56 protein-coding genes and 1 pseudogene (1 of these 57 cut by a window edge) are annotated in these 57,671 nt (G+C 37.3%); 9 read left to right on the forward strand and 48 right to left on the reverse strand.

What is annotated here, in order from left to right; genetic code table 11:
• Positions 1-589: 589 nt before the first annotated feature.
• Both IGK27_RS09140 and IGK27_RS09145 read right to left on the reverse strand, forming a co-directional pair.
• Complete coding sequence (locus IGK27_RS09140; RefSeq protein WP_002402565.1) at positions 590-2,338, reverse strand: hypothetical protein; 1,749 nt, start codon at positions 2,336-2,338, stop codon at positions 590-592.
• Positions 2,328-5,510, reverse strand: a complete 3,183-nt coding sequence (locus IGK27_RS09145; RefSeq protein ID WP_238641503.1) for a serine/threonine-protein kinase — start codon at positions 5,508-5,510, stop codon at positions 2,328-2,330. The genes IGK27_RS09140 and IGK27_RS09145 overlap by 11 nt, the downstream gene beginning before the upstream one ends.
• A gap of 247 nt (positions 5,511-5,757) precedes the next feature.
• On the opposite strand from IGK27_RS09145, the pseudogene IGK27_RS09150 reads away from it, so the two are divergent.
• Positions 5,758-6,196 (forward strand): annotated as a pseudogene (locus tag IGK27_RS09150) (transposase); the annotation flags it as partial.
• Between the two features lie 81 nt (positions 6,197-6,277).
• Here IGK27_RS09150 and sufB read toward each other — a convergent pair.
• The 11 genes from sufB to IGK27_RS09205 all read right to left on the reverse strand — a co-directional run bounded on the left by sufB (position 6,278) and on the right by IGK27_RS09205 (position 16,551).
• The gene (gene sufB / locus IGK27_RS09155) at positions 6,278-7,672 is read right to left on the reverse strand and encodes a Fe-S cluster assembly protein SufB (RefSeq protein ID WP_002356769.1); all 1,395 of its coding nucleotides are present in this window, start codon (positions 7,670-7,672) and stop codon (positions 6,278-6,280) included.
• A gap of 18 nt (positions 7,673-7,690) precedes the next feature.
• Positions 7,691-8,158: a Fe-S cluster assembly sulfur transfer protein SufU gene (gene sufU / locus IGK27_RS09160; protein ID WP_002356768.1), complete on the reverse strand. Its 468-nt coding sequence runs from the start codon at positions 8,156-8,158 to the stop codon at positions 7,691-7,693.
• Positions 8,145-9,380, reverse strand: coding sequence for a cysteine desulfurase (locus IGK27_RS09165; RefSeq protein ID WP_002372178.1), 1,236 nt, complete (start codon positions 9,378-9,380; stop codon positions 8,145-8,147). The genes sufU and IGK27_RS09165 overlap by 14 nt, the downstream gene beginning before the upstream one ends.
• The gene (gene sufD, locus IGK27_RS09170) at positions 9,377-10,663 is read right to left on the reverse strand and encodes a Fe-S cluster assembly protein SufD (protein WP_002364433.1); all 1,287 of its coding nucleotides are present in this window, start codon (positions 10,661-10,663) and stop codon (positions 9,377-9,379) included. The genes IGK27_RS09165 and sufD overlap by 4 nt, the downstream gene beginning before the upstream one ends.
• Positions 10,664-10,677: 14 nt before the next feature.
• Entirely contained in the window at positions 10,678-11,448 is a 771-nt protein-coding gene (sufC, locus tag IGK27_RS09175) for a Fe-S cluster assembly ATPase SufC (protein WP_002356763.1), read from the reverse strand.
• A gap of 369 nt (positions 11,449-11,817) precedes the next feature.
• Entirely contained in the window at positions 11,818-12,375 is a 558-nt protein-coding gene (gene frr / locus IGK27_RS09180) for a ribosome recycling factor (RefSeq protein WP_002356762.1), read from the reverse strand.
• Positions 12,376-12,378: 3 nt separating this feature from the next.
• A complete protein-coding gene (gene pyrH, locus IGK27_RS09185; protein WP_002356761.1) occupies positions 12,379-13,101 on the reverse strand; it encodes a UMP kinase in 723 nt (240 codons plus the stop codon).
• 260 nt (positions 13,102-13,361) lie between these two features.
• Positions 13,362-14,243 carry a translation elongation factor Ts gene (gene tsf / locus IGK27_RS09190; RefSeq protein WP_002356760.1) on the reverse strand — a complete coding sequence of 294 codons (882 nt, stop codon included), beginning with the start codon at positions 14,241-14,243 and terminating at the stop codon, positions 13,362-13,364.
• 105 nt (positions 14,244-14,348) lie between these two features.
• On the reverse strand, positions 14,349-15,134 hold the full coding sequence (rpsB, locus tag IGK27_RS09195) for a 30S ribosomal protein S2 (RefSeq protein WP_002356759.1): 786 nt from the start codon (positions 15,132-15,134) through the stop codon (positions 14,349-14,351).
• Between the two features lie 183 nt (positions 15,135-15,317).
• Positions 15,318-15,755 (reverse strand): GNAT family N-acetyltransferase, encoded by a 438-nt coding sequence (locus IGK27_RS09200; protein ID WP_002378544.1) that lies wholly within the window; start codon positions 15,753-15,755, stop codon positions 15,318-15,320.
• 19 nt (positions 15,756-15,774) lie between these two features.
• Entirely contained in the window at positions 15,775-16,551 is a 777-nt protein-coding gene (locus IGK27_RS09205; protein WP_002356757.1) for a TrmH family RNA methyltransferase, read from the reverse strand.
• 106 nt (positions 16,552-16,657) lie between these two features.
• Here IGK27_RS09205 and IGK27_RS09210 point away from each other — a divergent pair, with 106 nt between their 5' ends.
• Positions 16,658-16,933 (forward strand): acylphosphatase, encoded by a 276-nt coding sequence (locus IGK27_RS09210; protein ID WP_002356756.1) that lies wholly within the window; start codon positions 16,658-16,660, stop codon positions 16,931-16,933.
• Positions 16,934-17,099: 166 nt separating this feature from the next.
• Positions 17,100-18,032 carry a membrane protein insertase YidC gene (gene yidC, locus IGK27_RS09215; protein WP_002356755.1) on the forward strand — a complete coding sequence of 311 codons (933 nt, stop codon included), beginning with the start codon at positions 17,100-17,102 and terminating at the stop codon, positions 18,030-18,032.
• A gap of 33 nt (positions 18,033-18,065) precedes the next feature.
• Here yidC and IGK27_RS09220 read toward each other — a convergent pair whose 3' ends face one another.
• The 12 genes from IGK27_RS09220 to IGK27_RS09275 form a co-directional block, all read right to left on the reverse strand.
• Positions 18,066-18,257, reverse strand: coding sequence for a DNA-directed RNA polymerase subunit alpha C-terminal domain-containing protein (locus IGK27_RS09220; RefSeq protein WP_002356753.1), 192 nt, complete (start codon positions 18,255-18,257; stop codon positions 18,066-18,068).
• A 39-nt stretch (positions 18,258-18,296) separates the two neighbouring features.
• On the reverse strand, positions 18,297-20,381 hold the full coding sequence (gene glyS, locus IGK27_RS09225; RefSeq protein ID WP_002370425.1) for a glycine--tRNA ligase subunit beta: 2,085 nt from the start codon (positions 20,379-20,381) through the stop codon (positions 18,297-18,299).
• Position 20,382: 1 nt separating this feature from the next.
• Complete coding sequence (glyQ, locus tag IGK27_RS09230) at positions 20,383-21,291, reverse strand: glycine--tRNA ligase subunit alpha (RefSeq protein WP_002379669.1); 909 nt, start codon at positions 21,289-21,291, stop codon at positions 20,383-20,385.
• A gap of 525 nt (positions 21,292-21,816) precedes the next feature.
• The gene (gene recO / locus IGK27_RS09235; protein WP_002356748.1) at positions 21,817-22,605 is read right to left on the reverse strand and encodes a DNA repair protein RecO; all 789 of its coding nucleotides are present in this window, start codon (positions 22,603-22,605) and stop codon (positions 21,817-21,819) included.
• Positions 22,606-22,687: 82 nt separating this feature from the next.
• Positions 22,688-23,590 (reverse strand): GTPase Era, encoded by a 903-nt coding sequence (gene era / locus IGK27_RS09240; RefSeq protein ID WP_002359745.1) that lies wholly within the window; start codon positions 23,588-23,590, stop codon positions 22,688-22,690.
• Between the two features lie 13 nt (positions 23,591-23,603).
• Complete coding sequence (locus IGK27_RS09245) at positions 23,604-24,005, reverse strand: diacylglycerol kinase family protein (protein WP_002382764.1); 402 nt, start codon at positions 24,003-24,005, stop codon at positions 23,604-23,606.
• On the reverse strand, positions 23,989-24,468 hold the full coding sequence (ybeY, locus tag IGK27_RS09250; protein ID WP_002356745.1) for an rRNA maturation RNase YbeY: 480 nt from the start codon (positions 24,466-24,468) through the stop codon (positions 23,989-23,991). Before ybeY ends, IGK27_RS09245 begins: the two co-directional genes overlap by 17 nt.
• Positions 24,468-26,666 carry an HD family phosphohydrolase gene (locus tag IGK27_RS09255; RefSeq protein WP_002356744.1) on the reverse strand — a complete coding sequence of 733 codons (2,199 nt, stop codon included), beginning with the start codon at positions 26,664-26,666 and terminating at the stop codon, positions 24,468-24,470. Before IGK27_RS09255 ends, ybeY begins: the two co-directional genes overlap by 1 nt.
• Positions 26,667-26,694: 28 nt before the next feature.
• A complete protein-coding gene (locus IGK27_RS09260; protein WP_430596439.1) occupies positions 26,695-27,609 on the reverse strand; it encodes a PhoH family protein in 915 nt (304 codons plus the stop codon).
• Positions 27,610-27,851: 242 nt separating this feature from the next.
• Positions 27,852-28,301, reverse strand: coding sequence for a GatB/YqeY domain-containing protein (locus IGK27_RS09265; RefSeq protein WP_002356741.1), 450 nt, complete (start codon positions 28,299-28,301; stop codon positions 27,852-27,854).
• A 25-nt stretch (positions 28,302-28,326) separates the two neighbouring features.
• Complete coding sequence (rpsU, locus tag IGK27_RS09270) at positions 28,327-28,503, reverse strand: 30S ribosomal protein S21 (RefSeq protein WP_002356740.1); 177 nt, start codon at positions 28,501-28,503, stop codon at positions 28,327-28,329.
• Positions 28,504-28,668: 165 nt separating this feature from the next.
• Positions 28,669-29,109, reverse strand: a complete 441-nt coding sequence (locus IGK27_RS09275) for a Fur family transcriptional regulator (protein WP_002387080.1) — start codon at positions 29,107-29,109, stop codon at positions 28,669-28,671.
• 98 nt (positions 29,110-29,207) lie between these two features.
• Here IGK27_RS09275 and IGK27_RS09280 point away from each other — a divergent pair, with 98 nt between their 5' ends.
• On the forward strand, positions 29,208-30,065 hold the full coding sequence (locus IGK27_RS09280; protein ID WP_002382760.1) for a pyruvate, water dikinase regulatory protein: 858 nt from the start codon (positions 29,208-29,210) through the stop codon (positions 30,063-30,065).
• A 41-nt stretch (positions 30,066-30,106) separates the two neighbouring features.
• Here the strand turns inward: IGK27_RS09280 and thrB are convergent, their stop codons facing one another.
• The 12 genes from thrB to guaD form a co-directional block, all read right to left on the reverse strand.
• A complete protein-coding gene (gene thrB, locus IGK27_RS09285; RefSeq protein ID WP_002359743.1) occupies positions 30,107-30,970 on the reverse strand; it encodes a homoserine kinase in 864 nt (287 codons plus the stop codon).
• Positions 30,967-32,022 (reverse strand): threonine synthase, encoded by a 1,056-nt coding sequence (gene thrC, locus IGK27_RS09290; RefSeq protein WP_033626427.1) that lies wholly within the window; start codon positions 32,020-32,022, stop codon positions 30,967-30,969. The genes thrB and thrC overlap by 4 nt, the downstream gene beginning before the upstream one ends.
• Positions 32,023-32,024: 2 nt before the next feature.
• Positions 32,025-33,317, reverse strand: coding sequence for a homoserine dehydrogenase (locus IGK27_RS09295; protein WP_002372186.1), 1,293 nt, complete (start codon positions 33,315-33,317; stop codon positions 32,025-32,027).
• A 51-nt stretch (positions 33,318-33,368) separates the two neighbouring features.
• Positions 33,369-33,677: an ArsR/SmtB family transcription factor gene (locus IGK27_RS09300; protein WP_002356730.1), complete on the reverse strand. Its 309-nt coding sequence runs from the start codon at positions 33,675-33,677 to the stop codon at positions 33,369-33,371.
• A 116-nt stretch (positions 33,678-33,793) separates the two neighbouring features.
• Positions 33,794-34,576, reverse strand: coding sequence for a pyrroline-5-carboxylate reductase (gene proC, locus IGK27_RS09305; RefSeq protein WP_002370432.1), 783 nt, complete (start codon positions 34,574-34,576; stop codon positions 33,794-33,796).
• A gap of 106 nt (positions 34,577-34,682) precedes the next feature.
• Positions 34,683-36,407, reverse strand: coding sequence for a phospho-sugar mutase (locus IGK27_RS09310; protein ID WP_002356727.1), 1,725 nt, complete (start codon positions 36,405-36,407; stop codon positions 34,683-34,685).
• A 120-nt stretch (positions 36,408-36,527) separates the two neighbouring features.
• Positions 36,528-37,979, reverse strand: a complete 1,452-nt coding sequence (locus IGK27_RS09315) for a PLP-dependent aminotransferase family protein (RefSeq protein ID WP_002409692.1) — start codon at positions 37,977-37,979, stop codon at positions 36,528-36,530.
• A gap of 134 nt (positions 37,980-38,113) precedes the next feature.
• Positions 38,114-39,142, reverse strand: a complete 1,029-nt coding sequence (locus tag IGK27_RS09320; protein ID WP_033626428.1) for a permease prefix domain 1-containing protein — start codon at positions 39,140-39,142, stop codon at positions 38,114-38,116.
• Positions 39,139-39,471, reverse strand: a complete 333-nt coding sequence (locus tag IGK27_RS09325; RefSeq protein WP_002362678.1) for a PadR family transcriptional regulator — start codon at positions 39,469-39,471, stop codon at positions 39,139-39,141. The genes IGK27_RS09320 and IGK27_RS09325 overlap by 4 nt, the downstream gene beginning before the upstream one ends.
• A 161-nt stretch (positions 39,472-39,632) precedes the next feature.
• Complete coding sequence (guaC, locus tag IGK27_RS09330; protein ID WP_002362677.1) at positions 39,633-40,610, reverse strand: GMP reductase; 978 nt, start codon at positions 40,608-40,610, stop codon at positions 39,633-39,635.
• 141 nt (positions 40,611-40,751) lie between these two features.
• Positions 40,752-42,083, reverse strand: coding sequence for a nucleobase:cation symporter-2 family protein (locus IGK27_RS09335; protein WP_002359736.1), 1,332 nt, complete (start codon positions 42,081-42,083; stop codon positions 40,752-40,754).
• Positions 42,084-42,086: 3 nt separating this feature from the next.
• Positions 42,087-43,472, reverse strand: coding sequence for a guanine deaminase (guaD, locus tag IGK27_RS09340; RefSeq protein WP_033626429.1), 1,386 nt, complete (start codon positions 43,470-43,472; stop codon positions 42,087-42,089).
• 219 nt (positions 43,473-43,691) lie between these two features.
• Here guaD and IGK27_RS09345 point away from each other — a divergent pair, with 219 nt between their 5' ends.
• The gene (locus IGK27_RS09345) at positions 43,692-44,318 is read left to right on the forward strand and encodes an MBL fold metallo-hydrolase (protein WP_002372190.1); all 627 of its coding nucleotides are present in this window, start codon (positions 43,692-43,694) and stop codon (positions 44,316-44,318) included.
• A 40-nt stretch (positions 44,319-44,358) separates the two neighbouring features.
• Entirely contained in the window at positions 44,359-45,063 is a 705-nt protein-coding gene (locus IGK27_RS09350; protein WP_002364444.1) for a histidine phosphatase family protein, read from the forward strand.
• A gap of 56 nt (positions 45,064-45,119) precedes the next feature.
• Here IGK27_RS09350 and IGK27_RS09355 read toward each other — a convergent pair whose 3' ends face one another.
• The 5 genes from IGK27_RS09355 to IGK27_RS09375 all read right to left on the reverse strand — a co-directional run bounded on the left by IGK27_RS09355 (position 45,120) and on the right by IGK27_RS09375 (position 50,365).
• Positions 45,120-45,968 carry a MurR/RpiR family transcriptional regulator gene (locus tag IGK27_RS09355; protein ID WP_002382748.1) on the reverse strand — a complete coding sequence of 283 codons (849 nt, stop codon included), beginning with the start codon at positions 45,966-45,968 and terminating at the stop codon, positions 45,120-45,122.
• Between the two features lie 87 nt (positions 45,969-46,055).
• Entirely contained in the window at positions 46,056-47,510 is a 1,455-nt protein-coding gene (locus IGK27_RS09360; RefSeq protein WP_002362674.1) for a PTS transporter subunit EIIC, read from the reverse strand.
• A 22-nt stretch (positions 47,511-47,532) separates the two neighbouring features.
• Positions 47,533-48,423 carry an N-acetylmuramic acid 6-phosphate etherase gene (gene murQ, locus IGK27_RS09365; protein WP_002362196.1) on the reverse strand — a complete coding sequence of 297 codons (891 nt, stop codon included), beginning with the start codon at positions 48,421-48,423 and terminating at the stop codon, positions 47,533-47,535.
• On the reverse strand, positions 48,398-49,507 hold the full coding sequence (locus tag IGK27_RS09370) for a DUF871 domain-containing protein (protein WP_010709748.1): 1,110 nt from the start codon (positions 49,505-49,507) through the stop codon (positions 48,398-48,400). Before IGK27_RS09370 ends, murQ begins: the two co-directional genes overlap by 26 nt.
• A gap of 297 nt (positions 49,508-49,804) precedes the next feature.
• Positions 49,805-50,365, reverse strand: a complete 561-nt coding sequence (locus IGK27_RS09375; protein ID WP_033626430.1) for a PTS sugar transporter subunit IIA — start codon at positions 50,363-50,365, stop codon at positions 49,805-49,807.
• 115 nt (positions 50,366-50,480) lie between these two features.
• Between IGK27_RS09375 and IGK27_RS09380 the strand changes: the two genes are divergently transcribed.
• Positions 50,481-51,311, forward strand: a complete 831-nt coding sequence (locus IGK27_RS09380) for an undecaprenyl-diphosphate phosphatase (RefSeq protein ID WP_002356708.1) — start codon at positions 50,481-50,483, stop codon at positions 51,309-51,311.
• 38 nt (positions 51,312-51,349) lie between these two features.
• Here the strand turns inward: IGK27_RS09380 and IGK27_RS09385 are convergent, their stop codons facing one another.
• Genes IGK27_RS09385 through IGK27_RS09395 form a run of 3 tightly spaced genes read right to left on the reverse strand, consistent with a single transcriptional unit; the run spans position 51,350 to position 53,825 of the window.
• Complete coding sequence (locus IGK27_RS09385; RefSeq protein WP_002374323.1) at positions 51,350-52,135, reverse strand: ChbG/HpnK family deacetylase; 786 nt, start codon at positions 52,133-52,135, stop codon at positions 51,350-51,352.
• 19 nt (positions 52,136-52,154) lie between these two features.
• Positions 52,155-52,778, reverse strand: a complete 624-nt coding sequence (locus IGK27_RS09390; protein ID WP_002356705.1) for a DUF47 domain-containing protein — start codon at positions 52,776-52,778, stop codon at positions 52,155-52,157.
• A gap of 12 nt (positions 52,779-52,790) precedes the next feature.
• Positions 52,791-53,825 carry an inorganic phosphate transporter gene (locus IGK27_RS09395; RefSeq protein WP_002356704.1) on the reverse strand — a complete coding sequence of 345 codons (1,035 nt, stop codon included), beginning with the start codon at positions 53,823-53,825 and terminating at the stop codon, positions 52,791-52,793.
• Between the two features lie 210 nt (positions 53,826-54,035).
• On the opposite strand from IGK27_RS09395, the gene rpsT reads away from it, so the two are divergent.
• A complete protein-coding gene (gene rpsT / locus IGK27_RS09400; RefSeq protein ID WP_002356703.1) occupies positions 54,036-54,287 on the forward strand; it encodes a 30S ribosomal protein S20 in 252 nt (83 codons plus the stop codon).
• A gap of 86 nt (positions 54,288-54,373) precedes the next feature.
• Here rpsT and IGK27_RS09405 read toward each other — a convergent pair whose 3' ends face one another.
• Positions 54,374-54,931, reverse strand: a complete 558-nt coding sequence (locus tag IGK27_RS09405) for an acyl-CoA thioesterase (protein WP_002382741.1) — start codon at positions 54,929-54,931, stop codon at positions 54,374-54,376.
• A 168-nt stretch (positions 54,932-55,099) separates the two neighbouring features.
• Here IGK27_RS09405 and IGK27_RS09410 point away from each other — a divergent pair, with 168 nt between their 5' ends.
• Entirely contained in the window at positions 55,100-56,041 is a 942-nt protein-coding gene (locus tag IGK27_RS09410; RefSeq protein WP_002415712.1) for a 2-dehydropantoate 2-reductase, read from the forward strand.
• A gap of 51 nt (positions 56,042-56,092) precedes the next feature.
• Here IGK27_RS09410 and holA read toward each other — a convergent pair whose 3' ends face one another.
• Together holA and IGK27_RS09420 are read right to left on the reverse strand one after the other, a co-directional pair.
• The gene (holA, locus tag IGK27_RS09415) at positions 56,093-57,121 is read right to left on the reverse strand and encodes a DNA polymerase III subunit delta (protein WP_002364451.1); all 1,029 of its coding nucleotides are present in this window, start codon (positions 57,119-57,121) and stop codon (positions 56,093-56,095) included.
• Between the two features lie 57 nt (positions 57,122-57,178).
• Positions 57,179-57,671 carry the end of a DNA internalization-related competence protein ComEC/Rec2 gene (locus tag IGK27_RS09420; RefSeq protein WP_161634191.1) on the reverse strand. The gene runs 1,772 nt beyond the window's last position, so the window shows 493 of its 2,265 coding nt (coding positions 1,773-2,265); the start codon falls outside the window, past its right edge — the gene reads right to left on this strand; its stop codon occupies positions 57,179-57,181.

Genomic DNA, 57,671 nt, shown 5'->3' on the forward strand with positions numbered 1-57,671 from the left:
TTGGGGGTTTTCTATCCTATTCATTCAATTCCTTGTATCATTCTACCAAAGATATGATTAGCTTGAGTTGGTTGTCTATCAATTAGAGTAAGAATGTACTCCGTTTCCAGCGGCTCTTCTAAGCTTACTATTATCCATTCCCCCACCTTCTACTGAACAGATAGGCTGATTTGCTTTCAGATGTTAAATTGCTTCTGATATAGCTTGCTTATCATTTGAAATAGACTCATCAACATAAATAGAAAAGTAACGTAATCTATCTATACAAATATTGCGAACAGCGCCCCTAAGAAAACTGATCAAGAGTTTGCTGATATGATGGCTCATCAGTAAAAAGCTGGTCATTTCTACTATCAAGGGTTCTAGCTACGATAACAGGTTTAACCCACACTGCCTTCTAGCAAAGAGATAGTATTTCCTACAAATTTCAACAGCTTATAAATGTTGCTATATCAACATTCGTAGTTTGGGACGGTACTATGAAATTCTATCGAATTTTCAGGATTGGTGCTGGTTTGGGTGTTAGTTTGAAATAGAATCGTTAATAACCCTGAGTCAACTTTAGTATTGATTGATAAAAAATATTATTTTATTTTCTTATTTTTGCTAACTCATTTCTAAGTGCTTGTTGAAGCTGATTCAGTAATAAATATTGCATCGCTCTATATCCATTATTAAATAATCCTGGATATTTTCCTCCTGTATCCTTACTTAAATATTGAGCCAGTTGTTCTCTATCTTCTTGTTTATCAAGTCGAGTATGTTGGACTGCATTTCGATATAGTCTGTTTTTATCTATAAAAGTAAACAATTCAGGATAGAAATGTTTGAAATCTCCAAAAAAATATTTAGCTTGATATTTATCTTTTAATGATTCAAATAGAAACTTATTAATAGCAGTTAACATCACTTCATAATTATTTCTATTTGTTACTAAAGGAATGTTTTCAAAACTCGCATGATCTTGAGCTGTTAATGAACTACCTTCAACCCAACTTTTTCTTTTGAGCATTCGCTGAGCCTGATCAAACAAATAAAAATCATCCAATATTTTTTTCAGCTTCTCTTTTACTTCTCTTGGCGATTTAAAAATCTCTCTTGGCAATCCACTTTGTGTATCATTAATCGCTATTAATTGTTGATACTGATTTTGAGACAACTCATAACAAAGTGGTTCAAATAACACTAAATCACCATTGCTATCACTTACTATCCTCTGCTTGAAATCAATGCTACAATTTTGATGATTATCAGCATTGGCACAATATGCAGAGTAATTCAAATCATGATGAATTTCAAAATTCACATAATCATTAGCTAGTTGTTCAAGCTGACTAATTCTCCGCATGACATAATTTGATGGCAAGAGCTCTCCTGTTAAGGTGAGGTTAACTTTCAGCTTTTGTTTTAACTTATTTTCGATCATATTTATCATACTTAAATCTGGTATCGTCCATTGTGTGAAAGGGATATACAATTGTATATCTTTTTTTGCTTCAAATATAAGTCGATCAAATCTCTCAATTGCATCTTCTTTAACAACTTTTTCGAACTGATCAGAAATCCCTTTAAACCTAACTATACTATCTGAAGAAAAAAAGTTTCCTGCCTCCATGTTTAGATTTACCAAATCTGAAAGTTGAGTTTCATCAATTAAATCATCATACTCCGATAATCGGATTGCACGATCAAACAGCAATAACTGGACTGAATCTTGTGAAGTTGTTGATACATGAACTGCCAATTGAGCCCTTTTATAGTTTACTCTAATGCGATTGACTTTCAAAATATCTATAACTTGCTCTTTATCATTCGCCTCATTCAAAATTTTTTTAACTTTAAAAAAATCTAATCGTTTCAAAGTAGGTCGCTTAATCTGTGTTTTTAAAGTTAGAGTACCAGTTTCTCGTAGGTTTCGTTCATTCGCATAACGCTGATGATTGCTCAGAATAATTTCTCCTGAAAGTCCATCAACACAAACTTTTTTCTCTAGTTTAATAAAACGATTCAATTGTTCATCTTTTAAGTAGTCTCTTCCAACCTCACTTATTATTCCATTTTTCTTGATTACCTCATAATATAGTAAATCATAAAACGCTTTTTCAAAAATTTCAATATCATTTTCTAGTCCCATAATTTTAGGGATATCTGTCAATTTGAACTTTTGATCAATCAATCGTAATAATGTATCTTGAATAACTGGTAAAGTTTCAATTTTATTGCAAAAGCAACTAATATCTAAAAAGTATATTGGAATCGCCACATCTACAAGTGCAATTTGCTTATAACCAGATAGTAGTTCCTTACCAATTTGACCAATTTCACTTCTATATCCCACTCTGTATCACCTCTAGTTCACAATCAGTTTTATATCGGTTTATATAAATTAGGACATCTTCAAAATAATTATGTTCTTTTTTTGATGCTTCTTTCATAAAATGTGCATTTCCAACAATAATTACTTGAGATTTTGCTCTTGATAAAGCAACATTTAGTCTTCGTTGTTCACTTAAAAAACCAATGTCCTTATTAGCATTGGACCTAACCACGCTATAAATTACAACATCTACTTCTGAACCTTGAAAAGCATCAACATTTTCAATAACTATTTCTAAATTTTCCCATCTAGTATTACTCGGTTTTATCAGTTTCTCTAAAAGCGACTTCTGTCCACTATATGCCGATATTACACCTACTTTAATTTTCTCATTTGTACTATTGCTATCTTCTAAATGTTCCAACTCCATGAGAATAATGTTTGCTTCACAAGTATTAGTAAAAGATTTTGAAGTTGTCTTTTTCTGTTGATTGTTTTGCAATCGCTCTGTCGATAACCAGACTACAGGTTTTGCTATCCTGTAGTTCAGTCTTCTTTCCTCCGGGGTTATATCTGTCGTAATAACTACTCCATCATCCAAATAGAAGACCTTGTTGATCATTTTCGAAATAGCAGGATGCATCCGGAACTGCTTACTTAAAGTAATAGCTATGTCAGAGTCTTTTGCTAGTAAAAATAAATCCTCAAATAAACTCTCAGATAATTTTTCTGAACTTGTATTTTTGATGATGTTAGCGTCAAACTCATTGATTATTGGAGGAAGCTGCTTATGATCTCCAACCAAAACAATTTTTTTCCCTTTTATCATTGGAATCAAGACTTCGGGTACAGTTGATTTAGCCGCCTCATCAATGATAACCCAATCAAAATTGATATGTCGCATTACTTTATTTGATGAGATTCCAACGCAAGTAGAAGCAATAATTGAAGCTTTTCCTAATAACAAATTATCAAAACCTTCTAAAGAATCCAGTCCTCTGTACCATTGTGCCAAAGTTTTCGAAAAACTTTTATCATCATTAGAGAAATTTCCTTTAAAAATTTTCTCATATTCTTCCACAAAACCGTTATCCATTTTGCTAATATTTACTAAAATCTTTCGTAGTTTAGTATCTTTAATGAAATCATTCATATTCTGAATGGAACTTTGCTTGATTTCTGTTGTCCATTTTTTTGTTTGATTTATTATTTTATTAGCTTCAGATTTTTTCGAAATACGTTCACTATTACCAATTCTAACTAGCAAATCCTCAGGAAAATATTTTTTTAATTTATTAAAAATATGGTCCACAGCAACATGAGATTGTGATGCCAAAAGAATTTTTGAATCTTCTTCAGATTGTCTAATTTGATAAATCAACTCATTAATTACAGTTGATTTTCCAGTGCCCGGCGGTCCTTGAATTAAGAAAATATCTTGTGTTCCTAACGCAGAAATTACGGCTTGACCATTAATAGGATCAATTTTTTCATTTGCAAAATCTACTTTTTTTGTATTTGTTCGCATAGTCCCAATTGACGGATCTATAATAATATCAAGTAGATTCTTATTTTCAGCCATTCCTTGCTTAAGAGTATCGAGAGCATTTTTAGCACGTCTCGTTACTTTCAGACTTTCTGAATAATCAATACCAAAACGGCCTGATTGATTGTATTTTTCAGATTCAAAATTATTTACTGGGGAGATAAAAATCACTTCGTCTGTGTATTTTTTGATTTCACCAACCTTCTCTAATTTTCCATTCACCTTGTTCAGTAGTGCAATGTTCTTCCCAATCTCCAAATCATCAATATTATCCATACTCTCAATAACAAAATGGTAATAGCCAGATTCCACATCATATTCAATTTGTTTGTAATAACCAATATTTTTCTTTCTCTGTAGTAAATTTTCTTGTTGCTTTATTTTTTTGCTCCAAATTGAAATCAATCGATCCTCAGTTTGTTTATTTTTCTTTTGATTCATAAAATCTCGATACTCAGCGTCTACTTTATCCAAAAACCTATATAAGTACATACAATCTTTATTATCAACTGAATGAAATCCAAAACTAATTTTTGTTTTTATTGGAAATGCCCGAGCAATTATTTTTTCTTGAGCTGAGTAACTATCAAGTTCATCTGCTCGAATTAAAATTATGATACCTTTTGATTTTTCGACTGTGCAACGGAACTTAATTAAATCACAAACAATATCGTACTGCTCGTTTTTTATTCGATAAATATAGAAGTCTAGATCGTTTTTAGATAGAAACCTCTTTGCATCATCTTCCCTAGGGAAATCGATTATATTCATGCGAAAAAGATCATTAATAACAGTATTAGTCAGTTTAAAAATCAATTCGGAGTCTCGACTCTCTAGCTTATCTATTTCATTATCCAAGATACTCAAAAAACTTTCGACCGATACATATCTAGAAATCACTTCATATTCGGTTGCTTTTCTTATGATATTTTGCAACGTATCACCGACTTCTAAATTTTTAATTTGACTTACAAATATTTCAGGATTTTGATCTGGATTCTTACCAGATATTAGGAAAAAGAGAACCCTTCCCAAAGAATAAATATCACTAAAACTTGATACACGTCTTTGTGCAACTTGCTCAGGTGACGAATATATATAGTTGAAATAATGATTTACCGTAGTTTGTTCCTCATAAATTAATGATTTGATTTTACTAATACCAAAGTCAATGATTTTAACTTGCAATCCATCTTCACTTTTAGCAATCAAAATGTTGTTTGGAGCAATATCACGATGAATAATCTCTTTATCATGAGCATGTTGTATACCAAAAAGAATATCGCGAAAAATTTTGAGTTTTTCTGTTAAAGTTAGATCGGGATTTTTCTCTATAAATTTTTCTAATGTTTCTGATCTAATAACGTAATCAATCAATATATAGTAGAAAGTTTCTGTTTCTCCAGAATCATAATAGCCCACAATATTTTCATGATTGAGATTTTTTAGTGACTTCCACTCACGATTGAAAATTTCTGATACTTCTTTTTCTAAAGATGTATCTTTCATAATAATTTTCAAAGTATATAGAGTTTCATCGATGATATTTTGCACTAAATATACTTCGGATGGCAATGTCCTCGATTCATGAAGTAGTTTAATAACTGCATATTGTCCATTGATCAACTGATTTGGCTTCAAATTCATTTACAACACCTCTTATTAATTAGTTAATTAGGAATATGTACCATTGTATTTTAATTCATTATACATTATCTCCATTATATCAGATACAATGCATAAATATGTAAACAAGCTTAGGAAAATAGGCTAAAAAGCCATTATTTTTATCTTTTTCTCGCTCATTAATCCATATGAGTATAATGCATCTTACTCTTTAGAAAAAGAAATAATACTATATATTAATCGACACATTGGAAATATCAGCTATAATAAACTTAAACAACTTTGGAAGTTATTACAAAAAAATCAAGAAAAGTTGGATAGTTTAAACCGCCGTTGGCGCCCTTCGTTTAACCGAAACAGAGCTTGTGGACAGACTGCTTTCCTATAGCGTTGAATTAACGCAACGCTACACATTGTACCAAGACTTCTTGTATGCCGTTCATAAACGCAACCAAACGTATTTTGATGCCTTGCTTACGCAAAGTGTTTCTCACTTGCCAGCTACTTATCAAACCACTTTACGAACTTTTAAAAAATACCAAAAACAAATTCATCATGCCTTGAATTATTCTTATTCGAATGGACAATTGGAATGTCTCAATAATCATATCAAAGTGTTAAAGCGAAATGCCTATGGTTTTCGTAACTTTTATAATTTCAAATTACGGATTTTCGCCCAACAAGGACAGGCCATACAAACTAAATAAAAAAGTCCAGAGGGTTTTCTCCTCTGGACTTGACATGATTCTACAATTTCTCTTTACAAACATTATTTGACAAAAAAGGTTTTACCCTACTGATCCTTCCATCTCATAACTAATCAACCGATTCAACTCAACCGCATATTCCATCGGTAATTCTTTCGTAAATGGTTCAACAAAGCCCATAACAATCATTTCTGTCGCTTCGGCTTCAGATAAGCCGCGACTCATTAGATAATATAATTGTTCTTCAGAAATTTTTGAAACTTTGGCTTCGTGTTCTAAGGACACTTGGCTGTTATGGATTTCGTTAAACGGAATCGTATCTGATTTTGATTTTTCGTCCATGATAATCGTGTCGCATTCGATGTGGGAAATCGAGCCTGCGCTGTCTTTGCCAAAAGTAACTTGGCCACGGTAGTTAACCTCGCCGCCGTCTTTAGCAATTGATTTTGAAACAATTGAGCTAGAGGTATTCGGCGCATTGTGAATCATTTTGGCCCCAGTATCTTGGATTTGGTTAGCGCCAGCAAAGGCAATCGATAACATCGTGCCACGGGCACCTTTGCCATCTAAGTAAACGCTTGGGTATTTCATGGTTGTTTTAGCTCCTAGGTTCCCATCAATCCATTCGACAGTGGCACCTTCGTAAGCTTTAGCACGTTTGGTTACTAAGTTGTAGACGTTATCTGACCAGTTTTGAATAGTGGTATAACGACAATAAGCATCTTTTCTTGTAAAAATTTCTACGATGGCCGCATGCAAGCTGTTACTTGAATACGTGGGTGCCGTACATCCTTCAACATAGTGAACGCTGGCCCCTTCATCGACAATAATCAAGGTCCGTTCAAATTGGCCGGTATTTTCAGCGTTGATTCGGAAATATGTTTGTAATGGTACATCAACTCGAACGCCTTTTGGTACATAAATAAAGGTTCCACCTGACCAAACAGCTGAGTTTAAAGCGGCCAGTTTATTATCTGTTGGCGGCACAAGTTTTGAAAAATACTCTTTGAATAGGTCAGGATATTCTTTTAAAGCAGAGTCAGTATCTGTAAAAATGATGCCTAATTTTTCAAATTCTTCTTTCATGTTGTGGTAAACAACTTCTGATTCATATTGAGCAGAAGCCCCAGCTAGATAAGCACGCTCAGCTTCGGGAATCCCAATTTTTTCAAAGGTTTCTTTGATTTTATCAGGTACATCATCCCAATCGCGTGCGGGTTTGTCACTCGGTTTTTGGTAATATTTAATTTTACTAAAGTCAATATCTGACAGGTCTGGACCCCATTCTTGCATGGGCATTTTATTGAATTGTTCTAACGATTTTAAACGGAAGTCAAGCATCCATTCTGGTTCGCCTTTCACGCGAGAAATTTCGCGAACGACGTCTTCGGTTAGGCCGTCTCCGGTACTAAAGACTGGTTCCACATCGTCGTGAAAGCCAAATTTATATTCTTCTAATTCAGGTACTGTACTCAATTCGTCGTCACCCTTTCTTTATTTTTCACAATGTAAATGACCGGCTTCGCCTTGGCCGTTATTAGCAACAGCCTGCTCTAAGGCTTTCCAAGCCAGGGTTGCACATTTAATCCGAGCTGGAAATTTAGCTACGCCGCTTAACATTGCTGCATCGCCTAATTTTTCATCTTCGGCCACTTCATTTCCTTGAACAAGTTGAGAGAAATCCTCTGCTAAGGCCGTTGCTTCGGCGATTGTTTTTCCTAAGACCGCATCAGTCATCATACTAGCACTTGCTGTACTGATTGAACAGCCACTTCCTTGAAAGGCGATATCTTTAATCACACCGTCTTCAATGGCCACATCCAGTTCAATCACATCTCCACAAGTAGGATTATTCAGTTCAATTGTTTGGCTAGACGCATCTAGCGTTCCGTGGTGATGTGGGTGGCTAGAATGGTCCAAAATGACTTGGCGATATAAGTTATCTAATTTAGAAAGTGCCATGCTGGAAAAACTCCTTTGTCGCTTTAATCGCTTCAACTAAGCGATCTGCGTCTTCTTTGGTATTGTATAAATAAAAACTTGCCCGTGCGGTTGCTGGCACGCTCAAATAGTTTAATAACGGTTGCGCGCAATGGTGACCCGCTCTGACAGCGACCCCTTCCATATCTAACGCCGTAGCCACATCATGTGGATGTAAACCTTCAATATTAAAAGCAATCACACCTGTGTGGTCTTTTGGATTCTGTGGACCATAAATCGTCAAGCCCTCGATAGCTTGCAACTTCGGCAAAACATAGTGAACAAGGGCTGCTTCATGTTGATGAATGGCCTCTAAACCAATTTCTGTTAAATAATCAATGGCGGCACCTAAGGCAATTGCCCCAGCAATATTAGGTGTGCCAGCTTCAAATTTCCATGGAAGCTCTTTCCAAGTACTTTCTTGAAGATGAACAAAGTCAATCATTTCGCCACCAAATTCCACAGGTTCCATTTGTTCCAATAAATGACGTTTGCCATAAAGGACACCAATTCCAGTTGGTCCACACATTTTGTGACCACTAAATGCATAAAAATCAGCATCGATAGCTTGAACGTCCACAGGCATATGAGGAACTGCTTGCGCGCCGTCTACCACCATCACAGCGCCATTTTGATGAGCTAATTGTGTTAATTCTTCGATTGGATTAATGACCCCTAACACATTTGAAACATGAGCAATCGAAACAATTTTCGTTTTTTCTGTAATTTGTTGACGTGCACTTGCCATGTCTAAAAAGCCGTCTTCAGTGACGTCTATATACTTCAAAATGGCTCCTGTACGTTGGGCTAATTGTTGCCAGGGAATAATGTTTGAATGATGTTCCATGTAAGATATGACGATTTCATCCCCGGCTGTAACTGCCAAGTCACCATAACTTTTGGCAATCCAATTCAAACTGGTTGTTGTTCCTCGTGTAAATAAAACTTCCGCTGTTTCTTTGGCATGGATAAATTGGCGAACCTTTTCGCGGGAGGCCTCATAGTCCTTCGTTGCTCGTTCGGCTAACGTGTGCACCCCACGATGAACATTGGCATTATCGGTTTCATAATAATGTCGTAAAACATCTAACACTGCCGTTGGTTTTTGGGTTGTCGCAGCATTGTCTAAATAAACTAGCGGTTCATCATTAACTTCTTGAAATAAAATAGGAAACGATTGACGAATGGTTGCTGCATCCATCATGCGTTTAACTTCCCTTCAATTACTTCTACAAATTCATTTTGTACTTCTTTAACTGGAATTGCTGTAATGACAGAACCTAGGAAGCCACGAATCACCAAACGTTCCGCTTCTTCTTTACGCAAGCCGCGGCTCATTAAATAATACATTTCTTCTGGATCTACTCGACCAACGCTGGCTGCGTGTCCGGCAGTCACTTCATTTTCATCAATTAAAAGAATTGGATTGGCATCACCACGAGCTTTATCAGACAGCATTAAAACACGACTTTCTTGCTGTGCGTCGGCTCCTTTTGCTCCTTTTAAAATGTGGCCAATTCCGTTAAACGTTAAAGTACCACGTTCACGAATAACTCCATGTTGTAAAATATGACCAATTGAATGTGGCGCTTTGTTTGTCACTCGTGTGTCGATGCCTTGTGTTTGTTTACCTGCACTAATTGCAACAACTTTAACTTCTGAATGAGCGCCTTCGCCAACTAAATCAGAATCAAAATCAGCCACAACATCGCCATCATTCATGACGCCTAGAGCCCAATCAACAGAGGCATCCCGCATAATATAGCCACGACGATTCATATAAGTCGTTACAGTTTGCCCTAATTGATCCACGGCTGAGTATTTAACTTTTGCGCCATCTTTCGCAATCACTTCCACAACGATATTTCCAGAAGCTTTCTCTGCGTGATGACCAGTTGATTGAAAACGTTCTAAATAACTGAATTCACTATGATTATCTGCAACGATTAAAACATGTTTAAAGAAAGGTTGGTTGCTATCTGAATCCTGAATAAACAAAGATTCAATGGGCTCTTCAATCACTACGTTTTTAGGAACGTATAAGAAAACGCCACTATTCATGAAAGCTGCATGAGCTGCTGTCAGCTTATCTTCTTCTGGTAATACAGCTTTAGTCATATAGTATTCTTTAACTAATTCTGGGTGCTCTTGTAAAGCAGTAAAAATGTCTGTAAAAATTACCCCTTGTTCCGCTAATGAGGCTGGCAATTGCTCAAAAGCATGAAAAGATCCTTGTTGAACAATTAAAGGATTGTCTTTCATTTGATCAAAACTTGCGACATTTCCTTCAGAAGGCACATAACTTTCCATGTGAACATTTAATAAAGGCCAACGATGAAATTTCACACGATCAATATGTGGTAACTCACTTTCGTCAGCGTTTCTTAAAGCCGTTGTTCGCAATTCAGTCATCCAAGCTGGTTCTTCATGTTCTAGTGAAAAAGCGGTGACTTCGTCAAGATAATCCATTAGATTTACTTTTTTCATTTATCTTGTCCTCCTTACGCTTCTTCTTTGTAATCAATACCTAATTCTTGGCTGATACCAGCATAGCCTTCTGTTTCTAAACGTTTTGCCAAATCAGCCCCACCGGTTTTCACAACGCGGCCTTCCATCATGATATGAACAACATCTGGCGTGATATAGTTCAATAAGCGTTGATAATGGGTAATAATTAACGCACCAAAGTTCTCGCCGCGCATTTCATTAACCCCTTTAGAAACTACTTTTAACGCATCGATATCTAAGCCTGAATCAATTTCATCTAAAATGGCAAACGTTGGCTCTAACATCAATAATTGTAAAATTTCATTTCGTTTTTTCTCGCCGCCAGAAAAACCTTCGTTTAAGTAACGCTCAGCCATTTCTTCAGGCATATTTAATAATTCCATTTTGCTATCTAATTTTTTTAAGAACTGCATAACTGACATTTTGTTGTCTTCGTCACGTTTTGCATTGATTGCTGCACGCATGAATTCAGCATTGGTAATCCCTGGAATTTCACTTGGGTATTGCATTGCTAAGAATAAGCCTAAGCGAGCGCGTTCGTCTACTTCTAAATCTAAAACGTTGACGCCGTCAAACAGAATTTCTCCTTCTGTGACTTCGTAGTTAGGATTTCCCATAATTGCTGCTGATAAAGTAGATTTACCAGTTCCATTAGGTCCCATAATTGCATGGATTTCTCCAGTATTAATTGTTAAATCGACCCCTTTTAGAATCTTTTTATCTTCAATTGATACGTGTAAATTTTTGATTTCTAACACAGACATGTACAATTCCCTCCAACTTGTTTTAATCGTTTTTCCGTTCTCACTCATTTTAGCCTAATTGAGAATGAATCGCAAATTACAATTGCTAAAAATAACAACTCTTATCATCAAATTTTAGGATTCAATTTGTGAAGGAAAATTTTAAAAGGCTGATATTTCAAAGTTTCTCTATATTTTTAAGTGATCGTCCCTACACAAAGAAAAATATTCTGGTAGAATAAAAAAATTTATTCAAGAAAGCGTTTTCTTAAATAATTACTTTAGAATGACTTTCGCAAAGAGAGCCTTGAGATACGCCTTCCTCATCTATACAAAAAAATCCAGAGCATTTGCTTCTCTGGATTCAATAATTTTTATTAGTGATTGGTTTTATACTTCTAAAAGTTCTTGTTCTTTTTCAGCAGTAATCGCATCGATATTTTTGATGCTATCATCTGTTAATTTTTGAACATCTTTTTCAAATGAACGTAATTCATCTTCGGTGATGTCGCCATTTTTTTGAGCTTTTTTCAACTCATCCATTGCATCACGACGAACGTTACGGACAGCAACTTTTGAGTTTTCCGCTTCTTTTTTCACGTCTTTGGCTAATTCTTTCCGACGTTCTTCCGTTAATTGTGGAATCACTAAACGGATGACATTTCCATCATTGGTTGGGCTAATGCCGATATCACTCATTTGAATAGCTTTTTCAATGTCAGCGATAGAATTTTTGTCAAACGGTGTAATCATTAATACACGTGCTTCTGGGATATTGATACTTGCTAATTGGTTAACTGGTGTTGGTGCACCATAATATTCTACTTGAATACGGTCTAATAGACTTGCGTTCGCACGACCAGCACGAATTTGACCTAATTCACGGCGTAAGCTTTCTTCCGCTTTTGTCATTTTTTCTTTGGCTGTTGCTAAAACTTCTTTAGACATTCTTTATTTCCCCCTTACAGTTGTTCCGATATTTTCACCAAGGATGGCACGACGGATATTTCCTGCTTCATTTAGGTTAAAGACAACTAAAGGAATATCGTTATCCATACTTAATGAGCTTGCTGTTGAATCCATTACTTGTAGCCCTTTAGAAATAACATCTAAATGTGTTAGTTCTTCAAATTTTGTCGCTGTTTCATCCACACGTGGATCCGCAGAATAAACACCATCAACATTGTTCTTCGCCATTAAGATGACGTCCGCATCTACTTCTGCAGCTCGTAACGCAGCCGTTGTATCTGTCGAGAAGTAAGGATTTCCTGTTCCTCCGGCAAAAATAACAACGCGGCCTTTTTCTAAATGACGTTCTGCACGACGACGAATGTATGGTTCTGCAATTTGACGCATTTCAATTGATGTTTGAACACGTGTAGGCACACCAAGATTTTCTAATGTATCTTGCAATGCTAAGGCATTCATCACAGTAGCTAACATGCCCATATAATCAGCTTGTGCACGTTCCATGCCCATTTGAGCACCAATTTGTCCACGCCAAATGTTTCCGCCGCCAACCACGATGGCCATTTCGATACCTAATTCATGGACCTCTTTAATTTCTTGGACGATTTCTTTAATGACTGGTGGTTTAATGCCAAAACCGTCTTCTCCGGCTAGCGCTTCTCCACTTAACTTTAATACGACACGTTGATACTTAGGTTTAACCATCATAATTCCCTCCAAGATTCTCTAAAAATCATTCAATTCCTCATTTAGATGACTTTTCACCAAAATGATTTTTTAGACCAAGCAGTGCGATCCACTGGTTTTGCCTAAAAAAAGGGAGCGCATATCAAAGTTATGCGTTCCCAAATGGCTGAAAGACTGCCTTGAATCAAGCAGTAATCAATTTATGCAGCTTCCTTTGGGGATCGCTGTCTGTTTAGATACTTATGATTCACGGCTTTTCAACCGAGCGTTTGATGCTCTTAGTTTTTCATTTGGCTCATTACTTCATCCGCAAAGTTATCTTCACGTTTTTCGATACCTTCGCCAACTTCAAAACGTACGAATGATTTTACTTCGCCGCCTTTAGAAGCAACAAATTTTTCGACAGTCATATCTGGATCTTTAACAAATGGTTGGTCAACCAAAGCGATTTCTGCTTTGAATTTTTGTAGACGACCAACAACCATTTTTTCAACGATATTTGCTGGTTTACCTTCGTTTAATGCTTGTTCAGTTAACACAGCTTTTTCGTGTTCTAATTCTTCTTGAGGAATTTGAGATTCGTTGACATAGCGAGGGTTGATTGCCGCGATGTGCATAGCAACATCTTTCGCTACTTCTTCGTCAGTTGTGCCATCGATAACTGTTAATACAGCAATACGGCCACCCATGTGTAAGTAAGCGCCAAATGCAGCATTGTCAGCTTTTTCGACAACTTCAAAACGACGGAAGCTGATTTTTTCACCGATAACAGTTGTTGCTTCGATTAAATCAGATTCGATTGTGCCTTTTTCAGTTTTAATAGCCATTGCTTCTTCCATCGTAGCTGGTTTGTTTTCAGCAACTTTAGTCGCAATATCTTTAACTAAATCTTGGAACATTTCGTTTTTAGAAACGAAGTCAGTTTCTGAGTTTACTTCAACGATTGCTGCAACGTTACCTACAGTTGCTACGTTTGCTAAACCTTCAGCCGCAATGCGGTCATTTTTCTTCGCTGCTTTAGCCATACCATTTTCACGTAAAAAGTCTACGGCTTTTTCCATGTCGCCTTCTACTTTTACTAATGCTTTTTTAGCGTCCATCATTCCAACGCCAGTCATATCGCGTAATTCTTTTACCATTTTAGCTGTAACGTCTGCCATTATTTGTGTCCTCCTCGGATATTATCAATTCTTTTTAAAAAAGCTATCTCAAAGGAGAATCAGGCTTTTTGTCGCCTAGCCTTTGAGACAGCTCCGTAATCATTATTATTCAGCTGATTCGTTATTTCCTTCAACAACATCAACGATTTCTTCGATTGAAGTTGCTTCTGGTGTTTCTTCAACGAATAACTCTTCAGTTGCTTGGTCTTCCCCTTGGTTACCTTCGATGAAAGCGTCAGCCATTTTAGCAGTGATTAATTTCACAGCGCGGATTGCATCATCATTTGAAGGGATTACAACATCGATCTCATCAGGATCACAGTTTGTATCAACCATTGCAACGATTGGAATGTTTAATTTGTGTGCTTCTTGAACAGCAATGCGTTCTTTACGTGGGTCAACGATGTACATTACATCTGGAATTCTTGGCATATCAGCGATACCACCTAAGAATTTTTCTAAACGTTCACGTTCTTTGTTTAAACCAGCAACTTCTTTCTTAGGTAAAACTTCGAAAGTGCCGTCTTCTTCCATTGCATTGATTTTTTTCAAGCGAGCAATACGTTTTTGGATTGTATCCCAGTTAGTTAACGTACCACCTAACCAACGATGGTTTACATAGTATTGACCAGCGCGGATTGCTTCATCTTTGATTGCTTCTTGTGCTTGTTTTTTAGTTCCTACGAATAAAGCAACGCCGCCTTCTTCTGCAACGTTTTTCATGTAATCGTAAGCTGCATCTACTAATTTCACTGTTTTTTGTAAATCAATGATGTAGATACCGTTTCTTTCTGTGAAGATATATTTCTTCATTTTTGGGTTCCAGCGACGAGTTTGGTGACCAAAGTGTACGCCGGCTTCTAGTAATTGTTTCATAGAAATTACTGCCATGTTGTGTTTCCTCCAGTTTGGTTTTTATTTTCCTCTTCTTTTCGTCAACTCCTTGAAGAACTACCGTAGTAGCACCACTTCGCAGATGGAAAAGAATGTGGATTTCGTGTGTGAAAATCACACCTTTAACAGTATAAGATATTTTCAGAAAAATAGCAAGCCTTAAAACTAGAAATGTCGCTCCTACTGCGCTTGCCAAACAAGATGACATTCTTCGTTTCCTGTTTCATCGATGGTTCGCTTTTGTTGGACAAAGCCTTGTTTTTGATAAAAGGCGTACGCTGCTTGATTTTCCCTGTAAACAGCCAAAGATAAGATGTCCTGTTCTTCTTTTGCTACTTGCAGTAATTTCTGACCGATGCCCTTCCCTTGAAACACTTTTTTTATAAAAATTCCTGCGATATAGTTATCCATTAAGCCTAAAAACCCAATTATCTGACCCTCTTCTTCTGCTAAGATCAGTGTTGCTTTTGGTAACGCAGCGCGGACAAATGCCTTATTTTCTTGCCAATAAGTTGGTGCGACAAATGGATGAGCTTCTAGGTTCGTTTGCAGCCAAATAGTCATAATGGTTTCTAATTCTTTTTCTGTTAACTGGGTTGTCTTTTTGATAGTCAGCATTTTTTGACACTCGTTTCTGTTATTGATTATTTTCAAAATAAAACATTAACACGCCCGCTGCGATAGCGACATTCAATGATTCTGCTTGACCTTTCATTGGAATATAAAGATTTTTCGTGGTTTCTGCTAACAATTCTGGCGAAACCCCGCTACCTTCATTGCCTAAAATCAACGCATAATTTTCCACTGCCTCTTGTTCATAATAAGCAATCGCAGCTTCATTTAATTCTGTACCGAAAACTGGTAGTCCTTGCTTCTTGAATGCCTGAACCACTTCAGTCAACTCTCGTTGGAGAACCGGCAAATGATAGTGGCTTCCCTGCATTGAGCGCAACACTTTTGTATTGTAAATATCTGCTGTGCCCTTACCTAAAATCACGCCTGCTAAACCTGCTGCATCAGCTGTGCGAATCATCGTACCAACATTACCAGGGTCTTGGATATTATCTAAAAGTAACCAACCACCTTTAAAAGAAAGCGACTGCTCTTGTTGCGTTTCCAAGGTGACAATTGCCAAAATTCCTTGTGAAGTTGGCAGCTCCGACAAGCTATTTAAAACCTCATCACTAACAAAAATTAATTTTTCTGTTTCTTGTTCAGCTAACCAAGTTCCCCATTCTTGTTGACCTCTTTGGTTAAACAAAATCCACTGGACATCGGCATTGGCCTTCACAGCTTCTTCAACTAAATGAAATCCTTCTATTATATATTGGTTCAGTTCTTCTCGGTACTTCTTTTTGTGTAATTTTTTCCATTCTTTTAATTGGTTATTTTTCGTTGATGTAATTTCTTTCATAAGTCACCTCGCCTTTGTATTATAGCATGCTTCTAGCTTGCTTGGATACTTGCTAGAACCAAGAAAAATCGCTATCATAAAGAAAAAAGCAAAGGAAGTGTCTCTCATGGAAAAACTAAGAATGAATGTACAAGGACGTGTCCAAGGTGTTGGCTTCCGCTACATGACAAAAATGGTGGCAGATCAATTAGGTGTCACTGGTTCGGTGAAGAACGAAGACGACGGGTCCGTTTCAATCACAGCAATTGCACCTGAAGACATAATGGAAACATTTATCAAAAAAATCAAAGATTCCCCCAGTCCAGCGGGACGTGTAACGTATGTTGATATTCAAGAAGACCCTTTGTTAGAAGAAACGGAACAATTTAAAGTGATTCAATAAACTTACTTTCTAACGATTGATTTCTTTGGGAAGAAGCCTTGAACAGCAAGTAGTTCCTGCTTTTTATTGATTTTTGTAAGAGCTTCTTTTCGATTTTGATTGAAAAAGAGCGCTGTTTCAAGTATAGTTAACCATGTAAAAATTTTTTAGAAAAGGACCGAATTACATGCGTAAATTAAACCGATGGCTTTACGGCTCTGGCTTACTATTTTTAGTAATGTTTTTATCAGGCTGTGTGAAAACAGGAGCAGATGGACAACCAACTGGTGAAGGTTTTGTCTATAACTTCCTTGTTTTACCGATGAGTAATGCAATTACTTATCTTGTCGATAACTTTAATTGGAACTATGGTTGGGCGATTATTTTTATCACCATTATTGTACGGATCATTATTTTACCGTTAGGCTTACATCAATCGAAAAAAAGCTTTATCCAAACGGAAAAAATGCAAGCAATCAAACCCCAAGTGGATGTTGCACAAGCAAAAATGAAACAAGCAAGTACGCGTGAAGAACAAATGGCCGCACAAGCAGAACTACAAAAGATTTATAAAGAAAACAATGTGAGTATGGTTGGCGGAATTGGTTGTTTGCCTTTATTAATTCAAATGCCTATTTTCTCTTCTCTGTTCTTTGCTGCTCGTTATACAAAAGGTATTGCCACGGCAAGCTTCTTAGGAATGAATTTAGGGCAACCAAATATGATTTTAGTGGCATTAGCTGGTTTAGCCTATTTAGCTCAAGGTTATATTTCAATGATTGGTATTCCTGAAGAACAAAAGAAAACAATGAAATCAATGCTGATTGTTTCACCATTAATGATTGTTTTCATGTCCTTTAGCTCACCTGCAGGCGTAGCGCTTTACTGGGTAGTTGGTGGTATTTTCACATGTATTCAATCTGCCATCACAAATATCCTCTTACGTCCAAGAATTAAAAAACAAGTACAAGAAGAATTGAAAAATAACCCACCAAAACAAGTGGTTACTCCTATTAAGGATGTGACACCAAAAGAAACAAACAAAGTAACGCAAAAAACGAACCAACCAAAAGCAAACGGCAATAAAGGTCGTAATGCTGGAAAACAAAAACGTAAATAAAAAAAGGATCGCCTCTAAACGGCGATCCTTTTTTTACTTCAATTCTTTCCCAGTCATCTCTTCAATAGTTCGAATAGACTTTGGACCAAAGCCATGCAACGAAAGTAACGCTTTTCGGCCTCGTGCGTAGAGTTCATCCACACTGTCGATTTTTTCATTCGTTAGCGCACGAACAGCTGGCTTTGATAATTGTGTTAAAATTTGTTCAAACGTTGTTTCTAGCATGCTGTCGGTTCCTCCTTAGCGGTCGAAAAACAGCGCTTTTTATTTTACAATTAATAAATCTAAGCTAGCAATTGATAACGCCATTTTAGCAATTTGCATTAATTGTTTTAATCGGTTTTGTTTGACTTTTTCATCCTCAACCATAACCATCGTTTCATTGAAGTACGCATCAATTAACGGACGTAGATTTACTAGTGCTTCATAGTTTTCTGCAATCGTGCGTGTCGCAAATGCTTCAGATAAATCGTTAACTGCTTGATACAGTTCTTTTTCTGCCTTATTTTCAAACAGACTTGGATCAATCCCTTCTTCAGTATCACCTAAAAGTTCTTGACCTTTTTTCGCTAAATTAATAACACGCGTTAAGGCTTCCATTGATGGTTTAAAATCTTGATCTTCAAAACGGCTTTTTAAAATATTCGCTGAAGCAAATAATTTCGATAAATCGGCTTGCTCAGCAGACACCACTGCATCGATAATGTCATGGCGAACATTTTTCGTCATTAATAATTGACGTAAGCGAGCTTTCACAAATTCAACGACTTCTGCTTGTCCTTCGTTTAGTAAAACGCCATATTTCTCAACATCTTGATTCACTGCTTCATCAACTTCTGTTTGTAATTGAACTAATGGGAAGGTCCAGCCTTTATCTTCAATAATTCGGATAACGCCATAGGTTTGACGACGAAGTGCATAAGGATCGTTAGAACCTGTTGGAATCATACCAACTGAGAAGAATGAAAAGACGCTGTCAAGCTTATCGGCTAAGGCTAAAACAGCCCCGATTGCTGTTTCTGGCAATTCACCTTCACTGGAAGTTGGTAGATAATGTTCTCGAATCGCCGTTGCTACGGCTGGTTTTTCGCCTTGTAATAAGGCATATTTTTCTCCCATAATTCCTTGTAATTCTGGGAATTCACCAACCATATTTGTTACTAAGTCAAATTTATAAATTTCAGAGGCACGTTTTAAATCTTCCAATTCCTCCTCAGATAAGCCAACTTTTCGACCAATGATTTGTGCAATTAAAGCAACCCGTTGCATTTTTTCATAAATTGAGCCAATCTTTTCATGGAAAGTCACATTTTTTAGTTTTTCAACACATGCTTCAATCGTTAATTTTTTATCTTCATTGTAAAAGAATTCTGCATCTTCTAAACGAGCAATTAACACTTTTTCATTTCCTTTAATCACGTTTTCAAGGTGAACATTATCCCCATTGCGAACAGCGATAAAATGCGGCATTAATAAGCCTTGGTCGTTACGAACTTCAAAGTAACGTTGGTGTTCTTTCATAGAAGTCACTAATACTTCATCTGGAACAGATAAATATTTTTCATCAAAACTGCCTACAAATGCAGTTGGATATTCCACTAAATTCGTAACTTCTTCCAATAACTCTTCATCTAAAGCTAACTGCCAATTTTTTTCTGCAGCGAGAGCGTTCGCTTGATCAACAATCATTTGTTTCCGTTCATTCGGTTGAACCACTACAAATTGTTCTTTTAATTTTGCTTCATATTCATTAGCATGTTGGAACGTCACATCGTCTCCCAAGAAACGGTGGCCACGAGAAGTTTGCCCTGTTGTCACGTCTAACACTTTGAAAGGAATTACTTCATCATCAAGTAGTGCCACAATCCAGTGAATTGGACGAATATATTCGAAATCATAGTTTGCCCAGTGCATTGTTACCGGGAAAGTTAGACTTGTAATCACGTCATTTAATTTTGTTAATACCTCTTTGGCACTTTGGCCTTTGGTAAACTTCGTCACATAGACATATTCGACACCATTTAATTCTTTGAAAACAATGTCCTCAGTTGTGACTCCTTGGCCGCGTACAAAACCTTGTGCAGCTTTTGACCAATTTCCTTCAGCATCTAAAGCAATCTTTTTCGCTGGACCCTTTACTTCTTCTTCAACATCTGCTTGTTTTTCAGGAATCGCAGTTACTTTCACGGCTAAGCGACGAGGTGTGGCAAAGGATTGCACTGTTTCATAGTCTAAATGATGTTCATCTAAAAATTTGATTACTTTTTCTTCAAGTTGGATACGGCTTGGTGTGACAACATGTGCGGGCATTTCTTCTAAGCCAATTTCTAATAATAAATCTTTTGCCATGTTATTCTGCCTCCTTGGATACACTTTGATCTTTATTTAATAATGGGAACCCTAATTTTTCACGTTCAGCCACAAAAATTTTCGCTACGGAACGAGCCATATTCCGAATGCGGGCTAAATATCCTGCACGTTCCGTTACAGAGACAGCACCGCGAGCATCTAATAAATTGAATGTATGGCTACATTTTAAAATATAATCATAGGCTGGATGAACTAAACTTTCTTCAATACAGCGTTTAGCTTCTTTTTCAAATTTGTCAAAGTTTTCTAAAAGCATTTCTTGGTTACTAATTTCAAAGGAATATTTTGAATGTTCATATTCAGGTTGAACAAAAATTTCACCATATTTAACGCCTTGTGTCCATTCTAAATCATAGACACTTTCGACTTCTTGGATATATGATGCCAAGCGTTCTAACCCGTAAGTAATTTCAGAAGTGACAGGATGACATTGTAAGCCCCCGACTTGTTGGAAATACGTAAATTGGGTAATTTCCATGCCATCTAACCAAACTTCCCAACCTAAACCAGCACAACCCATTGAGGGATTTTCCCAGTTATCTTCTACAAAACGAATGTCATGTTCTAATGGATCAATTCCTAATAATTTCAAACTTTCTAGATAAAGTTCTTGGATATTTTCAGGAGAAGGCTTCATTACAACTTGGAATTGATGATGTTGGTATAGACGGTTCGGATTTTCACCATAGCGTCCATCAGCTGGACGACGAGAAGGTTCTACGTAGGCAGCATTCCATGGTTCAGGTCCAATGGCACGTAAAAACGTGTAAGGACTCATGGTGCCGGCTCCCTTTTCTGTATCATAGGCTTGCATTAACATACAGCCATTAGATGACCAAAATTTTTGCAAGGTTAAAATCATTTCTTGTACGGTTAACTTGTTTTTCATTGTTTTCCTCCTTGGAATATTTTTTATAGACATAGGGATTGGCTTTGCTTCGGGAATGTAAATTTAAAAAGGGATACAGAGAAACAATTTTGTAGAATGGGATAATTTTTATGCTGTTATAACGTTCCACATCTGCTCCATGTTTTTGGCTAAACAGTTTGTTTTAGCACAGAGGAGACAACGTTCCCTTTGGTCACCTTGTGCTGTTCCACATCTGCTCTGACACTTTGTGTCAGTCGCAGTGAGGAACATGCAAAAAGTCCCCATGCCTATTAATAGACATAGGGACGAATAATTATCGCGGTTCCACCCTACTTCCGATGTGTTCATCGGCAGCTTCGTTTGTCGTACTCCAAAGTGCCTTTCAAAAGTTCCGTGCTTCTGGCTCCCACTCTCCCAGATTCGCTTAACAGAGGGTTCTTTTTACTTCTCTTTTTCTTCGTACGTATTTAACTTCTCTATCATAATACGGTGTCTGAGGGAAGTTGTCAAATTTTTTTTAGAAAAACGTCTGCTTGTTTACGTTTATTTTTCTTCCTTCTTTCGTGGCGGAATTTTTAACGTATTTTCCCACGTTTTCATTTGATCAATAAATTTTTTACTTTTTAAGTGCAAACCAACATATTCATCGTATAACATATCAATCGTTTCTCGAATACTTTTCTTAGTTTCTTCTTTTACTTGAATGTTTTGGACTTTTTCATAGGAGACTTGCGCAAATAAGCGAATAAAATGAATCGCTCTAGGATCTGCATGGTAGCGCTGTTCATCTAAATGCCAATGTTTTTCACAAAGCACACCGCTATACTTTGAAGAGTAGTCAAATTTCCCTTGTGTTTCGCCACAAGCCACACAATGATGCCATTCTGGTCGTACACCAAACCGTTCTAACAATTGAATTTCAAAAATATTTGTAATGATTTCCGGATCTTTTTGCTCATTTAAAGCGGATAATGCCATGTGGGTAAATTGAAATAAGTTCGGATCATAGTGCTGATCTTCAATTGCTGCATCGACTAAGTTTAAAATATATGTTCCATATGCGTTAATAAATATGTCTTGTTGAATGTTTCGAAAAGGTTGAACTTCTTTGCTGCTATTGAGAAAAGATAAGCCTTCTTCTCTAAAGTTCCCGATGTAGACGGCTTCTGTAAATGGCAGAATCGCTGGCAAAAGAGGATTATTTTTTCGATGCGCGCCTTTCACAAAAAACATCAATTTCCCATAGGATTCTGTAAAAATTTTGACGAGTTTATCCTTCTCTTTAAAATCCTTCGTAAATAAAATAATGCCTTTGGTCTCCCCTAATGCCATTCAATTCACTTCCATTTCTTATGTAAATTAGTGTAGTGTTTGGAAAGTTCGTTTATACACTCACTTCCCAAACACTACTTTCTTAATATTCTTCTTTGCGATAACCAAAATCTTGTAAATAGATTTTTTTGTCACGCCAGTCTTTTTGGACTTTTACCCACAGCTCCAAATACACTTTGTCATCTAATAAATATTCAATATCTTGACGCGCCTTGGTACCAATTTGTTTCAGCATTTTTCCGCCTTTGCCAATAATGATACCTTTTTGACTGTCCCGTTCCACAATAATGGTTGCTTGGACATGGACTTTATCGTTTTCATCCCGTTTCATTGAGTCCACAACGACAGCGACAGAATGAGGAATCTCATCTCTTGTTAAAAGTAACACTTTTTCACGAATTAATTCGGAAACGATAAAATATTCTGGATGATCCGTAATTTGGTCATCAGGGAAATATTGTGGTCCTTCTGGCATTTGCTCAACGAGAACATCCATCAAATGCTCAAAATTATTTCCTTCAGTGGCAGAAATGGGAATAATTTCTTTAAAGTCCATTTGTTTCGAATAGTCTTCAATGATACTCAATAAATCATCTGGATGGACTTTGTCAATTTTATTAATAATCAAGTAGACTGGACTATTATTATTTTTCAATCGTTCAATAATAAAGTCGTCACCTTTCCCGCGTTTTTGATCAGCACTTACCATAAATAAAGTAGCATCTACTTCACGCATCGCATTATAGGCACTTTCCACCATGAAATCGCCTAAGCGGTGTTTAGGTTTGTGAATCCCTGGAGTATCGATAAAAACAATTTGTGCTTCAGGAATTGTATAAATTCCTTGAATCTTATTACGAGTTGTTTGTGCTTTGTCACTCATAATTGCAATTTTTTGGCCGACAATTCGATTTAACAATGTTGATTTTCCAACATTTGGTCTGCCGACAATGGCTACGAAACCAGATTTATGTTCAGTTGTCATTGTATTTCTCCTCTTATTTCCACATTTGAATGATTTGTAAAATTTTTGGTACAAATAGAATTAGTCCTACTAGCACTGCGAAACCGGCTGTTAATAAAACAGCTCCTGCGGCCATGTCTTTAACTTTTTTTCCGATTGGATGAAAGTGAAAATCCGTAAACATATCTACGACATTTTCAAAAATTGTGTTGATAATTTCTGCCAACCAGACAAGAAAAACAGCCAATAACAACCACAGCCATTCAGCAAGTGTTAAGGAAAACAAGAAACCAAACACAATGGCCGTGACACCAAACGCCACATGTTTGCGCATATTACGTTCTTCTCGAAAAACTGTTTTGATTCCTTGCCAGGCAAATTCTAATGAATTAATAAAATGTTTATTTTTTCCTGTTTGCTCATCTTTTAAGGCCATACGCATCTAAAATCTCTTTCTGTAAACCAAACATTTCTTTTTCATCTTCAGGTTCCATATGATCGTACCCATTCAAATGTAAAAAGCCATGTACTGCCAAAAAGCCCATTTCTCGCTCCAATGTGTGCCCATATTCAACTGCTTGTTCTGCTGCTCGCTCTGTTGAAATAATTAAATCACCTAGATTACGTGGTAGCTCTGCCAACTCTTCATCATCAAAAATAATTGGCAATTCGTCTTCCCCTTCATCCTCTAAAGCAAAACTGATGACATCTGTAGGCATATCTTTGCCCCGATAGTCACGATTAATCACTTGGATACCTGCGTTATCTGTAAAAGTCACCGACATCTCCGTATCTTCGGCAATTTCTAGAAAACCCGCTGCAAATTGCAGCAAGTTTTCGATTTCTTTGATTTCTTCTGTTGGTACTTTCTCGGTTTCATCAATGAAAGTAATATCCATTAGTCATCTCTCTTTTCTTGTTCATCTTTCATTTCTTCTGCTTCAGCTTTCATTTTTGGATACTTAATCCGTGAATGGAAGGTACTGCATAATCCATTAATTAATGATTTTTCAATGATGCGAATCTCTTTCATCGTTAACCCACATTCATCTAATTGGCCATCTGAAATTCTGTCTTGAATCACATTATGCACAAAGGCTTGAATTTTTTCGTTGGTGGGATGATCCATCGCCCGCACAGCAGCCTCACAAGTATCAGCAATACTCACAATCCCTGCTTCTCGTGTTTGTGGACGTGGTCCAGGATAACGGAAGTCGGATTCTTTAATTTCAGGATTGCGTTCTTTTGCTTTCACATAGAAAAATTTCATCAATGTTGTGCCATGATGTTGACGACAAATGTCAATCACCATTTGCGGCATATTGTACTCTTCTAAAATTTTGGCGCCATCAATTACGTGGCCAAAAATAATTTGTTTACTATCTTCTGGTAATAAAAAGTTATGTGGATTTTCTGCTCCAGCAGGTAAGTTTTCCACAAAGAAATTGGCGTGTTTAATTTTGCCAATGTCATGGTAATAACAAGCAACTCGTGTTAATAGCGACCGCCCGCCAATCTCAGCAACAGCGTTAGCGCTCAAACTAGCCACCATCATGCTATGATGATAGGTACCTGGCGCTTCTTCTAACAGTTGTTTTAACAACGGATGGTTCGGATTACTTAATTCATTCAAGACAATCATACTATCATCGGTCACTAATAATTCGATATATGGATGCAAGCCCATTGTTGCTAAAAATGAAAGTACCGTTCCTGCACTTGCACAAATTAAAGCTGTCCACGTTTTACCATCTGTTAAACTCATCCCTTGATAAATCATTAAGACAACCGCCATGAAAACAGGAAAGACCACTACCCACATTAAAGCTGGGAAAACTTGCTCACTCATCCGTTTCCGTTTAACAACTGTTGCTAGAAATCCTGAGAATAAGTACATAATCAGAATAACCGTCAACGAGTTTGTGCCAATAGAATTATAAAAGATAAATAACGCAAAAACGACTTGGAAAATGGCAGCGATTATCCCTGAACGACGATTCACAAAATGATTTAGAATCAGCGGTGCAAAGGCTGCTGGATAGAACAAGGGAATATACATCAACTGCTCTGTTTGGAAAATCTGGAAGAATTTCATTAAAATAACACTGATTAGCATAGCACCCGTGTAAAAGATAATAAACGAGCGTTGTCGCGAAGGCTCAGTCACTTGTTTTGTAAAGAAAATCAACACTTCAACTTGAAGTAAAATAGCTAATGCTAATGCCACCATCGGAAAAATAGAGGTATTTTGACTAGTCATTCCTAGTAGCTCAAGTTTTTCGACCGCTTTTGCATCAATTTGAGTACCTTCACGAACAATAATTTCGCCTTGATAAATCATTGCGGGTTGAACAGCATTCATCGCTTTTTGGCGTAGCTCTTCTGTTCGTTTTTCATTGGCAATATCGTTTACCACAATCCCTTGGTTAACAATGTAACGAATAACTTGTTGCATGGTACTCGTAATATCTAAGTATTGAATTTTACCGTTAGCTTCTTGGCGAATTTTATCTAAATCAGATTCTCGAACGTGATTTTGCATTGCGTCGTCCACCAACATCAAACTTTCTGAACGAACCTTATCCAATTGCTCAGAGGTTAATGTAAAGATTGTTTGATAAAAAACATTAGGAAAACTTTGATAAAACGTAACTTCATCTTGCGGTAAAGATTCAAACAATGATTTTAAGCTAGCTACTCGTTCTTCCACGGTCGGCGCAGGAATCGTTTCTTCCTTTTTGGCCTTCGCTTGCTTGTTGCTGTACTCTTTGTCTACTTTTTCATTCGCAGAATCAATCAATTTAAATAATTTATCAATACGATTATGTTGGACAGATGCCGTATCTTCTTGATAAATATATTCGGGTGTGACAGCTTCTGCTGCCAATTTTTTTCTTTGTTCTGTTTCGTAGGTATTCTCGATATTTTTATTTGCACGAATGGTTTTCTCGGCCAGTTGACCTTCTTTAATTTCTACTCTTTTCTGATGGACACTGCCAAACATAATCATAAATAAAAGAAGAGAAAAAACGGCTAATAAAATAGGTAAATAGGCTTTACCTAAACGATCCCCTAACTTTGTAAGTACTTTTTTCAAAAGGTACTTTCACTCCTTCCCTAACTGCTTAGGAATGCTTTTGTTGTTCTTTTTCATAGGCTTGAATAATTTGTGCCACAACCGGATGACGCACAACGTCACTGGCTTCAAAATTTACAAAGGCAATTTTTTCAATGTCTTTTAACGTACGCTCGGCGTTAACTAAACCACTTGTTACACCACGTGGCAAGTCAATCTGCCTAGTATCTCCATTAACAATCATTTTTGAACTAAACCCTAAACGAGTTAAAAACATTTTCATTTGGGCAACCGTGGTATTTTGTGCTTCATCTAGAATGACAAAAGCATCATCCAATGTACGACCACGCATATAAGCAAGCGGGGCAATTTCAATAACGCCGCGTTCCATTAAACGATTTGTATGATCCATACCAAAAATTTGATACAAGGCATCGTAAACTGGACGTAAATAAGGATCGACTTTTTCTTTTAAGTCACCTGGTAAAAAGCCCAAGCTTTCGCCAGCTTCCACCGCTGGACGAGTTAAAATAATTTTTTGTACTTCGCCTTTTTTTAAGGCTGCTACTGCCATCACCACGGCTAAAAAGGTTTTTCCTGTCCCCGCAGGTCCCACCCCGAAAATGATGTCATGAGTTTTAACTGCATCGATATATTTTTTTTGACCAACATTCTTAATTCGGATGGCCCGACCATGATGGTCCTTCATAATTTCTTCTTCATACATGGCAATAAACGCCTCTAAATTTCCAGCTTTGGCCATTTTTAAAGCAGAAACGACATCTGGCGTATGCACTTTGATGCCTCGTTGAATTAATGTTTGTAGCGCTCTTAACACGGAAGCGACTAACTCTACCTCTGATGATTCGCCAATTAACTGAATAACTTCGCCACGACTATTAATCGTTACGTGGGTATTCTCTTCTAAAAATTTGATATGTTTATCATGTGTTCCTAAAAGCATGTGTGCATCATCAGAATCAGTAAGTATTAATTCCAAAGATTTTGACTGATTATCTGTCAAAAAACGTCCATCTCCTTTATTATATAGTCCTTTACAATGATACCACATTCTTATCTGTTTAAAAAGAAGTCGTACCTGATTTGACTTTGAAAGTCAAAAAAGAGAAAACCGTAAAAAGCTACCGGTTTTCTCTTTGCATAAAAAAACTAGGACAGGATACTGTCCTAGTTTCGATAACGCTCTTAGTTTTCTTGTAATAATTCTTTCACAATTGCGTTAACTTGGTTGCCATCGGCTTTGCCTTTGACTTTCGGCATCATAGCGCCCATCACTTTACCAAAATCTTTTGGTGAAGTGGCGCCAGTTTGCGTCATTACCTCTTGAACTAGTTGACGAATTTCTTCCTCCGTTAGTTGTTGAGGCATATATTTTTCAACAATTGCTATTTCAACTTTTACTTTTTCAACAAGATCGTCGCGTCCCGCCTTTTCAAACTCTGATAAAGAATCTTTTCTCTGTTTCATCTCACGAGACAATACAGTGAGTTCTTCTTCTCCGTTCAATTCACGGCCCGCTTTAATCTGATCATTTTGAATGGCAGTCTTTAACATACGAAGTACGGCTAAAGTTTCTTTGTCTTTAGCTTTCATCGCTGTTTTAATGTCGTCATTCAATGTGGTTAGCAATGACATACCACCAACTCCAATTCATTCAAAACTAGAATTTTTTACGTTTTCTAGCTGCTTCAGATTTTTTCTTACGCTTTACACTTGGTTTTTCGTAGAATTCACGTTTACGTGATTCTTGTAAAGTACCCGCTTTTGAAACGGAACGTTTGAAGCGACGAAGAGCATCATCAAGAGATTCGTTTTTACGAACGACTGTTTTTGACATGTTATTCCCTCCCTCCGAGCTTAAAAAGTAACCGTTTTTCTTATTTGTGGGAAAAACCCACAAATTAAAATACTGTCCTTGTTATATTATAGCTAAAGCATAAATAACCGTCAACCACTCTACTGATAAAATACGAAATTTTTGTTTGATTTTTCGTCTTATTCGCTATTTTTCGCAACAATCGGCACAACGACCAAGGATTTCAAAGCGATGTCCTTCAATTGAACAACCTTTTAACTGTTCTTCAAAAAAATTCATCGGACACATGTGAATTTCTTCCGTTTTGCCACAAACCGTACAAATAAAGTGATGATGATGTTCCACCTCTTGGCAACAACGGAAGCGAAACTTTTGCTCGCCATTTAATTCTGTTTTTTCCAGTAATTCTAAGCGCTCAAAGTCATGCAAGTTACGATAAACCGTATCATAACTGACTCCTTTAAAGGTTTCATTCATAAATTCATACACTTCACGTGCAGAAACATACCGATTTCGCTTAATCAAATAGCTCATCAGTAATTCTCGTTTTTTAGTATATTTTAATCCACTGGCTTTCATGGTTTCTAAGGCTTGTTCAATATTGGTTTTTACTGGTGCCATCGCCATTTCCTCCCTCACCAACCTAAATCAGAATCATTACGAAATAGATTCTGGACTTATGGTATAATAAAATTATTAAAAATGCAAGAAAGGACTTACCCTCTATGACTATTTCTGAAGAAAAAAAATGTGTGACGATTTTTGTCATCTCAGATTCTGCTGGCGAGACCGCTTCAAAATTGGCGGCTGCTTCAATGGCCCAGTACCCCACTGTTGATTTTACTTTGATTAGACGAACATTCGTTAAAGACGAAGATAAACTGGTGCAAGCGTTAGAAGATGCCAAAAAAGCAGAAGCCATGGTACTTCATACTATTATTAATGATCATCTCGTGGCGATTGCTAATCAATTTTTCAATGAGCATCAATTGTTCCATTTTGACATTTTGACACCACCAGTTGCGGAAATCGAACGATTAACAGGTGTCGCACCTATGCGGGAACCAGGTGCCTTACACCATCTGAATGAAAATTATTTTAAACGAATTGAAGCAATGGAATTTGCTGTCAAATATGACGATGGCAAGGACCCACGAGGCTTTTTAGAAGCGGATGTGTTACTTCTTGGCGTTTCCCGAACTTCTAAAACACCGCTAAGTCTCTTTTTAGCCAACAAGAACTTAAAAGTTGCTAATTTGCCACTAATTCCTGAAGCACATTTACCGAAACAATTATTCGAAATGGACCCTAAAAAAATTGTTGGCTTAACCAACGATCCCAATGTTTTAAACGGGATTCGTAAAGAACGAATGCGCGCATATGGATTGCCTGAAAATACTTCTTATTCAGATATTGAAAAAATTCGGCGAGAACTGGCTTTTGCTAATGATCTTTATCAAAAATTAGGTTGTATCGTTATTGATGTCGCTTCTCTTTCAATTGAAGAAACTGCCTCAATGATTCTTAATGCTTTGAACTTAGAAGATCATAGTTATTATTCCACGGAAACATCCGAGGATTAAAAAAAACGAGAAAAAATCACTAGTGATTTTTTCTCGTTTTTTTAAAAGACTTGAACGCCTTCTTGATCAATATTGAAAATTTGGATGCTCGCTTTGGTAGATAATTTCTCCAAACTTTGAACAATTTCGTTGGTTCGTTCTTCTGGCGACAAGATTAGCACAGTTGGACCAGCACCGCTTAAGAAAGAGCCATAAGCACCTTTTTGCTGAGTTAAACGACGAATTTCTTTTAAGTGAGGAACCAATGAACGACGATACGTTTCATGCCATTTATCTTGTTCCATCATTTTGCCTGCTAAAGGTAAATCCCCGTTTAAAATTGCGGCAATCATAACATTGGCAATTGAGCTGGCCGCGACCGCTTCTTTATAAGTCAATTTTTCGGGCAAAACAGCGCGACTTTTTTCGGTAAATAATGGTTCCTCTGGAATAAATGCAATGACATCACACATTGGAAAGTGATGTTTGACATGGTAGACTTGGTTTTCTACATGGCTAGCCACCACGAAATCTCCTAAAATAGCTGGGGCCACATTATCCGGATGTCCTTCCATCTCTGTGGCCAAACGAACTTTTTCTTTAGGGGACAAATTTAAATGTGCTAGTCGGTTAGCTAATTCAATGCCTGCTACAATCACACTTGAGCTACTGCCTAGTCCTCTTGCAAGAGGAATGTCAGAAACCATCCGAATAACTTTTGGTGTTAATTCTGGTGCAATTTTCAATGCCGTTTGAATTAATAAATTCTCTTCATTAGTAGGAATCTCTTCTCCCAAAGTATGTTGAATTTCCCAAAATTCACTTTCACCTAAAACGTTGATTGTTAAATAAGCGGATAATGCAATGCCACATGAATCAAAGCCAGGTCCTAAGTTGGCACTAGTGGCAGGTACTCTTATTTTCATAGTGTTGCGACTCCTTTTCGTAAGTGCAGACGCATTTCTTCCACGTCACTCATTTTTGAAATAGCTACTTCTGTCTCCATTGCTGTATCAGGATCTTTCAGTCCGTTACCAGTAAAGACTGCCACGACGGTTTCACCTGCTTTGATTTTACCGCTTTTAACATGTTGAATAACTCCAGCTAATGAAGCAGCCGAACCAGGTTCAATGAAAACCCCATCTTGAGCAGCAATTTTTCGGTAAGCCGTTAAAATTTCTTGATCTGTCACGGCATCAATGAAACCACCGGATTCATCCCGTGCCTGTTCTGCTAGTTGCCAACTAGCAGGATTTCCAATCCGGATCGCTGTTGCCACGGTTTCAGGTTGCTCAATCACTTGTCCTTTCACGATCGCTGCGGCACCTTCTGCTTCAAAACCATGCATTCTTGGTAAAGTTGTTCCTTTTTTTTCATGCCATTCTTTAAAACCTTTCCAGTAAGCGGAAATATTGCCGGCATTTCCAACTGGAATCGCTAAGACATCGGGCGCTTGACCTAATTGTTCACAAACTTCAAAAGCTGCTGTCTTTTGCCCTTCTAAGCGATAAGGATTCACTGAATTAACTAGCGCAACTGCCTCAGTTTTCGCAATCTCTCGCACCGCTTTTAATGCTTCATCAAAGTTACCTGGAATCGAAATAATGTCTGCCCCATACATAATAGCTTGCGCCAATTTTCCCAGTGCGATTTTCCCTTCTGGAATCACTACATACGCTTTAATGCCTGCTCTTGTGGCATACGCAGCAGCGGCGGCACTAGTATTTCCTGTAGAAGCACAAACAATCGCTTTGGCACCTTCTTCTACCGCTTTTGCTACAGCCATCACCATCCCGCGATCTTTGAATGAGCCAGTGGGATTTAAGCCTTCGTATTTTCCATATAATTGAATACCTAATTCTTTGGATAAATTAGGTAAAGGAATCAGTGGCGTATTTCCTTCGGCTAAAGAAATCATTGGTGTTTTTTCTGTTACGGGCAAATACGCTTGATACTGTTTTAACAAACCTTCATACATGTTTACTCATCTCCTATAACCTTCATTACATTCAATAACTGAAAGGCTTCCGTATTTTGAATAGCTGTCACAACTTGTTGCATTTGTGCTTTTGATATCTGGTGTGTAATGGCAACAATTCTTGCTCGCTGTCCATCTGATTTCTGTTGAACTAATTGATCAAAGCTGACTTCTGCTTTAGTCATTAATTGCGTCAACTGCAAAAATTGTCCTGGTGTATCTGGAACATCTAATGAAAAATAGTACTGCCCAAATACATTTTCGGAACTCGTCAATTGGGTTTTATGTTGATACGAATTGAACATATGGCCAGTCGTTGCCAAGCGAATGTTTTTAGCAATCGTAATTAAATCACTGACCACACTGGTTGCTGTCGGTTTAGCGCCAGCTCCTGGACCGTAATACATTGATTCCCCCACGCCTGCACTTTTTATAAATACTGCATTGTACTCATTCCGAACAGATGCAATAGGGTGCTTTTGATTGACTAGCATAGGCGCCACTTCCACCGAGATACTATTCTCATTTTGTTCAGCAGAGCCAATCAATTTGATTTCATACCCCAGTTGTTTAGCCATAGCGACATCATCTAAAGACAATCCGCGAATTCCACGAATATCAACTTGTGGTAATGAAACATTCATCCCAAAAGCAAATTGACTTAAAATAACCATTTTATAGGCTGCATCGATTCCATCGACATCATTTGTCGGATCCGCTTCAGCAAATCCCAACGCTTGCGCTTCTGCTAAAGCTTCTTCATAACTTTTATCAGCAGAAACCATTTGCGTAAGCATATAATTCGTCGTACCGTTCACAATTCCTAAAACTTTTTGAATATTGTCTGCCGCTAAGCTATTAGCAATTGTTCTTAAAATAGGAATCCCGCCAGCAACACTTGCTTCATAATATAAATCACAATGATGTTTTTGGGCTAACGCTACTAATTCACTCCCATGTTGCGCCAGCAAATCTTTATTAGCAGTCACAATATGTTTACCATTTTCTAAAGCTTTCATGATATACGTTTTGGCTGGTTCAATGGTTCCCATTAATTCCACAACGATTTGAATCTCTTTATCTTCTAAAATATCATCAATTGAAGTTGTTAAAGAAAGACCGTATTCTTCCGCTTGCGCTTGTTTCGTTTCAAGATTTCGGACAAATGCTTTTTCAATGACTACATTCATTCCTGTCACTTGTGAAATTTTCTCTTGATGTTCTTTCAAGAGAGTTAAAACGCCAGTGCCTACAGTCCCTAATCCTAGTAACCCGATCTTTAAGGTATCCTTCATTTTTACCTCCATCAACAGCGCTATTCTAGTTACGCTATTTTTTCCTACTTTTTATCGGTGTTCAATATGCTCAAAGGTCTGATTTAAAATATCTATTACATGATGATCATCTAATGTATAAAAAATCGTTTTTCCTTCGCGGCGTGCCTTGACAACCCGGCTATCTCTTAATAATTTTAGTTGATGAGAAACGGCGGACTGTTCCATTCCCAATTGTTCACTAATCGCCGTTACATTATGCTCGCCTTCTTTTAAAAGTAGCAAAATTCTTAAACGTGTTGGATCACTTAATACTTTATATAATTGACTTACTTGTTTGATTTCTTCCATTTGTTTCATTATAGTCGCCTCACTTTGCACTCATTATAACACAGAGTTTTTTAAAATAAGAACTGCGATTGTTCTTTCCTACGAAAAATATGGCACAAAGAAAGTTGGAAAAATGACAAACTTGTCGATTTTCCAACTTTCTTCATCTATTCGTGGTTGGCTTGCTGAACTGCATCCATCACGGCATAACGGAAGCCATTTTTTTCTAGAGCTACGACACCGCGAATCGTACTTCCTCCTGGAGAAGTCACTTCATCTTTCAATGCTCCTGGGTGTTTTTTCGTGTCTAAGGCTAAGGTCGCCGTTCCTTTTATCATTTGAGCGACAATTTCATAAGATAAGTCTCTTGGTAACCCTTCTAAGACTGCTGCATCTCCCAATGCTTCCATAAAGATATCAACAAAAGCTGGACTGCAACCAGCCACAGTACCAAAAGTTTCCAGTTGCGCTTCACGAATTTCTTTGACTAACCCTAAAGTAGCAAGAAGTTCCATTACCAGTTCCTTCGTTTGGCCTTCAATTGTTGGTGCCAAGGCTACGCCAATCACGCCTTGATTCACGCTAACTGGTGTATTAGGAATGGCATGAACAACTTTGGCTTCTTTATTGCCAAGGGCCATTTGTGCTTCTTCTATGGTATGACCTGTTGCAACAGAAATCAATAGACTTTCGTTGGAAAAATGAGGGGCTAATTCCTGAAGGACAGGTAACACGACCTTTGCTCCTGTCGCAATAAAAATAACCTTACATTCTTGGAAAAGTGCATAATCTGTGACAAGTTGAAAGCCCCACTCTTTTTGAAGTGCTTCTGCTGTTCCACTTGATCCGCCTTTCACATATAAATGTTCCTTCTTGACTGCCTCAGCTTTCAGTAACCCTTTAATCATGGCACCGCCCATACTGCCAGCACCGATAAAGCCAATTTTCATAGCATTCCCTCCTTAGTTAAATAAAGTGTTTGTGTCAAAAGTCAATTAGCTTTTGACACAAACACTAACATTCGTACTTTTTTCCGTACAGCCTGTTTCGTTTATTTTATTTTGTTAATTCATTAACGACTGCTTCAAACGCAGCAATTTTTTCAGAAGCTTCTGAACTACTTGTTGCTTTTGTTGCTAGATAGAATTTAATTTTTGGTTCTGTTCCTGATGGTCGGATAGCAATCCAACTGCCATCTTCTAAATGATATTTCAACACATCAGAAGGAGGCGTTTGTAATTGTTCTGTTTGACCATCTGCAAAAGTGCGTGTTAATTCTTTAAAATCTTCCGTTTGAGCAACTTGAATCCCGGCAAACTCAGTTGGCGCTTGTTCACGACATTTTGCCATTAAAGCTTTGATTTTACCGCTTCCTTCAATTCCGCTCATTGTTACGGAAATAGTTTTTTCTTCAAAGTAACCAAATTCTTCAAAGATATCTTGTAAGCCATCGTATAATGTTTTTCCTTGTTTTTTATAGAAAGCCGCTACTTCTGCTAATAAAACTAACGCTTGAATTGCATCTTTATCACGAACAAAAGGTTTCACTAAGTAACCATAACTTTCTTCAAAACCAAACATAAACGTTTGACTGTGGTCTTCTTCGTATTGTTGAATTTTTTCAGCAATAAATTTGAAACCTGTTAAAACATTAAACATCTTCGTATTATATTTCTCAGCAATCGCTGTAGCAAGTTCACTAGAAACGATTGATTTTAGAACCGCAGCATTTTGAGGCAACGTGCCTGCTTGTTGATGGGCTTCTAAAATATAATGAATCATAATTGAACCTAATTGATTTCCTGTTAATACTTGGTAGTCTCCGTTTGGCATCCGCACAGCAGCACCTAAACGATCAGCATCTGGATCTGTTGCAATCAATAAATCAGCGCCTTCTTTTTCCCCTAAACGAATCGCGTATTCAAAAGCTGAATGTTCTTCAGGGTTTGGTGACTTAACTGTAGTAAAGTCAGGATCAGCAACGGCTTGCTCAGGTACTAAAACAAATTTTTCAAAACCGGCTTGTTTTAATGCCTTTTCTCCTAACATTTTCCCAGTTCCATGTAAGGGAGTGTAAACTAATTTTAATTCTTTACCCATTTCGTTAATTAATTCTTGATTAATCGTAACTGTTTTAATTTCTTTCAAATACGCGTTATCGACTTCTTCACCAACAATGTTAATTAAACCGCTGTGGGCAACTTCTTCATCTGATAAGACATCAATTTTCAAAGGATTTTCGATACTACGAACATATTTAGTTAATGCATCTGCATCAGCTGGCGGCATTTGACCACCGTCTTCACCATAGACTTTGTAGCCATTATAGGCAGCTGGATTGTGAGAAGCCGTAATCATGATTCCCGCAAAAGCTTTAAAGTAGCGGACCGCAAAAGATAATTCTGGTGTTGGTCGTAAGCTTTCAAACACAAAAGAAGGAATATCATGTTTAGCTAATGTTTTAGCTGCTTCCATTGCAAATTCTGGAGACATATGACGTGAATCATAGGCAATAGCTACACCGCGACGTTTTGTTTCAGGATCTTGCGTATCCATAAAACGTGCAAGTCCTTCTGTTGCTTGACGAACCGTAAAGATATTCATCCGATTAATACCGGCGCCTAAAATCCCGCGCATCCCGGCAGTCCCAAATTCTAATGGTGCGTAAAATGCATCTTCACATTTTTCAGGGTCTGTATTTAAGTCCTTTAATTCATTTTTTAAATTTTCTGGAATATTTTCTTCATTTAACCATTGTTGGTAAACTTGTTCCCAAGACATGGAAAACACCTCATTTGTTTTTTTGTTTTTACTTTTTAAGTATAGCATTGGATATTCGTTTAGAAAAGGGAAGTTATAGCGTTTTCTCTCAGCAAATGATTTTTATAAGAAAAATCTTACTTAGTGTTCTATTTTTGTTTGTCTATTTTCAGAAAGCTGTCGTGTAATCCGTACCATTCGCTCACAAAAAAGAGGCATTTCTTCTGGTGAAATTCGGGAACAGTTCAAGCGAATACTTCCACGTTTTTCACTAAAAGCGACACTTGGTGCTACCAAAACACCTTCTCGTAAAAACACTTGCCAATCTTCTGGCTTAAGTGCCCCTTGACGCCAATGCGCCCATAAATAAAAGCCGCCTTTTACTGGCGAAACTTCCCATTCTGGCAACGATTTAAATACTTGATATACAGCTGTTGCTCGTTGTTCCACTTGTTTATTTAATAACGTAATTTTTTCAGAAAAAGAAGGATCTTCAATCGCCATTTTAGCGAGCATCTGCGGAAAAATACTCAACGAAACATCCATCATTTTTCTGGCTTCTGCAATTTGTTTCGTCACGGAGGCAGGCGCACTTAACCAACCAATTTTCGTGGTCGAACCTAAAATTTTTGACAACGAACCGATATACAAGACATTATCTGGATCTAATTTTTTTAAAGGAGGAATTTCTGTTTTCGGGATAAAACTTAGCTGCCCAAAAACATCATCTTCTAAAATAGGAACTTGATACGTTTGACAAACTTTCACGAGCTGTTCTCTTTTTCTTAAAGGCATCACTGTCCCAGTCGGATTTTGAAAGGAAGGATTAACCATAACCATTTTGATGCGATGTTGTCGGATTGTTTGTTCTAGCGCTTCAAGATCAATCCCTTCCTCTGTCATGGGCACACCAAATAAGCGCACACCAGCAGCTTGGAAAATTGGTAAGGCATAGAAGAAAGATGGATCTTCTACGGCAACACTATCTCCTTGTCTCAATAAAACTTGCAAAACTAAAAAAAGTGCTTGTTGCGCGCCTGAAGTAAGCAATAAACTTTCACTTGGTAAATGAAGCTGATATTCCGTTGCTGTAATGGCTTGGATTTCTTTTCTTAACGGCAAATAACCTAATTCATCTTGTGCTTCCTCTTTTAAAAATTGTTTCCAATTTAATGCTGGAAAATCGAAACTGGGAATTAAGTCTAACGGCAACTCGCCTGTATACATATCTAAGTCAGTCGGCAAATTTTGTTTAGCACGTAACTCAATCTCTGCCACCAAGGGATGAACTTGTTTGAACACATTTTGTTCTAAATAACGATGCCAATCCGTTCGTGGCGTCATCATTACCCCCCATTTTCCTTCGTTGACAATCGTTCCGCTCCCTCTTTTTCGCACAATCCAGCCTAAGTCCACCAGTTCGTCTAATGCATGAACAACGGTTGAACGATTGACAGACAAGTACTCTGCCAGTTTACGTTCTGAAGGGATTTTTTCGCCTGGTAATAATTCGCCAGTTTGAATCTTTTGAACAATCATTTCCATAATACTGCGATAAATGGGAACATTTTGTTCTTTTTTAAGTTGCCACATAGCAATCACCTCAACAATTGGATGAGTTAAAAGTAATCCAGTTTAATGCTTTTGTCAATCGAAAATACAAGAAAAGTGAGACAGCCGTTTTGACGAATGTCCCACTTTTCTGTTTTACTATTAACAGGTTTGTCTCAATGTTTGTGTAAAAATGCTTGGATGGTGTTATAAAAGATTCCTGCGAACATAAAGATTAACCAACTAAACCGCCAATCCCCTAAAACAAAACTAATAAATAGATAGAGTGCCACAACTAAGGGCCAATAAACGGATGCAATAATTGCACCGACAGGATTTCCCACAGGTCCTTCCTCTGTTTTTGTTTGTTGAGGGGCAAAATCAGGATGACCAACATGTTCTGAATAAAAATAAGTTTCATTTAACAATTTATTAAAACTTCCTTTAATTACTCCACCAAATATAAACAAGAAGACGCCAACCGATACTAAAAAGAAGAGCCAACTAATCCCCATCGTTCCATTATAATATTGTCCGCCCATCATTTGATGCATGGAACGGCGCATCATCAGATGAAGGCCACTACTAAAGACAACAACTGGGATTAAACCCAAAATACAAAAAACTACGCCCGCTGCCATACAAAAAATAAATGATCGTTGAAAACTTTGTTCTCTTTGTGCAACTTCTTTTTTTAACTTAATCGGAATCAATCGTTGCCCCAGCTGTTTGTCCATTGCAACAAACCGATTACCAGCAACAATAAATAATGGAACGCCGATTGCCACACCTATGAAAAGACAAACTAAACCGAGACCGTTAGAAAGAACACCACGCATACCAACCAGCAAGCCAACACCCACCATGATTGCAACAACACCAAGACCAATTTGAATAGCACCTTTACGTTGGACAGCTAAATAGTCAAGTCCTTCCTCCACTGAAATTTCTGGCAAACCGTTCATTGAATCGTTTGTTTCATCCACTTGTTTATTTTCTAAATTCAATTCTTCCATTAATTCATCAATAGTACCAAATTCAGAAATAATTGTACCAATTGCTTCATTTTCCGATTTTCCTTGGCTGAGCAAATCTTCATAACGATCCTCAGCATTTGCTAATAAGTCCGCCTTTAATTGTTTTGTTTCAGTTGTTTCAACAACGCCTGAAAATAAGCTATCAATAAATTCTTCTATAATTTTCATTTTCCCATCTCCTTTACAAATGCTTCGACGACGTCTTTTGTTACTTCCCATTCTAGTAACTTTTCCTCTAAATAACGCTCTCCTGCATGGGTTATTTGATAATAGGTCCGCTTTTTGCCATGCGTTACTTCTCCTGGAAATGATTCAATGTAGCCATTTTTCTCTAAACGTGTAAAAGCAGAATAAAGTGTCGTTTCTTTAATCGAATATTGTTCATTAGAAATTTCACGAATGCGTTTAGAAATCGCATAACCATATGAAGCGCCGGATTGTAAGATTGAGAGAATAAAGGTATCGTTGTATCCTCGAATTGCATCACTACCAATCACATAAATTCCTCCCTCAAGTACTTCAACTATCGTACTACGTCTGTCGTTGTAATTATCTTAACACGATTACTACGATAGGTAAAGTAAAAAAAGCACGTAATGCAGAAATCATTTTAATTTCTGCACTACGTGCTGTCTTCTTTTCAGTCTATAGTTGAATGTTAAATGGTATCACCATTAAAAATAGAATTTTTTACAATCACATAATCAACTTTACGAATCGCTTCTAAATCGCGACCTCCCGCGTATGAAATGGAAGATTGTAAATCTTGTTGCATTTCGACTAAAGTATCTGCCAACTTCCCTTTATGGCGTAACCAGATTTTTTTGCCTTCAACGTTTTTCTTTTCGCCTTTTTGGAATTCAGAGGCGCTACCAAAGTATTCTTTGTAAACAACACCATCTTCCACTTTGGTTTCACCTGGTGATTCTTCATGTCCAGCAAATAATGAACCAATCATGACCATAGTTGCCCCAAAACGCACAGATTTTGCAATGTCTCCATGGGTCCGAATTCCACCATCTGCAATAATTGGTTTCCGAGCAGCTTTGGCACACCAACGTAAAGCCGCTAACTGCCAGCCACCTGTCCCAAAGCCAGTCTTAATTTTAGTAATACATACTTTTCCTGGTCCAATCCCCACTTTGGTGGCATCGGCTCCAGCGTTTTCTAATTCGCGAACGGCTTCTGGCGTTCCAACATTGCCCGCAATAACGAACGTTTCTGGTAAAAATTTTTTTAAGTGTTGAATCATATTAATCACCGCATTTGAATGACCATGGGCGATATCAATTGTCACGTAATCAGGAACTAAACCTTCTCGGGCTAACGTTTCAACAAAAGCGTATTCCCCTTCTTTCACACCCACACTAATTGACGTGATCAAGCCCTTTTGTTGCATTTTTTTAATAAATGGCACTCGCGCCTCTTCATCAAACCGATGCATAATATAAAAATAACCATTTTCAGCAAGGGTTTCCGCAATCGTTTCATCAATAATTGTTTGCATGTTCGCTGGAACGACAGGCATTTTAAACGAATGTTTTCCTAAAGTTACTGTAGTATCACATTCAGAACGACTATTCACGATACATTTATTGGGAATTAATTGGACATCTTCATAATCAAAAACTTTCATACTTACTGCCTCCTAGTTATTTACAAAAATAACGTAAAAACCGAACATTCGGTCATTTAACGTTCGTGTTTAAAAACACCATTGTTAATTTACACTATTTACCGCCACTTGTCAAAGGCGTTTTAACGAAAATTAATCTTTTCACCCTTCTTGAACGTTTGGTAAAATGGCCTGCAATAAAATAGCAACAATTGAGGCAGTTGCCACGGGTGAACTAAATAAATATTGTAAAAATTGTGGTAAAGTTTCCAAAAACTCTTTTGGTAACAATGTCAACGCTAACGTCATAATAATCGGAACGGCAATTACATACATCTCTTTTTCATGAATTGTTACATCACTCATGACTTTCATTCCACTTACAGAAATGATGCCACAAACGACCACAAAAACACCGCCGATAACTGGTGCCGGAATGGCCGAAATCAAGGTGGAAAGTTTTCCAGATAAGCCAAATAAGACAAACCACGCACCTGCAGCCACAAAAACCTTGCGACTAGCAACTCCAGTGATTGAAATAATCCCAGCATTTGTAGAGTAACTAGTTACTGGCGTGCCGCCAATGAATGAAGAAACTAAGCAACCTAAGCCTTCACCAATTACGCCGCGATTAATTTTTTCTTCGGTCAAAGGTTCAGCGACAACATGACTCACAGCAAACCAAGTGCCTGTTGTTTCCGCCATTAAAACCAGATAAATAACTAACATCGTGGCAATGGCTGACCAATCAAATTGGAAAGAAAAGTTAACTAATGGTAACTGAGGCAAACTAAACCAAGCCGCTTCACTAACGGCTGATAAATCAAGTACCCCTAATAATTGTGCCGCGATGCTCCCAAATAATAATGCCAAAATGACAGAAGAAACGCGGAAAATCCGCCCTTTTTTCAAAGCAGAACCTAAGAGCGCAAAGAAGATCAACGTACCCGCTGCTATAAATGCTAATAAAATATTTTGTCCTAATTCCCCTTTTGCGTGGTAAATATTATCCGATAAAGCGACTGGCATTAACGAAAGCCCCACCACAAAAATAATTGTTCCTCCCACAATTGGTGGAACAAATTTAGTGATTAAACGATTAAAGATACCAGTAAATCCTAATATAATAACAACAATTGCCCCCACTAAACTAGCACCTAAAACTGCGCCCCAGCCATTTCCTTGTTGGTTATTGGCAAAATAAATTCCTGCAATTGCCCCGATTGGAATAAATGAAGGGCCTTGCGCAACTGGTAATCTCATACAAAAATGAGATTGAATAATCGTGGCAAGTCCTGCTGCTATGAATGTTGCTTGGATTAAAGAAGACGTTTGTGCTGTGCTAATCCCAATAATTGAAGCAATGATCACAGGTACGACGTACACGTCCATTGCTAAGACATGCTGAATCCCTAACATAGTGGCCTGCCCAAAAGATACTGAATCTTCTGGCCCCACTGTTAAATGAAGATTATTTTGTTTCTTTTCACTCATTTTTTATACTCCTTTAGTTGCTGACATTAAATTTTTATCATGTACTTTTTCACCTTGTACCCAGACTTCTCGAATATTTTCTGGTCGTGCTAAATATAAGATTTTTTGGAAAATATCAAGCAATGATTCCCCTGGATTTTTAGGGATTCGTGCTTGTGACAAGCTTGTATTAATAATTTGAACATCCCAAGCATACCCTTTTTCTAATTTTCCAATTGGTAAACTTAGCGCTTGACCACCACCAGCAGTAGCTAAATAAAACGCTTCATTTACGGTAATCCGTGCTGTTTTAACACCTCGTATTTCTGTTTTTTTTGTAGCATCTACACCATCTTCTAACATTCTAGAAGAAATAACCGCTTGCTTTAAATTGTCAAAAAGACTTGGTGAAAAACCACCTGAAAGATCACTACCTAAACCAACTTCTACTTGATGTTGATGTACTAATTTTGCAATCGGTGTTACTGCATTGCCAAAATAAGCATTAGAGATTGGGCAGTGCGCCACAGCCGTCCCTGTTTCATGGAATAAATTCATATCTGCTTCTTCTAAAAAGCCTGCATGTGCCATCACTGCTTTTTCTGTTAATAAACCAAAATCATTCAATGCTTGAGCATCATTTTTTCCAAAACGTTCTTGAACAAATTGATGTTCCCAATCACTCTCACTACAATGACTTTGAACATGGACTTGATATTTCGCTGCTAATTCTCCTAATCCTTTAAGTGCTTCCTCTGTACAACTAGGAATGAAACGCGGAGTTACAACGGGATACACGCCTTGTTTTGTTTGCTGCGCTAATGTTTGAATTTCTTGAATAAACCGTTCCGTTTCTTCTAATGCTTGTTGCGTTGTTTGATCACGATAGTATTCTGGATTCTCATTAAGATCATCCATTACAACTTTACCAATTAAGCCACGCTGCCCTTTTTCCGCACAAATCTCTGCCAAACGACGGCTAGCTTCATAATGAATGGTTGCAAAATAAAGGGCTGTTGTTGTCCCATTAGCTAACAATTGGGTTACCAATTCATCATAGACTTGTTGGGCAAATGCTAAATCTGCAAATTTGGACTCCAAAGGAAACGTGTACGTATTCAGCCATTCATACAATGGAATATCCAAGGCGGTCCCTGATTGTGCCCACTGAGGTGCATGGACATGTAAATCAACAAAGCCGGGTAAAAGATAAGAATCTTGGGGCAATTCTTGAAAACGTTGTGCCTCTTTTTGTTCTGCTAGCACAGTTTCATACGCTTCAGCATCTGGTTCAATTATTTTCTGAATTACTCCGGCCTCATCTATACAAAAAAGTGTCTCTTCATAAACTTTAATCTCTTGCAAATTTTTACTAGAAAAACCTGTTCCTTTTATTACAAAATGAAACATTTAATAATCCTCCTTACTATCACATGAAGATTATACATAAACTTTCGCTTAATAACTATAAAAATGTGATTTTTTTTAAAAAAATACGTGTTCAAACAAGCAAAAACCGAACATTCTAAGAATGATTTATTTTTTCTTTGGATAAACAAGAAAACTTTCTATTCTTAAGATTCTTCGGTATACTTGAAGAGAATCGTTAGAACTTTAGGAGGTCCTGAGATGATACAGATCGAACAAATTAGAACAGGTGTTATTCAAGAAAACTGTTATCTTGTTTATAATGAAGAAGCATTATTAATTATTGATCCAGGTGCAGAAGGAGCAAAACTAATTCAAGAAATTACCCGTTTAGGGAAGAACCCAGCCGCTATTTTATTAACACATACTCACTATGATCATATTGGTGCGGTAGAAGAATTGCGCCATCATTATCAAATCCCTGTTTATGTTAGTCCATTAGAACAAGCGTGGCTTTCCAATCCTATTTTGAATCTTTCAGGATTAGGCAGACATGACGATATAGCAAATATTATTGTTCAACCCGCCGAACATGAATTTAAACTAACCGATTATGAAATTGGCGGCATGAAATTTTCCGTAGTCCCAACACCTGGTCATTCAATTGGTAGCGTCAGCTTTGTCTTTGATGATTTTGTTGTTGTTGGGGATGCATTGTTTAAAGGTAGTATTGGTCGTACCGATTTACACACTGGTGATATGCAACAATTATTACACAGCATTACGACCTATCTATTCACTTTACCAGAAGAATTTCCTGTTTATCCAGGCCATGGTGATGCCACGACCATTCAACATGAAAAAGCCACAAACCCATTTTTTAATTAGAGATTTATTCACTATTTAAAGAAACTTAGGAGGAGTAGCAATGACTGAAGCAACGACACTTTATATTATTCGTCACGGAAAAACGATGTTTAATACGATTGGCCGTACCCAAGGCTGGTCAGATACCCCCTTAACCAAACAAGGAGAAGAAGGCATTTATCATTTAGGCTTAGGTCTTAGGGACATAGACTTTAAGGAAGCCTATAGTAGTGATAGTGGTCGTGCCATGCAAACCGCTCAGATTATTTTACAAGAACATCAAAACCACCAAAAGATTCCTTACCTAACCGATAAACGGATTCGTGAGTGGTGTTTTGGTTCTTTAGATGGTGGCTATGATGGTGAACTTTGGGGTGTGGTGCCACGCATTTTAGCTTTTAAAAGTTATGAGGACATGATGACCACAAAGATTACCTATCGTGAGCTAGCAAATGCTATTATTGAAGCCGATACGGCTGACTGGGCGGAGCCTTATGAAGTTATCCGTGATCGTGTTTGGTCTGGTTTCGAAGATATCGCTCATCATCGAGAAAAAAATGGTGGCGGCAAAGTCATGGTGGTTTCCCATGGACTAACAATTTCCTTTTTACTTTCCTTAATTGATGCAAGTTTGCCTATGCAGATGGCGCTGGAGAATGGTAGCGTGACGACCTTAACTTACGAAAAAGGAACATTTACCATTCAAGGAATTAATGATATTTCTTATATTGAAAAGGGAAAAAAGATCGCTGAAAAGCGCCGTTGATAGTAAAAAAAGAGAAGGTTATCTGTCATTTTGACAGATAACCTTCTTCTTTTTATTTATTCTTTTAAACGTTCTACATTTTTTCTTGAGATTTGAATTTTTTCTAAGGTTTCCTTATAGTTTTTTGCTGCATAAGCAAAAAATAAAACATCAACTACATACAATTGTGCCACCAAGGAAACAGTAGCCGCACTTCTCAATGGCACGTCTTCCCCACTAGAGGTTTGAAGGACTATATCACTTTTTTCACCAATCACTGATTTTTCATCTTGTGTGATACTAATAATAGGAATCCCTTGCTGCTTCGCTAAATCAGCTAAAGTACTTGCTTCTTTATTCGTTCCAGAATTAGAAATAACAATAAAAACACTAGGCTTTTCTGTTGAGCCTAACATGGAAGCAAATAAATGATGATCCAATGTTGTAAATACCGTTCGGCCTAATCGCGTAAACTTTTGATAAATATCTTGAGCAACCAACGAAGAGGCGCCCAACCCATAGACAAAAATTACTTCTGTTTTTTCCAACAAATCAACGGCTTCATTCACTGCGACATCCTCTAATGTCTGACCGCTTCGCTCAACCACATGAACAAAGCGCGCCTGTAACTTTTGTTTAATATCAGCTGTTGATTCCCCTTTAGTAACTTCAGTGTACATTTGCTGCTTCATTTGGCCAAGATTTGCAGATAATAAAAGTTTCAACTCTGTAAAGCCATTCACATCCATAGAATGACAAAAACGAATAATTGCCGCTGGACTTGATCCTGCTTGTTTCGCTAGCTCTTGCGCATTCATTGAAATAACTGTTTCTGTATTTTTTAAAATATATTCTGCAATTTTTCGTTCTGATTTTGGTAATTGTTGTAGACGATCTTGGATAGATAAGACAATATTTTGTTGCATAAACACCCCTCCTGATACACCATTTCCTACGCAATTAAATTTTAACAAAGAAAAAGGGAGAAGCCAAGTTCTCCTTTTTTCTATTTATTATTTAGTTGTTTGCATATCTTTAGGAATCCCAAAGAATAACGTTGCTACAAAACCACCTGCGTAAGCAGCCAATAAACCTAATACATATGCAAGCCATTGGTTGTTGGCAATTAATGGAATTAAAGCCACCCCACTTGGTCCAATAGCAATCGCACCAACATTACCGAAGGCCCCAATCACCGCACCACCAATACCACCGCCGATACAAGCAGTAATGAATGGACGTCCTAATGGTAAAGTAACTCCGTAGATTAATGGTTCACCAATACCTAAAATCCCAACTGGCAAGGCACCTTTAATCATTTCAACTAATTTTTTATCTGATTTACAACGAATCCATAATGCTAAAGCTGCACCGACTTGTCCCGCACCAGCCATGGCCAGAATTGGTAATAACAAAGTCATCCCTGTTTGATTAATCATTTCAATGTGGATTGGCGTCAAAATTTGATGTAAACCAAACATTACCATTGGCAAGAAGGTTAAACCAAGAGTAAAGCCAGCAACCATGCCACCTTTTTCTAAGACAACATTGATAATACCAACTAAGCCATTAGAAATAGCTCCGGCTACAGGCATGATTAAGAAAATAGTTGCTAAGCCAATCACTAAAAGTGAAATGGTTGGCGTTACGATAATATCAATTGATTCTGGGACAATTTTATGCAATTGTTTTTCTAACAATGATAATAACCATACGGCAAAAATAACACCGATAATTCCGCCTTGTCCTGCAGATAATGTTCCCCCAGTGAAAATATTACTGATTGGAGCATCTGGATTCATTCCTGTCAACATTGTGACTGCCCCAATAACACCACCCAACGCTGGCGTTGCACCAAAAACGCTGGCACTGTTAATCCCAGTGTAAAGAGCTAAATAAGCAAAAATCCCATTTTTAATGATATTTAAGACATCAATATATTGTTGCCATGAAGCTGAAATATCACCAGCAACAACTAAGTTAGACATAACAGCTGCAATCCCGCCAATAATACCAGCCCCAACAAAGGCAGGAATCATCGGAACAAAGATACTAGAAATGGCTTTTAACACTTTTTTAAATGGTGAAGTGTTATTTTGTTTCGCTTTTTGTTGTGCTTTCATTTGAGCGGCTTTTTCTTCTACTAAATCTTTTCCAGATTTGCCTGCTGAAGCATCAGTTGTGGTGCCATGATTAAATGGTTCTCCCAATTTGACACCTGCTTGATCTACCATTTCTTGTGCAACCTTGTTAACAGTCCCTGGACCAACAACTACTTGTAACGTATCATCTTCTACGACGCCCATAACGCCATCAATTTTTTTCAATCCTTCAATATCTACTTTGTCATAATCGCGGATATCCATACGAACACGAGTCATACAATGAATGACTTTGTCCACGTTTTCTTGACCACCAACTTCTTTATAAATCCCATCAGCAATGCGTTTAATTCTTTCTTCTGCCATGTTAAAACACCCTCCTAATTCCTTAATTTAATGTATTCTTGATAAATTGATTCCCGTCAATTAATTTTTGTGTTGCTTCTTCTTTAGTACTATCAGTTAAAATCATTACAATTGCTAACTTCACATTTTCTTCTGCTTCTACAAATTTTAGTTCGGCAACTTCATAACTACAACCCGTTGCTTCCATAATAATCCGTTTGGAACGCTCCACTAATTTTTCATTGGTTGGTTTTACATCAACCATTAAGTTATTGTAGACTTTCCCAATACCAATCATGGAAATAGTTGATAACATATTTAAAATTAATTTTTGAGCTGTCCCAGATTTCAAGCGAGTCGAACCTGTTAAAAATTCAGGTCCTGCATCTACTTCAATCGGCATTTGTGCATACTTACTAATTTCGGCATCTTTATTACATGCCACAGTTGCGGTAGCTGCTCCCACCGTTGTAGCATATTCTAAACCGCCAATTACATAAGGCGTCCGACCACTGGCTGCAATCCCGACAACAATGTCATTTGCTGATAATTTTAGATCAACTAAATCTTGACGACCTAGTTCTTTTGAATCTTCAGCACCTTCTACTGCGACAGTCATTGCTTTTTGACCACCAGCGATGAGGCCTTGAACCATCTCTGGCTCGACGCCAAAAGTTGGTACGCATTCGGCTGCATCTAAGACACCTAACCGACCACTCGTACCAGCGCCCATGTAGATCAAGCGGCCGCCTTGATTGAAGCTTTTGATGATGGCTTCTACCACTGGTTCAATGGCTGCTAATTCTTGACCCACTGCCATTGCAACTTTTTGGTCTTCTTGATTCATTTTTTGTAAAGCTTCTTTGACACTCATCTCATCTAAGCCCATTGTATTTTCATTTCTACGTTCAGTTGTTAAGTTTTCTAAATTCATTTTCTATCGTTCCTTCCGTGACTAGCGTAAATTGATTGCCTGCCTTGATTAACGGCAATATCGTTTGATCTTTTTCAATAATTCGTGTAATCGTATTGACTTTTTCATCTTTCGGCAAGTCCACAAGTGTGACTTGAATTTCTCCCATATAGCGACCATATTTTTCATTATCAATCGTTACGGTTCCCACTGGACGTGCTTTAGTCTGCTCTGACTCAATCGTTGCAATTTCATCTTTTCTGAACATTTCACTCGTTCTTGATAATTCACTTCGCAAAACATCTCTTGCAGCATCTAAACGATTGGTATGAGTTCCAAGTATTCGCTTCAAATAGCGGCTCTTGCTAGGTGCTACTTCTAACAGAAATTGATTGGTTTGGTGATAATAACCAAATTGAGCCATGGTTCGCTCACTAATTGTGGGATCACCAATATAAACAGCATCGACATAAGGATCAGCCATCAAACCAACGGCAGCGGCGAAAGGATTTTGCCCCCGATGTTTTTCTAATGTTGGTAAACCAGCAAAAATTGGGCCTCTTGTTTGCCCATCTCCTGGCACAAAAGTAAAAACTTGTAAGCCTAATTCTTTAAGCCAGCGGTTCTTTTCATTAAAAAATGTTGTTCCAATGCCGGTTTCAGGTCTTGGATAATAATTATGCCAAGCTTCTAAGCGAGAAAAGTCCGCTTGGTGAGCCTTTAACTCAGCCACTTCTTCCAGTGTAATGGTACTAGCATTCAATCCTATATCAATCTTATGTGAAGCATGAGCCATTTGTTCTATCGTAATGCCGTAGTCCATCCGAAGGCCAGTTACGCCCAACTCGATTAAAGGCTCTAATTCATCGAAAGAAAAACCCGCTCTTTTTAACGCTTCACCTGAAATATCTACCATAATTTTCATTTTTTCTGCCTTAGCAATTGCCCCTAAATCAGTCAAGCGTTGGCGATAAAGAGAAGTATCATCTTCTGGAATGTGTAAAGAAGTGAAAATACCATCAAATCCAAGCGCTTTCATCTTTTTGATATAAATAATTGTATCGTTTGTAATCTCTTCACCAAGAAAAACTGAAATACCATACATCTTTTTAGCTCCTCTCTAATACGCTTTCATTATAACTTGTTTGAAATAAAATTTCAACTATTTTTCTAAATATTTTTTAATTCCAAAATAAAATTTTATTTCTGTTCAAAAAAAAACGAGCGTGGAACAAAAATCACTTTGGATTTTTGCTCCACGCTCAAAAACTGATAAACGGCGGGAACAGAACCAACTCCTTCGGAAATAAGCCGAAATTCTCCAAAAATCAAAGATCAATTTTCGAAAATTTCTTCTTATTTCTCGGAGCTAAACGGTTCTGTCCCGACCTCGTCTAATGCATTAATTGGCTGTGGCAGAGCCAACTGGTGTACCAGCTGTAACCACGCCATTTTTCTCTAACGAAAATTGTGCTACTTTATCCATGTTGGTAATGATGACAACCATTTCAGTTCCTTTACCAGCTGCTTCAATTGCTTCTAAATCAGCAATTGCGACCACCGTATCTGCAGTCACTTGGTCGCCTTCTTTCACTTTAATAGTGAACGGTGCCCCGTTTAACTCTACCGTATCGATACCCATGTGTAATAAAATTTCAAGACCGTTTGTCATTTTTAAACCAATGGCATGTTTTGTTTGGAAAACGCTTAAAACTTCTCCTTCAATAGGTGCATAAATTTCACCATTTTCTGGAACTACTGCATAGCCATCTCCCATCATTTTTTGTGAAAAAACAGGATCATTCACTTCACTAATTGGGATAACGGTTCCATTAGAAACGGCATACATTGTATTATTTTCGACAACTTCATTCTTTTTCTTCAAAAATCCAAACATTTCTCTTCCCCCATTTTTTAAAGTATCACTAGTATAGAAAAAAGTTTCATGAATTACAAGTGGCACCTTTGTATAATTCTAAAATTTATTTTAAAATAAGAATTTGCATTGGCATTTACTTTGTCAGCGGGTATACTTATACTTGATGTATTTTGCATTTATTTCAGAAAGGAATGGTGACATGCTTTTTGCTAACCTATGGAAAGCAATTATTCTTGGTATTATCGAAGGAATTACCGAGTGGCTTCCAATTAGTAGTACCGGACATTTAATTTTAGTGGATGAGTTTATTAAACTCGATCTAAGTAAAGATTTTATGGAAATGTTCAACGTCGTTATCCAATTGGGAGCGATTATGGCGGTTGTTATTTTATACTTCCACAAATTGAATCCTTTCTCACCGAAGAAAAATGGCGAAGAGAAAAAAGATACTTGGATTCTTTGGTCTAAAGTCTTAGTCGCTTGTTTACCAGCGGCAGTTATTGGTCTAAAATTTGATGATTATTTAGATGCACATTTTTATAACTTTTTAACAGTATCGATTATGTTAATTGTTTATGGGATTGCTTTTATTATCATTGAAAAACGAAATAAAAATGTTGCACCGAAGTGTACTAATCTAAAAGACTTCACTTATAAAGCCGCTTTAATCGTTGGTGCTTTCCAAGTACTGGCATTAATTCCAGGAACTTCACGTTCAGGAGCGACCATTTTAGGGGCAATCTTAATTGGGGCCTCACGTTTTGTTGCAACAGAGTTTTCATTTTTCTTAGGAATTCCAGTAATGTTTGGAGCAAGTTTTTTAAAAATCTTTAAATTCTTGGCCAAAGGAAATACGTTTGGGTCAGAAGAAATCATTATTTTATTAACTGGCTCTATTGTTGCCTTCGTTGTTTCCATCATTGCGATTAAATTCTTATTGAATTACTTGAAGAAAAACGATTTTACAGTTTTCGGTTGGTATCGTGTAATTTTAGGTGCGATTTTAATTGGCTACTGGTTATTCTCATAAAAATAAAACCGTTGCTTTCACTGTTGAAAGCAACGGTTTTATTTTTTTAAATCGCCAAACGTTATTCGCTCAATCCCCTGTTCTTCAAACCACTGACGAACACGAGGATCACAAATCGTTGCTAATTCTTTGCAGCGTAAAGTGGTATATGAAGAATTATCTAACACAAATTGATCCAAATACCCAACATCAAAATGCATCTCAGCAATTGCCGATTCCGGCATCCGTAATAAACCAAAGTCATCTTCTAAAAAATTCTCCACTGATACGCCTTCGTGAATATAAGATAGCGCCCCAGACTCTAACAAATGTGTCACCTGGAAATAACCTTGTTGCGGTGGATATTCTTTTTCCCCACTATATTTCAGGGTTGTATGAAGTCCGTACTCTTCTGCTAATTCTAAAAATACTTGATCAACCACTTCATCACCAATCGAATGGCAATCAAAATGTTCAGGATAATGTCCAGTTAGTTCCTTAAAGCGTGTCAATTGCGCAATCGTTTCAAGTCGTACTTCTTCATATACGAAGGTTACTTGCTTTTGTTGACGATAATAAGAAGAGCGATGAAAATTGCCTTGTTCATCTACCAGTGAAGGAATCATACATGGGTCCGCACAAGGTTTCCCTAATAAAAAATTCGTATGCTGACCTACAAATAATCCTGGATAATTTTTTGCTAACGCAACGGCGTGTTCTGCTGTTGGTAAATTGGGCATCAAAAGTGTCGACGTTGTTAACCCATCGACATAACTTTTGATAATACCATGATTAATCGCTTCTGACATCCCAAAATCATCAGCATCAATAATTACTTTAACCAACAGCTCCCCCCTCTTTTCTTTACGTATTTTTGATGACAATTCCGACAATAATATTAACAGCTGATTCACAATCATTAATCGTGCGCTCAAGCTGATCGTAAACATCTTTCCACTTGATAACTTTTAATAAATCTTTTTCGTTAGTCATCAAATCTTTCATGGCGCTACTGTATAATTTATCGCCTTGAGATTCAATCGTATTCACTTCATCAATCAATGAAACTAACGTTTTAGAATTCTTAAATTTTGCAAATTCCTTCGTTGCTGATTTAACGCCTTCTGTCGCTTTAACAATATAAGCAGTTAATTCTAGCGCGGGCGCAATCATTTCTTCGACAACTAAATGATCAAGTAAATAAGACAAACTATTAATGCTATCGATAATGTTATCTAAGTGATCCGTAATATCGACAATATCTTCTCGATCAATCGGCGTAATAAAGGAAATATAGAGTTCATTTAAAATTTTGCGAACAATTTCATCATTCTCTTTTTCCAATTGATGAATCGCTTCTGATTTTTTTACTAAGTTTTCTAATGAATAATTGTCTACAATTTCTTGCAAAACCTTTGCCGCTTCATAAGCATTTGTTGCTAACTGGTTTAATTCTCCAAAATAATCAAATTGTTTTTTACGTGCCATGTTTTTCTCTCCTTAAAAAATTGCAATAAATAATTTTGACATCACATAAGCGATCAGCCCACATCCTGGGAAAGTTAAAATCCATGCTATCAGCATTTCTTTCACAATACGCCAGTCAACACTTGAGATTCGCTTAGAAGCACCTACTCCCATAATCGCTGTCGTTTTTGTATGAGTAGTTGAAACTGGAATCCCAAAAGCCGATGCTAAAAATAAACAAATAGCCGTGCTTAAATCCGCAGTGAAGCCTTGATAGCGTTCAAGCTTTACCATATCCATCCCGACTGATTTAATGATTCTCATGCCGCCCACAGAAGTTCCAATGCCCATTGTAATGGAACACAGAACCATAACCCATAACGGAATCACAAAACCGCCACCTGTTTTTTCGACTAAATTATTATAAAAAAGTACTAACATGAACACGCCCATAAATTTTTGCCCATCTTGCGCACCATGTAAAAAAGCATTAGCTCCTGCACCAAAGGCTTGCCCTACTGTAAAAAATTTGTTGGCTTTTCTTCTAGGCACAGCCGAGAAAGCTTTCACAACAAGTTTGGCAATCAAATAACCGCCGCCAAAGCCCATAACGGTAGAAACAACTAGACCAACAAGCACTTTGATCCATTCCGAGCCATTGACTGCACCCAAACCACCTAATGCCATAGCCGAACCAGTCAAACCGGCAATTAACGCATGGCTTTCACTCGTGGGAATACCAAAATACCACGCAGCAACTGCCCAAACCACAATTGAAAAAAGCGAAGCAGCCAAAGCCACCTGTGAAGCGTTTCCATTTGCGTCAAAACTAACAATGTTGCTAATCGTTTCAGCTACTTGGGCATTAAAAAAGGTCATGACTAATGCACCTAAAAAGTTCATCACAACAGCCATCCAAATTGCGACATTCGGCTTTAACACCCGAGTCGAGACAGCGGTTGCAATTGCGTTCGGCGCATCCGTCCAACCGTTAACAAAAATTACACCCATTACCAAAGTAATCGTTACCAATAATGCAATACTCACAAAGACACCACCATTTTTCATTTATCTATTTTATCATAGCATGTTTTAAAAAAAATGTATGCTTTTTTCTTAAGGCTCTGGCAAATTTTCTTATTTTTTTCTTGAAATTGTCTGTTAAGGAAAAAAACTTGTCGTCTTTTATTGCAATGGAACAATGGATTAGGTATAATGATTACTGTTGAATTACATTGGCTGACCAGTGTAAAACCTAAATCATCGGAGGTGAAACAAATGCCAAATATCGAATCTGCAATCAAACGCGTACGTACAAGTGCTAACGCGAATGCGAAAAATTCATCTCAAACAAACGCAATGCGTACAGCAATCAAGAAATTTGAAGAAGCTGTAGCTGCTGGAGCTGATAACGTCGATGCTTTATACAACGAAGCTGTTAAAGCTGTTGATATGGCTGCAACTAAAGGTTTAATCCATAAAAACAAAGCTAACCGCGATAAAATTCGTTTAAGCAAATTAGCTAAATAATGTGAGATAGAAGTTAGCATTCATGTTAGCTTCTTTTTTCATCAAAAAATGTCCAAGTCTGTTTTCACAAAGACTCGGACATTTTTTTATAAAGGTGAATCAATCCACGGTAAATCCGTTGTGAGATGTTGACTAAATAATTTAGTCTCTTCTCGCAAAGCTAAACGTTGTTGTCGCCTCGTTTCATAATTGGAACAAATCAACTTTTCTTCTGCAGTTTCTGGGACGACTGCCGCTAATTGGAAGTCACTTTCGGGATTCATATGAGACGGAATGGCTACAAAAGTTGTAAAACAAGTCGCCGCTAAATAACGCTCTCCAGTTGTTAAATCTTCTCCTACAACTTTAACAAATACTTCCATCGATTTATGATGCACGCCAGAAACAAACGTTTCAACACACACTGAGTGATTTTCTTTTAAAGGTTTTAAAAAATTCAAGTTATCTAAAGATGCTGTAACTGCCCCTCTCCGACAATGTCGTGAAACGGAAATGGATGCGGCGTCATCAATTAAAGACATTAATTTCCCACCAAATAGTGCACCAAAGGGATTTAAATCAAAGGGAAATACACGATGTGTTTGAATCACTCGTGATTCTCGACAAAATTTTTCTTTCGTCATTAACGATTCCTCTACTTTCATTTATAAACTTTTCCACGCTTTACTTTAGCTTACTTTACCATTTGATGCAATCCTTACTTTTTAGGAAACATTTAAAAAATAACAAATTTGCAAGTCCCATTTATTCATTTTTAGGAAAGTTGCTGTATAATAATAACGGTTAAAGAACTTTTAAGGAGATGGATACACATGAAAATTGCAATTGCTGGTGCCGGCGCTATGGGCAGCCGTTTAGGAATTATGTTGCATCAAGGCGGAAATGATGTAACTTTAATCGATCAATGGCCCGCACACATTGAAGCTATTCGTAAAAATGGTTTAATCGCTGATTTTAATGGAGAAGAAGTTGTCGCGAACCTACCAATCTTCTCACCAGAAGAAATTGACCATCAAAATGAACAAGTAGATTTAATTATCGCTTTAACCAAAGCACAACAATTAGATGCAATGTTTAAAGCGATTCAACCAATGATTACTGAAAAAACGTATGTACTATGTTTATTAAATGGCTTAGGTCATGAAGATGTACTAGAAAAATATGTGCCAAAAGAAAACATCTTGGTTGGCATTACCATGTGGACAGCTGGTTTAGAAGGACCGGGACGTGTTAAACTTTTAGGTGATGGCGAAATTGAATTAGAAAATATTGATCCTTCTGGTAAAAAATTTGCTTTAGAAGTCGTTGATGTCTTCCAACAAGCTGGTTTAAATCCAAGCTATAGTAGCAATGTTCGCTACTCTATTTGGCGGAAAGCCTGTGTCAATGGCACGCTAAACGGTTTGTGTACAATCCTTGATTGTAATATTGCCGAATTTGGTGCACTACCTGTTAGTGAATCCCTTGTTAAAACATTAATCAGTGAATTTGCAGCAGTCGCAGAAAAAGAAGCCATTCATTTAGATCAAGCAGAAGTCTATACACATATTGCTCAAACTTATGATCCAAACGGTATTGGCTTGCACTATCCGTCTATGTATCAAGATTTAATTAAAAATCATCGTCTCACAGAAATTGATTACATCAATGGTGCCGTTTGGCGCAAAGGACAAAAATACAACGTAGCAACACCTTTCTGTGCCATGTTGACACAGCTTGTTCACGGAAAAGAAGAACTATTAGGAGCTAAATAATAAGAAAGTGCCAGAGACAATCGTTGTATGACGATTGCCTCTGGCATTTTCTTATTTTGCTTGTGCAGTCAATTTTAAAATAAATAATTGGAATAGTAATTCTTTATCCATTTGGCCCGTTTTCATGCGGTAATCATTTTCAACTAATTCATCATAAAGTCTTTCTAATCGAGACAATTCAAATCGTCGGACTTGTTGTAACGCTAACTTGACTCGATAAGGATGAACCTTTAATGTATCAGCGATATTCGCTTGTTGATAGCCCATCTTAGCCAAAATTTTTGTTTGTAGAAAAAGGCGAATCTGATTCAATAAGATTGCATTTAACTTAATGGTTTCTTCTCCTTGTAAAAGTAAATCTTCATACAATTGAACAGCTTTTTCACTGTTTCCAGAAAGTACTTCGTTGGTTAAGTCAAAAACATTATGTTCCAAAGACTTAGGGACTAATTCTTGAACCGCACCTCGTGTAATTGTCTTCGTCTCAAGGGCATATAAATACAGCTTCTGTAATTCTCCCATAATTTTTGATAAGTTCAAGTCTGTCAATTGAAGTAATAAATCAAAAGCATCGGAGCGAATAGTGTACCCTTCGCTCTCAATCGTTTGAGAAATGTACTGACGAATAGCCTTTTCATCCATTGGATTGACGTCAACCACTGTGGCATTTTTTTTCAATGCTTTGGTAACTTTTTTGCGTTCATCTAATTTTTCATATGAGGCCATAAAAACAAGAACAGTTGTTGGTGATGGACTTTCCAAATAATTCAATAAAAGATTGACATCATGTTCCACACCGTTTGTTTTTCTTTCGGCAGTTAAAAAGTAAGGATTTTCCACAAAGACAAGGCGATAATCACCAAAAAACGGAATTGTTTCCGCTTCAGCAATCGCTGCACTTAAAGGTGTTTCCTCCATATCAAATGAGAAAAAGTTAAATTGATCATCCTCTTCCGTCAACAATTCTTTCATCAATGTTGTTTTAAATAATTCAGTTAAATAAAGTTCTGTTCCTATTAATAAATACACTGGAGCGATTTTTTGCTCTCGCACTTCTTTCAAAGCTTTTTGTAACTCCATTGGCTCGCTCCTTTTCTCGTTTCTCTTGTTTATCCTATCATGTTACTTCTGGAAATACTAGTCTTGTTCTTTAACAAATTTGGCTTTAGAAAGCCCTTGCCAAGGTAACCATTGATAATAAATCATTCCTTGAAGATCGGTCCGATAATAATTTATTTTTTGCTCCTCCAGCGTCGCTAATGTCTCCTGATGAGGATGTTTAAAACGATTATTCAGTCCAGCTGAAATCAATGCTTCTCGCGGATTAAGCTGTTTGATAAATCTTTTAGTAGACGACGTTTTACTACCATGATGACCGACTTTCAAGATGTCGATTGTCAACTGGGGATAGCGAGCCAACACTTGTTCTTCTCCTTCGGCTTCCAAGTCACCAGTAAATAAAAAATGCCGTCCGCCTAATTGTGTGGAAAACACTATCGAGTCATTATTGCCCCCAATACTGCTCTTATTTGGTGATAAAATTTGAAAAGAAACGGGTCCATTAATTCGCTTGGGCGCTAAAATTGGCCGACAGTCTGTCCCGCTTTTTTGGAGTTGTTTCAAGACTTGG

Origin of the sequence: Enterococcus sp. DIV0236, assembly GCF_050558525.1 — a bacterium.
Classification (GTDB): domain Bacteria; phylum Bacillota; class Bacilli; order Lactobacillales; family Enterococcaceae; genus Enterococcus; species Enterococcus faecalis.

What these genes read in the sequence shown, in the direction of transcription:
- IGK27_RS09145 (WP_238641503.1), bottom strand. Translation starts at nt 5,510, where the DNA reads ATGAATTTGAAGCCAAATCAGTTGATCAATGGACAATATGCAGTTATT.
- sufU (WP_002356768.1), bottom strand. Translation starts at nt 8,158, where the DNA reads ATGGCACTTTCTAAATTAGATAACTTATATCGCCAAGTCATTTTGGAC.
- IGK27_RS09165 (WP_002372178.1), bottom strand. Translation starts at nt 9,380, where the DNA reads ATGATGGATGCAGCAACCATTCGTCAATCGTTTCCTATTTTATTTCAA.
- sufD (WP_002364433.1), bottom strand. Translation starts at nt 10,663, where the DNA reads ATGAAAAAAGTAAATCTAATGGATTATCTTGACGAAGTCACCGCTTTT.
- sufC (WP_002356763.1), bottom strand. Translation starts at nt 11,448, where the DNA reads ATGTCTGTGTTAGAAATCAAAAATTTACACGTATCAATTGAAGATAAA.
- frr (WP_002356762.1), bottom strand. Translation starts at nt 12,375, where the DNA reads ATGTCTAAAGAAGTTTTAGCAACAGCCAAAGAAAAAATGACAAAAGCG.
- pyrH (WP_002356761.1), bottom strand. Translation starts at nt 13,101, where the DNA reads ATGGTTAAACCTAAGTATCAACGTGTCGTATTAAAGTTAAGTGGAGAA.
- tsf (WP_002356760.1), bottom strand. Translation starts at nt 14,243, where the DNA reads ATGGCAGACGTTACAGCTAAAATGGTAAAAGAATTACGCGATATGACT.
- rpsB (WP_002356759.1), bottom strand. Translation starts at nt 15,134, where the DNA reads ATGGCAGTAATTTCTATGAAACAATTACTAGAAGCCGGCGTACACTTT.
- IGK27_RS09200 (WP_002378544.1), bottom strand. Translation starts at nt 15,755, where the DNA reads ATGCTGACTATCAAAAAGACAACCCAGTTAACAGAAAAAGAATTAGAA.
- IGK27_RS09205 (WP_002356757.1), bottom strand. Translation starts at nt 16,551, where the DNA reads ATGAAAGAAATTACATCAACGAAAAATAACCAATTAAAAGAATGGAAA.
- IGK27_RS09210 (WP_002356756.1), top strand. Translation starts at nt 16,658, where the DNA reads ATGGAAAAACTAAGAATGAATGTACAAGGACGTGTCCAAGGTGTTGGC.
- yidC (WP_002356755.1), top strand. Translation starts at nt 17,100, where the DNA reads ATGCGTAAATTAAACCGATGGCTTTACGGCTCTGGCTTACTATTTTTA.
- IGK27_RS09220 (WP_002356753.1), bottom strand. Translation starts at nt 18,257, where the DNA reads ATGCTAGAAACAACGTTTGAACAAATTTTAACACAATTATCAAAGCCA.
- glyS (WP_002370425.1), bottom strand. Translation starts at nt 20,381, where the DNA reads ATGGCAAAAGATTTATTATTAGAAATTGGCTTAGAAGAAATGCCCGCA.
- glyQ (WP_002379669.1), bottom strand. Translation starts at nt 21,291, where the DNA reads ATGAAAAACAAGTTAACCGTACAAGAAATGATTTTAACCTTGCAAAAA.
- recO (WP_002356748.1), bottom strand. Translation starts at nt 22,605, where the DNA reads ATGGCATTAGGGGAGACCAAAGGCATTATTTTATTTACGAAGGATTTT.
- era (WP_002359745.1), bottom strand. Translation starts at nt 23,590, where the DNA reads ATGACAACTGAACATAAATCTGGTTTCGTAGCCATTGTCGGCAGACCA.
- IGK27_RS09245 (WP_002382764.1), bottom strand. Translation starts at nt 24,005, where the DNA reads ATGGCCTTAAAAGATGAGCAAACAGGAAAAAATAAACATTTTATTAAT.
- ybeY (WP_002356745.1), bottom strand. Translation starts at nt 24,468, where the DNA reads ATGGATATTACTTTCATTGATGAAACCGAGAAAGTACCAACAGAAGAA.
- IGK27_RS09260 (WP_430596439.1), bottom strand. Translation starts at nt 27,609, where the DNA reads ATGCTTTTAGGAACACATGATAAACATATCAAATTTTTAGAAGAGAAT.
- IGK27_RS09265 (WP_002356741.1), bottom strand. Translation starts at nt 28,301, where the DNA reads ATGTCATTGCTAACCACATTGAATGACGACATTAAAACAGCGATGAAA.
- rpsU (WP_002356740.1), bottom strand. Translation starts at nt 28,503, where the DNA reads ATGTCAAAAACAGTCGTTCGTAAAAACGAATCTCTTGATGATGCTCTT.
- IGK27_RS09275 (WP_002387080.1), bottom strand. Translation starts at nt 29,109, where the DNA reads ATGGCGATGGCACCAGTAAAAACCAATATTGAACAAGCCTTAGAAACC.
- IGK27_RS09280 (WP_002382760.1), top strand. Translation starts at nt 29,208, where the DNA reads ATGACTATTTCTGAAGAAAAAAAATGTGTGACGATTTTTGTCATCTCA.
- thrB (WP_002359743.1), bottom strand. Translation starts at nt 30,970, where the DNA reads ATGAAAATAAGAGTACCTGCCACTAGTGCCAACTTAGGACCTGGCTTT.
- thrC (WP_033626427.1), bottom strand. Translation starts at nt 32,022, where the DNA reads ATGTATGAAGGTTTGTTAAAACAGTATCAAGCGTATTTGCCCGTAACA.
- IGK27_RS09295 (WP_002372186.1), bottom strand. Translation starts at nt 33,317, where the DNA reads ATGAAGGATACCTTAAAGATCGGGTTACTAGGATTAGGGACTGTAGGC.
- proC (WP_002370432.1), bottom strand. Translation starts at nt 34,576, where the DNA reads ATGAAAATTGGCTTTATCGGTGCTGGCAGTATGGGCGGTGCCATGATT.
- IGK27_RS09310 (WP_002356727.1), bottom strand. Translation starts at nt 36,407, where the DNA reads ATGTCTTGGGAACAAGTTTACCAACAATGGTTAAATGAAGAAAATATT.
- IGK27_RS09315 (WP_002409692.1), bottom strand. Translation starts at nt 37,979, where the DNA reads ATGTGGCAACTTAAAAAAGAACAAAATGTTCCCATTTATCGCAGTATT.
- IGK27_RS09320 (WP_033626428.1), bottom strand. Translation starts at nt 39,142, where the DNA reads ATGAAAATTATAGAAGAATTTATTGATAGCTTATTTTCAGGCGTTGTT.
- guaC (WP_002362677.1), bottom strand. Translation starts at nt 40,610, where the DNA reads ATGAAAGTTTTTGATTATGAAGATGTCCAATTAATTCCCAATAAATGT.
- IGK27_RS09335 (WP_002359736.1), bottom strand. Translation starts at nt 42,083, where the DNA reads ATGAGTGAAAAGAAACAAAATAATCTTCATTTAACAGTGGGGCCAGAA.
- guaD (WP_033626429.1), bottom strand. Translation starts at nt 43,472, where the DNA reads ATGTTTCATTTTGTAATAAAAGGAACAGGTTTTTCTAGTAAAAATTTG.
- IGK27_RS09345 (WP_002372190.1), top strand. Translation starts at nt 43,692, where the DNA reads ATGATACAGATCGAACAAATTAGAACAGGTGTTATTCAAGAAAACTGT.
- IGK27_RS09350 (WP_002364444.1), top strand. Translation starts at nt 44,359, where the DNA reads ATGACTGAAGCAACGACACTTTATATTATTCGTCACGGAAAAACGATG.
- IGK27_RS09355 (WP_002382748.1), bottom strand. Translation starts at nt 45,968, where the DNA reads ATGCAACAAAATATTGTCTTATCTATCCAAGATCGTCTACAACAATTA.
- IGK27_RS09360 (WP_002362674.1), bottom strand. Translation starts at nt 47,510, where the DNA reads ATGGCAGAAGAAAGAATTAAACGCATTGCTGATGGGATTTATAAAGAA.
- murQ (WP_002362196.1), bottom strand. Translation starts at nt 48,423, where the DNA reads ATGAATTTAGAAAACTTAACAACTGAACGTAGAAATGAAAATACAATG.
- IGK27_RS09370 (WP_010709748.1), bottom strand. Translation starts at nt 49,507, where the DNA reads ATGTATGGTATTTCAGTTTTTCTTGGTGAAGAGATTACAAACGATACA.
- IGK27_RS09380 (WP_002356708.1), top strand. Translation starts at nt 50,481, where the DNA reads ATGCTTTTTGCTAACCTATGGAAAGCAATTATTCTTGGTATTATCGAA.
- IGK27_RS09390 (WP_002356705.1), bottom strand. Translation starts at nt 52,778, where the DNA reads ATGGCACGTAAAAAACAATTTGATTATTTTGGAGAATTAAACCAGTTA.
- IGK27_RS09395 (WP_002356704.1), bottom strand. Translation starts at nt 53,825, where the DNA reads ATGAAAAATGGTGGTGTCTTTGTGAGTATTGCATTATTGGTAACGATT.
- rpsT (WP_002356703.1), top strand. Translation starts at nt 54,036, where the DNA reads ATGCCAAATATCGAATCTGCAATCAAACGCGTACGTACAAGTGCTAAC.
- IGK27_RS09405 (WP_002382741.1), bottom strand. Translation starts at nt 54,931, where the DNA reads ATGAAAGTAGAGGAATCGTTAATGACGAAAGAAAAATTTTGTCGAGAA.
- IGK27_RS09410 (WP_002415712.1), top strand. Translation starts at nt 55,100, where the DNA reads ATGAAAATTGCAATTGCTGGTGCCGGCGCTATGGGCAGCCGTTTAGGA.
- holA (WP_002364451.1), bottom strand. Translation starts at nt 57,121, where the DNA reads ATGGAGTTACAAAAAGCTTTGAAAGAAGTGCGAGAGCAAAAAATCGCT.